Origin of the sequence: Paenibacillus sp. CAA11 (assembly GCF_003060825.1) — a bacterium.
Classification (GTDB): Bacteria; Bacillota; Bacilli; order Paenibacillales; family Paenibacillaceae; genus Fontibacillus.
In genome coordinates, this window is the sequence record NZ_CP028922.1 from 907843 (window position 1) to 965513 (window position 57671).

Annotated in this window: 60 protein-coding genes (2 of these 60 only partly in view); 46 read left to right on the forward strand and 14 right to left on the reverse strand. The window is 49.9% G+C overall.

Features of this window, described 5'->3' with window-relative positions:
* A protein-coding gene (locus tag DCC85_RS04055; RefSeq protein WP_108464420.1) for a WYL domain-containing protein crosses the window boundary here: on the reverse strand, positions 1-420 show its start. 420 nt of this gene lie to the left of the window's left edge; only the first 420 of its 840 coding nucleotides appear in the window; its start codon is at positions 418-420; its stop codon lies beyond the left edge, outside the window.
* A complete protein-coding gene (locus DCC85_RS04060; RefSeq protein WP_108464421.1) occupies positions 407-1717 on the reverse strand; it encodes a WYL domain-containing protein in 1311 nt (436 codons plus the stop codon). The genes DCC85_RS04055 and DCC85_RS04060 overlap by 14 nt, the downstream gene beginning before the upstream one ends.
* 690 nt (positions 1718-2407) lie before the next feature.
* Here DCC85_RS04060 and DCC85_RS04070 point away from each other — a divergent pair.
* From DCC85_RS04070 to DCC85_RS04130, 12 genes are all read left to right on the forward strand, one after another.
* Complete coding sequence (locus DCC85_RS04070) at positions 2408-3937, forward strand: TROVE domain-containing protein (RefSeq protein WP_108464423.1); 1530 nt, start codon at positions 2408-2410, stop codon at positions 3935-3937.
* A 13-nt stretch (positions 3938-3950) separates the two neighbouring features.
* The gene (locus tag DCC85_RS04075; RefSeq protein WP_108464424.1) at positions 3951-4745 is read left to right on the forward strand and encodes a nucleotidyltransferase domain-containing protein; all 795 of its coding nucleotides are present in this window, start codon (positions 3951-3953) and stop codon (positions 4743-4745) included.
* On the forward strand, positions 4742-6343 hold the full coding sequence (locus DCC85_RS04080; RefSeq protein ID WP_234414339.1) for a limonene hydroxylase: 1602 nt from the start codon (positions 4742-4744) through the stop codon (positions 6341-6343). The genes DCC85_RS04075 and DCC85_RS04080 overlap by 4 nt, the downstream gene beginning before the upstream one ends.
* 30 nt (positions 6344-6373) lie before the next feature.
* Positions 6374-7600 (forward strand): RtcB family protein, encoded by a 1227-nt coding sequence (locus DCC85_RS04085; protein ID WP_108467716.1) that lies wholly within the window; start codon positions 6374-6376, stop codon positions 7598-7600.
* A 245-nt stretch (positions 7601-7845) separates the two neighbouring features.
* A complete protein-coding gene (locus tag DCC85_RS04090) occupies positions 7846-8613 on the forward strand; it encodes a hypothetical protein (RefSeq protein ID WP_108464426.1) in 768 nt (255 codons plus the stop codon).
* 12 nt (positions 8614-8625) lie between these two features.
* Complete coding sequence (locus DCC85_RS23270; RefSeq protein ID WP_234414340.1) at positions 8626-10200, forward strand: hypothetical protein; 1575 nt, start codon at positions 8626-8628, stop codon at positions 10198-10200.
* A complete protein-coding gene (locus DCC85_RS04100; RefSeq protein WP_108464427.1) occupies positions 10197-10556 on the forward strand; it encodes a hypothetical protein in 360 nt (119 codons plus the stop codon). The genes DCC85_RS23270 and DCC85_RS04100 overlap by 4 nt, the downstream gene beginning before the upstream one ends.
* A 319-nt stretch (positions 10557-10875) precedes the next feature.
* Positions 10876-11648, forward strand: a protein-coding gene (locus tag DCC85_RS04105; RefSeq protein ID WP_199909972.1) for an IS5 family transposase whose coding sequence is annotated in 2 segments (ribosomal slippage) — positions 10876-11200 and positions 11200-11648 — 774 coding nt in all. Because the reading frame shifts where the segments join, the coding sequence is not laid out codon by codon here.
* Between the two features lie 202 nt (positions 11649-11850).
* Positions 11851-12159, forward strand: coding sequence for a hypothetical protein (locus tag DCC85_RS04110; RefSeq protein ID WP_108464428.1), 309 nt, complete (start codon positions 11851-11853; stop codon positions 12157-12159).
* On the forward strand, positions 12149-12883 hold the full coding sequence (locus tag DCC85_RS04115; RefSeq protein ID WP_108464429.1) for a hypothetical protein: 735 nt from the start codon (positions 12149-12151) through the stop codon (positions 12881-12883). Before DCC85_RS04110 ends, DCC85_RS04115 begins: the two co-directional genes overlap by 11 nt.
* Positions 12884-12885: 2 nt before the next feature.
* On the forward strand, positions 12886-13266 hold the full coding sequence (locus DCC85_RS04120) for a hypothetical protein (protein ID WP_108464430.1): 381 nt from the start codon (positions 12886-12888) through the stop codon (positions 13264-13266).
* 466 nt (positions 13267-13732) lie between these two features.
* Positions 13733-13930 (forward strand): hypothetical protein, encoded by a 198-nt coding sequence (locus DCC85_RS04130; protein ID WP_108464432.1) that lies wholly within the window; start codon positions 13733-13735, stop codon positions 13928-13930.
* Between the two features lie 420 nt (positions 13931-14350).
* On the opposite strand, the gene DCC85_RS04135 is transcribed toward DCC85_RS04130, so the two are convergent.
* Entirely contained in the window at positions 14351-14746 is a 396-nt protein-coding gene (locus tag DCC85_RS04135) for a VOC family protein (protein ID WP_108464433.1), read from the reverse strand.
* A gap of 112 nt (positions 14747-14858) precedes the next feature.
* Between DCC85_RS04135 and DCC85_RS04140 the strand changes: the two genes are divergently transcribed.
* The 4 genes from DCC85_RS04140 to DCC85_RS04155 all read left to right on the forward strand — a co-directional run bounded on the left by DCC85_RS04140 (position 14859) and on the right by DCC85_RS04155 (position 17341).
* Complete coding sequence (locus DCC85_RS04140; RefSeq protein WP_108464434.1) at positions 14859-15362, forward strand: hypothetical protein; 504 nt, start codon at positions 14859-14861, stop codon at positions 15360-15362.
* A 22-nt stretch (positions 15363-15384) separates the two neighbouring features.
* Positions 15385-15726 carry a hypothetical protein gene (locus tag DCC85_RS04145; protein WP_108464435.1) on the forward strand — a complete coding sequence of 114 codons (342 nt, stop codon included), beginning with the start codon at positions 15385-15387 and terminating at the stop codon, positions 15724-15726.
* A 130-nt stretch (positions 15727-15856) separates the two neighbouring features.
* Positions 15857-16768: a transcriptional regulator gene (locus DCC85_RS04150; RefSeq protein WP_108464436.1), complete on the forward strand. Its 912-nt coding sequence runs from the start codon at positions 15857-15859 to the stop codon at positions 16766-16768.
* A 174-nt stretch (positions 16769-16942) separates the two neighbouring features.
* Entirely contained in the window at positions 16943-17341 is a 399-nt protein-coding gene (locus DCC85_RS04155) for a ClpX C4-type zinc finger protein (RefSeq protein ID WP_108464437.1), read from the forward strand.
* Positions 17342-17445: 104 nt separating this feature from the next.
* On the opposite strand, the gene DCC85_RS04160 is transcribed toward DCC85_RS04155, so the two are convergent.
* Genes DCC85_RS04160 through DCC85_RS04180 form a run of 5 tightly spaced genes read right to left on the reverse strand, consistent with a single transcriptional unit; the run spans position 17446 to position 21711 of the window.
* Positions 17446-18834 (reverse strand): HAMP domain-containing sensor histidine kinase, encoded by a 1389-nt coding sequence (locus DCC85_RS04160; RefSeq protein WP_108464438.1) that lies wholly within the window; start codon positions 18832-18834, stop codon positions 17446-17448.
* Complete coding sequence (locus DCC85_RS04165) at positions 18825-19484, reverse strand: response regulator transcription factor (protein ID WP_108464439.1); 660 nt, start codon at positions 19482-19484, stop codon at positions 18825-18827. Before DCC85_RS04165 ends, DCC85_RS04160 begins: the two co-directional genes overlap by 10 nt.
* A 26-nt stretch (positions 19485-19510) precedes the next feature.
* Positions 19511-20269: a lantibiotic immunity ABC transporter MutG family permease subunit gene (locus tag DCC85_RS04170; protein ID WP_108464440.1), complete on the reverse strand. Its 759-nt coding sequence runs from the start codon at positions 20267-20269 to the stop codon at positions 19511-19513.
* A 1-nt stretch (position 20270) separates the two neighbouring features.
* Complete coding sequence (locus DCC85_RS04175) at positions 20271-21002, reverse strand: lantibiotic immunity ABC transporter MutE/EpiE family permease subunit (RefSeq protein ID WP_108464441.1); 732 nt, start codon at positions 21000-21002, stop codon at positions 20271-20273.
* Position 21003: 1 nt separating this feature from the next.
* A complete protein-coding gene (locus tag DCC85_RS04180; protein WP_108464442.1) occupies positions 21004-21711 on the reverse strand; it encodes a lantibiotic protection ABC transporter ATP-binding protein in 708 nt (235 codons plus the stop codon).
* Positions 21712-21864: 153 nt separating this feature from the next.
* On the opposite strand from DCC85_RS04180, the gene DCC85_RS04185 reads away from it, so the two are divergent.
* The 3 genes from DCC85_RS04185 (at position 21865) to DCC85_RS04195 (ending at position 24636) form a co-directional block, all read left to right on the forward strand.
* The gene (locus DCC85_RS04185; protein WP_108464443.1) at positions 21865-22212 is read left to right on the forward strand and encodes a hypothetical protein; all 348 of its coding nucleotides are present in this window, start codon (positions 21865-21867) and stop codon (positions 22210-22212) included.
* Positions 22213-22408: 196 nt separating this feature from the next.
* Positions 22409-24286 carry a molecular chaperone HtpG gene (gene htpG, locus DCC85_RS04190; RefSeq protein WP_108464444.1) on the forward strand — a complete coding sequence of 626 codons (1878 nt, stop codon included), beginning with the start codon at positions 22409-22411 and terminating at the stop codon, positions 24284-24286.
* Positions 24287-24456: 170 nt separating this feature from the next.
* Complete coding sequence (locus tag DCC85_RS04195) at positions 24457-24636, forward strand: DUF3934 family protein (RefSeq protein WP_108467718.1); 180 nt, start codon at positions 24457-24459, stop codon at positions 24634-24636.
* A 145-nt stretch (positions 24637-24781) separates the two neighbouring features.
* Here DCC85_RS04195 and DCC85_RS04200 read toward each other — a convergent pair whose 3' ends face one another.
* On the reverse strand, positions 24782-26014 hold the full coding sequence (locus DCC85_RS04200) for an aminopeptidase (RefSeq protein WP_108467719.1): 1233 nt from the start codon (positions 26012-26014) through the stop codon (positions 24782-24784).
* A gap of 183 nt (positions 26015-26197) precedes the next feature.
* On the reverse strand, positions 26198-27313 hold the full coding sequence (gene rsgA, locus DCC85_RS04205) for a ribosome small subunit-dependent GTPase A (protein ID WP_108464445.1): 1116 nt from the start codon (positions 27311-27313) through the stop codon (positions 26198-26200).
* Positions 27314-27321: 8 nt separating this feature from the next.
* Here rsgA and DCC85_RS23550 point away from each other — a divergent pair, with 8 nt between their 5' ends.
* On the forward strand, positions 27322-27450 hold the full coding sequence (locus DCC85_RS23550) for a hypothetical protein (protein ID WP_267896067.1): 129 nt from the start codon (positions 27322-27324) through the stop codon (positions 27448-27450).
* A gap of 267 nt (positions 27451-27717) precedes the next feature.
* On the opposite strand, the gene DCC85_RS04210 is transcribed toward DCC85_RS23550, so the two are convergent.
* Complete coding sequence (locus tag DCC85_RS04210; RefSeq protein ID WP_108464446.1) at positions 27718-28038, reverse strand: MGMT family protein; 321 nt, start codon at positions 28036-28038, stop codon at positions 27718-27720.
* A gap of 179 nt (positions 28039-28217) precedes the next feature.
* On the opposite strand from DCC85_RS04210, the gene DCC85_RS04215 reads away from it, so the two are divergent.
* From DCC85_RS04215 to DCC85_RS04240, 6 genes are all read left to right on the forward strand, one after another.
* Complete coding sequence (locus DCC85_RS04215) at positions 28218-28841, forward strand: deoxynucleoside kinase (RefSeq protein ID WP_108464447.1); 624 nt, start codon at positions 28218-28220, stop codon at positions 28839-28841.
* Positions 28838-29497 (forward strand): deoxynucleoside kinase, encoded by a 660-nt coding sequence (locus tag DCC85_RS04220; RefSeq protein WP_108464448.1) that lies wholly within the window; start codon positions 28838-28840, stop codon positions 29495-29497. The genes DCC85_RS04215 and DCC85_RS04220 overlap by 4 nt, the downstream gene beginning before the upstream one ends.
* Before the next feature lie 335 nt (positions 29498-29832).
* Positions 29833-30858 carry a methionine ABC transporter ATP-binding protein gene (locus DCC85_RS04225; protein ID WP_108464449.1) on the forward strand — a complete coding sequence of 342 codons (1026 nt, stop codon included), beginning with the start codon at positions 29833-29835 and terminating at the stop codon, positions 30856-30858.
* Positions 30848-31510: a methionine ABC transporter permease gene (locus tag DCC85_RS04230; RefSeq protein ID WP_108464450.1), complete on the forward strand. Its 663-nt coding sequence runs from the start codon at positions 30848-30850 to the stop codon at positions 31508-31510. The genes DCC85_RS04225 and DCC85_RS04230 overlap by 11 nt, the downstream gene beginning before the upstream one ends.
* Positions 31511-31566: 56 nt before the next feature.
* The gene (locus tag DCC85_RS04235) at positions 31567-32442 is read left to right on the forward strand and encodes a MetQ/NlpA family ABC transporter substrate-binding protein (RefSeq protein ID WP_108464451.1); all 876 of its coding nucleotides are present in this window, start codon (positions 31567-31569) and stop codon (positions 32440-32442) included.
* Between the two features lie 54 nt (positions 32443-32496).
* Entirely contained in the window at positions 32497-33696 is a 1200-nt protein-coding gene (locus DCC85_RS04240; RefSeq protein ID WP_108464452.1) for a M20 family metallopeptidase, read from the forward strand.
* Positions 33697-33787: 91 nt separating this feature from the next.
* Here DCC85_RS04240 and DCC85_RS04245 read toward each other — a convergent pair whose 3' ends face one another.
* Together DCC85_RS04245 and DCC85_RS04250 are read right to left on the reverse strand one after the other, a co-directional pair.
* Positions 33788-34885 carry a sensor histidine kinase gene (locus DCC85_RS04245; RefSeq protein WP_108464453.1) on the reverse strand — a complete coding sequence of 366 codons (1098 nt, stop codon included), beginning with the start codon at positions 34883-34885 and terminating at the stop codon, positions 33788-33790.
* Positions 34882-35622, reverse strand: coding sequence for a response regulator transcription factor (locus DCC85_RS04250; protein ID WP_108464454.1), 741 nt, complete (start codon positions 35620-35622; stop codon positions 34882-34884). Before DCC85_RS04250 ends, DCC85_RS04245 begins: the two co-directional genes overlap by 4 nt.
* A gap of 161 nt (positions 35623-35783) precedes the next feature.
* On the opposite strand from DCC85_RS04250, the gene DCC85_RS04255 reads away from it, so the two are divergent.
* From DCC85_RS04255 to DCC85_RS04315, 13 genes are all read left to right on the forward strand, one after another.
* Entirely contained in the window at positions 35784-36659 is an 876-nt protein-coding gene (locus DCC85_RS04255) for an ABC transporter ATP-binding protein (RefSeq protein ID WP_108464455.1), read from the forward strand.
* Complete coding sequence (locus tag DCC85_RS04260; RefSeq protein ID WP_108464456.1) at positions 36659-38257, forward strand: hypothetical protein; 1599 nt, start codon at positions 36659-36661, stop codon at positions 38255-38257. The genes DCC85_RS04255 and DCC85_RS04260 overlap by 1 nt, the downstream gene beginning before the upstream one ends.
* 2 nt (positions 38258-38259) lie before the next feature.
* Positions 38260-38880, forward strand: coding sequence for a DUF4097 family beta strand repeat-containing protein (locus DCC85_RS04265; protein WP_108464457.1), 621 nt, complete (start codon positions 38260-38262; stop codon positions 38878-38880).
* A gap of 189 nt (positions 38881-39069) precedes the next feature.
* Positions 39070-39531: a hypothetical protein gene (locus tag DCC85_RS04270; protein WP_234414341.1), complete on the forward strand. Its 462-nt coding sequence runs from the start codon at positions 39070-39072 to the stop codon at positions 39529-39531.
* 142 nt (positions 39532-39673) lie between these two features.
* Complete coding sequence (locus DCC85_RS04275; protein ID WP_108464459.1) at positions 39674-39943, forward strand: DUF6171 family protein; 270 nt, start codon at positions 39674-39676, stop codon at positions 39941-39943.
* Between the two features lie 213 nt (positions 39944-40156).
* Positions 40157-41641: an alpha-N-arabinofuranosidase gene (locus tag DCC85_RS04280; protein WP_108464460.1), complete on the forward strand. Its 1485-nt coding sequence runs from the start codon at positions 40157-40159 to the stop codon at positions 41639-41641.
* 138 nt (positions 41642-41779) lie between these two features.
* On the forward strand, positions 41780-42655 hold the full coding sequence (locus DCC85_RS04285) for a radical SAM/SPASM domain-containing protein (protein ID WP_199909973.1): 876 nt from the start codon (positions 41780-41782) through the stop codon (positions 42653-42655).
* Positions 42656-43250: 595 nt separating this feature from the next.
* Positions 43251-45929, forward strand: coding sequence for a beta-glucosidase (locus tag DCC85_RS04290; protein ID WP_108464462.1), 2679 nt, complete (start codon positions 43251-43253; stop codon positions 45927-45929).
* A gap of 96 nt (positions 45930-46025) precedes the next feature.
* A complete protein-coding gene (locus DCC85_RS04295) occupies positions 46026-47507 on the forward strand; it encodes a glycoside hydrolase family 30 protein (protein WP_108464463.1) in 1482 nt (493 codons plus the stop codon).
* Between the two features lie 115 nt (positions 47508-47622).
* Positions 47623-48387, forward strand: a complete 765-nt coding sequence (locus DCC85_RS04300) for an SDR family NAD(P)-dependent oxidoreductase (RefSeq protein ID WP_442789519.1) — start codon at positions 47623-47625, stop codon at positions 48385-48387.
* Positions 48388-48564: 177 nt separating this feature from the next.
* Complete coding sequence (locus tag DCC85_RS04305) at positions 48565-49995, forward strand: S-layer homology domain-containing protein (RefSeq protein ID WP_159081776.1); 1431 nt, start codon at positions 48565-48567, stop codon at positions 49993-49995.
* A 27-nt stretch (positions 49996-50022) separates the two neighbouring features.
* Positions 50023-50532: a hypothetical protein gene (locus DCC85_RS04310; protein ID WP_108464465.1), complete on the forward strand. Its 510-nt coding sequence runs from the start codon at positions 50023-50025 to the stop codon at positions 50530-50532.
* A gap of 111 nt (positions 50533-50643) precedes the next feature.
* On the forward strand, positions 50644-51321 hold the full coding sequence (locus DCC85_RS04315; protein WP_108464466.1) for a sulfite oxidase-like oxidoreductase: 678 nt from the start codon (positions 50644-50646) through the stop codon (positions 51319-51321).
* A 160-nt stretch (positions 51322-51481) separates the two neighbouring features.
* Here the strand turns inward: DCC85_RS04315 and DCC85_RS04320 are convergent, their stop codons facing one another.
* Entirely contained in the window at positions 51482-52483 is a 1002-nt protein-coding gene (locus DCC85_RS04320) for a helix-turn-helix transcriptional regulator (protein ID WP_108464467.1), read from the reverse strand.
* Between the two features lie 101 nt (positions 52484-52584).
* Here DCC85_RS04320 and DCC85_RS04325 point away from each other — a divergent pair, with 101 nt between their 5' ends.
* The 7 genes from DCC85_RS04325 to DCC85_RS04355 all read left to right on the forward strand — a co-directional run.
* Positions 52585-53070, forward strand: coding sequence for a GyrI-like domain-containing protein (locus DCC85_RS04325; protein ID WP_108464468.1), 486 nt, complete (start codon positions 52585-52587; stop codon positions 53068-53070).
* A 26-nt stretch (positions 53071-53096) separates the two neighbouring features.
* Positions 53097-53564, forward strand: a complete 468-nt coding sequence (locus DCC85_RS04330) for a phage tail protein (protein ID WP_108464469.1) — start codon at positions 53097-53099, stop codon at positions 53562-53564.
* 170 nt (positions 53565-53734) lie between these two features.
* Positions 53735-54733, forward strand: coding sequence for a Gfo/Idh/MocA family protein (locus DCC85_RS04335; RefSeq protein WP_108467721.1), 999 nt, complete (start codon positions 53735-53737; stop codon positions 54731-54733).
* A gap of 270 nt (positions 54734-55003) precedes the next feature.
* Positions 55004-55768: a methionine ABC transporter ATP-binding protein gene (locus DCC85_RS04340; protein WP_234414342.1), complete on the forward strand. Its 765-nt coding sequence runs from the start codon at positions 55004-55006 to the stop codon at positions 55766-55768.
* Positions 55765-56427, forward strand: coding sequence for a methionine ABC transporter permease (locus tag DCC85_RS04345; RefSeq protein ID WP_108464471.1), 663 nt, complete (start codon positions 55765-55767; stop codon positions 56425-56427). Before DCC85_RS04340 ends, DCC85_RS04345 begins: the two co-directional genes overlap by 4 nt.
* A gap of 57 nt (positions 56428-56484) precedes the next feature.
* The gene (locus DCC85_RS04350; RefSeq protein WP_108464472.1) at positions 56485-57315 is read left to right on the forward strand and encodes a MetQ/NlpA family ABC transporter substrate-binding protein; all 831 of its coding nucleotides are present in this window, start codon (positions 56485-56487) and stop codon (positions 57313-57315) included.
* A gap of 196 nt (positions 57316-57511) precedes the next feature.
* Positions 57512-57671, forward strand: partial view of a response regulator transcription factor gene (locus DCC85_RS04355; RefSeq protein WP_108464473.1) — the 5' portion only. The gene runs 545 nt beyond the window's last position; only the first 160 of its 705 coding nucleotides appear in the window; the start codon lies at positions 57512-57514; its stop codon lies off the right edge, out of view.

Below are 57671 nucleotides of genomic sequence, written 5' to 3' on the forward strand. Positions count from 1 at the left end.
TGCTTGATGGCGGTTATGAGCCCACAGCAGATACCACTCTCTCTTCACCATGGAGTATTCAAGCTTATAAGGCAGGCCGACCTGGTTCTCCTGAACCCGTCCGCCTTTGATCTCGTAGGATAGCATTACGCCCTGCCTATTCATAATCAATCTGCGCAGAGGGCGCAGCAGCGGGTGGTAGACCTGCTTCTCCCGGCTGCGAACCTTCTCAATCAGGTGCTCGGGTGTATCCATGACTGGGTCCTGTTCCAGGATAGACTGAAGCTTAAGCAGCGTCTCGGGCGTGAACGCTTCCGCGGCAGCCGGATGCTGCAGCATGGTCTTCAGCCAGGATCGCTCGTGTGCTGTAACCATAAAGGTTCCGGAGTCTTCGAGACGGGAGAGCAGCTGGTAGTTAAAGATTTTCTCAAACAGGTTCATAGTAAGCCAGAATCTCCTTCCATTCCTCAATCATTTCCCTCCGCAGCTGAAGAGGCTCCAGAATTTCGCAGCTGGACCCGAAGCTTCTCAGCCAAGGCTTGATCTCAGTCGTTCCATTCACGGTAATCTCGTAGATGAAAGACAGCTCATCCTCCTCTACAATGTCTCCCCATTGTCCCTGCAGCAAGACCCGTTCCTTCACAAAATTATTAAGGCCAGCTCCGGGGCTGTAGAACCTGGCCCGAACCCTTACCGGGCGTCCAGTGTCAATGACCCAGCTGAACTGCATTTTGTCGGCGAGCGCCTTGCTCTTCTCTTGATAGAATTCCTCCGTTACAGCTTTGGACTGCTGAATCTGGGTCATGCCTTCCATCCGGTATTTACGGATTCCTTCCCGGCCATTTGCGAGCAGATACCAGCGGCCGTATTGGTGGTCATAAATGACCTTAAGCGGAAGCACCTTCACCTCTTTGCCCACGCTTTCCCGTTCGAACAAGGGATTTGTATTGCGGGCGGCATAGCTTTTCTCTGCTTTGGGTGAGAAATAGAGAAAGCGCACCTTCTCCCGGCTGCGGATCGCACTCAGCAGAGTGAACAAGTGGGCTTCGTCCAAAATTCGCGAGTAGTAATGATATTTATATAGAAAGGGCTCGGTGGCGTGAGTCTCGGCATCATGGCGCAGAAAATGCTTCTTCAGCCCGTCACGCAGCAGGTAACCCTGCACCGACGGCACCTGGGTGTTGGCCATAACGTCTACAAAGTCATACAGGTCATAGAGCTCTTCCTCCGATAGCTCCAGAATCAGATCGTTATGAAGCCGGTATCGGTAAGGACGCGGCCCTGGCTCCCGCCAGATGACACCCACCTGCTCCAAGTATTTGAGATCCGAGCGGATCGTCTTCTCATCCGGCATGGCGGAATCCGGAGCGAGGCCGCCGCAGCAAATGTCCAGCAGCTCCAACGCGGTGTGCGGCTCATCGTTCAGGGCGGCGAGGAGCAACGAGATGCGTTCGCTCTCTGATTCCTTGACCGATTTGGCCCGGAATAGGAACAGCAGCATGGGATCGGTGGAATCATAGTAGCTATAGCGAATTGTCTCGGCCAACTCTCTGCCTTGCTCTTCGGGAAGCTGCTGATACAGCGTGCCGACCATGTCCTTCAGCTTACGCAGCGTCTTGTCAAAGGTATGGACCGAGATGCCGAGCTTCTCTGCGAACTGCTGTCTGCTGTAGGCACCGCTCGTCAGCACGAGCATGCGCAGGAATTGAATTTCTTTGTCAAAGCTTTCTTTGGCCACTTTACGTTTACCTCCGTTCAAGCATTACGCTATCTATTATTGTAACAGCAGAGGAGAAAATGGAAAACTTCTCTAAAGTCGTAATACTTTCGCCATGTTCGTTAAAGAGAAAATCAGCGAAGATAGATACAGCAGGGCGGCGCGGCAAGAGCCGGGAGGCCACCTCCATTACCGAGGCGCCCGGAAGGGATACTTCGACTTTTAATCGGCAGGTCGTTGGTTCGAATCCAACTTCCCCATGGGGGAATAGCTCAGGGGTAGAGCAGCATGTGCCTTTCCAGTTGAACTTCCTCGGTAATGCCATACATAAACAGTTTTCAGTAACACGGATGCACTTGGTGCCCATTTTGATTCTGTATAAAAAAGACTAGAGCCAGAATGATCCAAAAGCGTGTGCGTACCACCGCTTGCTGCAAAGCGAGGCGCCAAAGAGGGCTTCTTCGACTTATTTGGGTTAAGTATATAGGTGCCGTATATCGGCATCAGCTGCCTTCTTAACAAATTTCCTCGCTTATAGTACAACAGATTTTTAAGTACAAACATGAACATGATCTGGTGAGGCGCCGGAATGGGCTCCTTCGAACTTCATCGAGCAAACAGCATTACCCGGGCAATATGGCAGGTTCGACTCCTGCAGTCAGCCTATTTCACTCGATTCCTCACCGATTACTATGAAGGAGGGCAAGGACAATGAGTACAGCAAAAAAGCTGTTTGGTTCCCTTAGACCGAATACAATGAATCGAGAGAATTATCCTGCATATACACGATCTGTAGAGGAGCAATACCTGCAGATGCTGTTGACGAATACAATGAGCAATACCTTTTATGCGGACCAACAGGAGCTGCTGGAGGAGTCAGCAGGGCTGCACCAGGAGATGGCACACAGCAACCCGGACTTTATGGCCAAAGCCCTGGTCTACGCGCGCAGCGAGGGCTTCATGAGACTGCAGCCGCTGTTTGGGCTGGCGGTTCTGTCAGGAATACGTCCCGATCTGTTCGCACTGATCTTTCTGAAGATTGTAAGGATTCCGTCCGACCTGTTCGACTTCCTGACCATCCTGAAGGGGCTTGGCCGCGGCGAAGGCGGGCGGGCCGTCAAGCGCCAGATTGGCCGCTTCTTGTCCATGACGACCGAATACTGGGCGATGAAGTATAACGGCCGGGGCCGGGGCTACAGCCTCGGGGATGCCATCGCCACAGCGCATCCAAAGCCGGCAGATCTGAAGCAGCAGGCACTTTTCCGCTATCTGCGGGGGCATGAGGCGAATCTCGGCCTGCTGCCGCAGGTAGAGGCTCTGGAGAAACTGAAGCTGTCTTCCAGCGAGGAGGAGAGCATCGGCTGGATCGAGCGAGGGAAGCTTCCGTACGAGGCGGTGACAGGTGCGATCAAGCCAACCAGGGCCATCTGGGAGGCGCTGCTGCACCAGATGCCTACCTTTGCGCTGCTGCGTCATCTGAATACGCTGCAGCGGGCAGGGGTGCTGGATCAGCAGGAGAATATGGAGTATGCGATCAGCCGTCTGACCGATGCAGCGTCGCTGAAGAAGGCGAAGATTCTGCCTTTCCGCTTCGTGACCGCCTTCCGCCAGGTAGAGCATGCAGAGATCCGCGATGCGCTGCGGGAGGCTGTCGATCTTACCTTCGACAATCTGCCTGAACTGAGCGGCCGTACCGCGATCTTCCTTGATATTTCCGGGTCGATGACCGGTCAATATTTAGAGATTGGCGCTGTATTCGCCCTGGCTTTATATAAGAAAACTAACGGGAACTCATTGTTCTGGCTGTTCGATACCCAGGTGGAAGATGCCAAGCCTTCCCGCCGGGACAGCATTCTGTCCCAAGCGGAGCGAATCCGTGCTCGCGGCGGAACGGACACCGGCGCACCCGTGCGCAAGCTGCTCAAGGAGGGGCAGAAGGTGGATCAGATCATCATCATCACCGATGAGCAGCAGAACAGCGGCAGCCCATTCTACCGGGAGCTGGAGCGGTACCGCGCGAAGATGGGCCGGGACGTCAAAGCGTTTATCGTGGACATTTCTCCGTACCGCAGCGCGATGGTTCCGAGCCAGGATCCAAATACGTTCTATATTTACGGGTGGAGTGACAGCGTATTGTCATTTATCGCTCAGGCTCAGCAGGGATATGGGGCTATGACCCAGCGTGTATCCTCTATGGAGCTGGGGCAGGAGAAGGATAAGCAGGATATGGTAGAGGAGTAGGAGGAAAACCGTGATGACTGACATGAATGAGAAGATAAGAAGAGAGCTTCGCCGGATTGAGAAGGAGGAGCATGTCCGCATTCTGTATGCCTGTGAATCAGGCAGCCGGGCATGGGGCTTCCCTTCACAGGACAGCGATTACGACGTGAGATTTATCTATGTGCGGCCGGTGGAGTGGTATTTATCCATATTTGAAAAAAGAGATGTGATCGAGCGCCCGATCAGTGACATGCTGGATATCCATGGCTGGGATTTGAAAAAGGCGCTGAGGCTGTTCCTGAAGTCCAATCCCCCCCTGATGGAATGGCTGCAGTCTCCAATGGTCTATATGGAGGAGGGAGAGACAGCCGAGCGGATTCGGGCTCTCTCTCCATTTACCTTTTCGCCAAAATCCTCAATGTACCATTATCTGCATATGGCTAAGGGAAATTACAGGGACTATTTGCAGGGCGATCAGGTCAAGATCAAGAAGTATTTCTATGTGCTGCGCCCAATTCTAGCTTGTGCATGGATTGAGCAGTTCGGCAGCCTGCCGCCAATTGAATTCGGCACGCTTGTCAAAGCTCTCATCCCGGAGGGCAGCGAGCTGGGCGAAGCGATTGAGAAGCTGCTGGCCCGCAAGAAGGCGGGCGAGGAGCTGGATATGGAGCCGAGAATCGGACCGATTAACGGCTACTTGGAAGCGCAAATCATTTATTATGAGCAGCTGGCAGCTGGAATGCCTTCCGGGGCCGGGGATCTGGACAGCAGGCTCGATGGGGAGTTCCGGCTGACGCTGCAGGAAGTATGGGGAAAGGAAGATGAATGATGATGCAATGGTTCAAGCGTAAGAACGAGCTGCCTTGGGAAGGCAGACCTTCGATCTATGCCTATATATGTGATAAAATCCGGGAGCAGGACGGGCCGCTTGAAGGCGATCTGCCGGACGATGAGGAGTTTTGGGCCGGGGATAAAATGCGTCTCGTGGCCGGCGGGATGGACGGTATTATAGCGCATCACGGAGCTGGCTCTGACCCGGACAAGGACATTCAGGAGCTGCTGAATCTGCTTGTACAGCAGACTCAGAGCCCGTCAGACCAGACCCGCAAAGCGACCTATGAGAAGCTTATTCAGGATCAGCTGCTGATCAGTAATATAGATACCATTCTAAGAGGGATTCGCGAGACTTCCGGTATCAAGCCCGGGCCCCTATATTATGAAGCTAAGTGGTTCGCAGAGCATGGGGCGCACCGCAATGTGGTGAAGTTCGGCATCGCCCTTCTGGGACTTTTCGACAGCCAGTCAGCTGAGGCGGTTCAGGAGCTGATCTTCACCCTGGGCAGACATGATGAATTCACGCTGTATGCTGTAGTGGCCATTCAAAATGGCCTGGAGAACAGCAATGACACCTTGTTCAAATTGGCGCAGAAGGTAGATGGCTGGGGGAAGATACATATCGTTGAACGGCTTGAGCCGAACAGCCAGAAGATCAAGGATTGGCTGCTTCGCGATGGCTGTCAGAATCGCATCATGGATGAGTATCTGGCCTGGACCTGCGCCATGAATGGGGAGCTGCATGCCGCGCTAACTGCGCAGGAACTGGATCAGGAGCTGTTTGAAGGAGCGACAGATATTCTGCAAGCTCTGCTGAACGGCGGTCCAGCCGAGGAGATGGATGATTATGAGTATGCGTCTGCCGCGATTACTGCCTACTTGCGTCATGCGGCACAGCGTGAATTGTCCCTGAAGCATCTGCTTACCTTGATAGATCTGAAGGATTACCTGGAAGAGGAAGACCCAGACCGCTGGGAACATCGAATGGAGACGGGCTGGACGGCAGAGCTGCGGCAGGATGGGCTTGCGGTGTGTGTGAAGCTCATCTCCCTGCCGGACTGGACGGGGAAAATACTACATACCCTGAAGCAGTCAGACGGAACAGGCGCAGAGCACTATTATGCTGTAACCTGTGCCCGCAGGCTGGGCATGGATATTTGGGAGCTGCTCTTTGACCGGCTGAGCAGAAATCCGCTTGAGGCTTCCCTTTATCAGGAGCTTATGAAATCGCAGGAGCGGGAGCGGATTGGGAAGCTGGTACAGTTCGCCGAAGCCCATCTGCCCCTTCAGGAAATTGCCACAGGTCCGGCGGATGAGACTGGGTTCGGCCCGGGATTTGAGTCCCATCGTTGTCTGGTAAGCATTTTGCAGAGCCTGGGCGCATATGAAGGGCTTGGCAAGAAGCTGATTTTTACAGGGCTGAACAGCCCGGTGATGAATAACCGGAATATGGCAGTCAAGGCACTGGAGTCTTGGGAGCTCGCTGTGTGGGGTGATGGAATTACGAATGCGCTGGCCGAGCTATCTGCCAAGGAGCCCAACGAGACTGTGAAAGAGTCCATCCGGCAGCTGAAGGAAGCCAAGGGCATCTAAGAACGATACATGATAGGAGTTGAAGCTGTTGTGGCTTATCAAAATATAGAGGGTGTGCGTGTCTGGGGACAGCCTCAAGAGGATGCGCTTATGCAGGCGAAGATGTGTGCCCGCACGGGAAACGTGATCCAAGCGCTGCTGATGGCGGACCATCATAAGGGCTACAGCCAGCCGATTGGCGGGGTGGTTGTCTACGACGGGCAAATCTCGCCCTCCGGAGTTGGATATGATATCGCCTGCGGCAATAAGGCGGTGCGGACGAATCTGCATGTGGAGGACGTCAAGCCGGGCCTGGCGCAGCTGATGGATCAAATCTCGCGCCACATCTCATTTGGTGTAGGGCGTGTCAATCAAATTAAGGTCGACCATGAGCTGTTCGATGATCCGGATTGGAAAGTGTACGAGGCTATCGGGAGGAAGGAGCACGACCAGCTGAAGACGCTGGCCCGTAACCAGCTGGGCACTGTCGGCAGCGGGAATCACTTTGTTGACCTGTTCGAGGAAGTGGGAACCGGCCGGGTGTGGGTCGGGAATCATTTTGGAAGCCGCGGCTTTGGCCATAAGACAGCGAGCGGCTTCTTGAATCTGGCGGCCGGCCGCGACTTCCTGGGGAAGGCGCCTGGGGAGTCGATGGACCAGCCGCCCGTACTGCTTGAGCTGAGCAGCGAGCTTGGCGAGATGTACTACCGGGCCATGAAACTGGCCGGACGTTATGCTTATGCCGGGCGCGACTTCGTCACCCGTGAGGTGCTGTCTATTCTGGGCGCTGAGTCAGACTTCGAGGTGCATAATCACCATAACTTTGCGTGGAAAGAAACGCATGGAGGCAAGGACGTCATCGTGGTGCGGAAGGGAGCGACCCCGTCGGCACCCGGACAGCTCGGCTTTATTGGCGGCAGCATGGGCGATATCTCGGTGATCGTCCGCGGGAAGGATTCCGCCGAGAATCGCGAATCCTACTACAGCACCGTGCACGGCGCTGGCCGCATCATGAGCCGGACCCAGGCGGCCGGCAAGATGAACTGGAAGACCCGCTCGCGCAGCGGCGGTCAGATCTCGACCCGGCAGATGCTGGATGCCGTGCGAGACTTCGGCGTCGAGCTCCGCGGTGCGGGTACGGACGAGAGCCCGTTCGTCTACCGGAAGCTGCAGGAGGTGCTGGAGGCGCATACGGAGACGATTGAGGTACTGCATGTGCTGAAGCCTATCGGGGTATGTATGGCAGGAGCCGATGAATTCGATCCGTATAAGGACTAAGATATTCATTTGTGATCTACTTAATATAACTACGTACTGAGAAGAGGGCCGGATACTCCGGTCCTTTTGTTTATTTTGTGTACTTCCGGGGCCCCAAAATATGGACTAAGGCATGTACGCAATTGGAACGAAATGAATAGTTATATTGGTTTATTTTTGGGGATAATAACCATTTAAGTTATTGTTACCCACCCTGCTAACTGCTAAACTAAGCTAGTTATAGTGGCTTTTTGGGGGCGGTGGATGTGCAGATAGTGCTTCATAAGGAAGAGTTATATTTTTTGTGCATGATTGCGGGGGCAGAGTCTGTTCTTGGTATGGAGGATGTGACAGCAGGCCTCAATGAGAAGGAGCTTCGGAGCAAATGGCGGCGTGTCGCAGCGAAGCTGGAACAAAAGGGCTCGTTGACGCGGACGGATCACGGAGAGTGGTACATTGATGAGAAGCTGGCTGAGGCGATCGCCATCATTTCCTGGCCGGATCAGGTATACGCCTCCCTTGTCGAGAATGAGGATGCGATGACACTGAGCTTCATTCATGTGAAGTCCGGATTTTGTACACAGATGCAGGGTGAAGACACCTTGTTTATTCAAGTTAATAAAGATCCTAAGGATGTCCGGACATTACTGGAGCAGCAATTTATGCTCTCTGAGGAGACGGCGGCAGCAGAAGTTGAGCTCGTACTGCCCGCAGAGCTGCTCAGCGAGGTGCTGACACTCGCCGCGGCTGGAGCCAGGAAGAGTGCGGCTATTCTGCTGGAGCCCTATGATTTGGGTGGTGAGACTGTGGGCGATCTACTGGACGCTTATTATGAGAATCCGGACGCCAAGGTCATTGGCGGGTATCATCTGGCGGAGCATAGCGGCAGCCTTTGCGAGGCGCTGTTTACCTGTGTCAGGAGTTCGTCGGGAACCTGGGTGACCGTTATGAAGCCGGACCGGGCGAACATGCTGTTGATGCGTAAAGCTGCTGAGACTGCCTTGACAGATATCATTGATTTTTACAAGATGTAAGGGGAGATTCAAATGGACCAAAAAGTGAACCCCGCCCAAGTAAAAAGTCTGGCCGATGGAATGAAGCGTCTGGAGCAAAACCTTGGGGAAGCCGCCATAGGGAAATGCAGTGAAATTAAGGAGCTTCTCTCGTCAATAGTCAAGTATCACCCGGAGTCTTATGTCCAGTCTGCGGTTCATGAAGCGGAACGGATGCGGAACGAAGTTCGTGACTTGGCACTGAGGATCTCCGAGTTGCTTCGTAAGAAGGAGAAGGCGCTGGCAGGAGTGGCGCTGAAATATGCAGAGCTGGAGAAAGGCCTGGTGAATAAATCCTCGGTCAGCCAGCTGCGGTCTTTGTTCCCTGGTTCACCATTTACTAGTGCGTATTTAATCGGAATTGGTAATATTCCGATTCAGGGTGCCGTACGCCCTGCTAAATCTGAGCAGAGTAAACCTATGCTTATGCCGTATAATCCTGAAAATTATGTATCCGAAGAAGATATACTTAACCGGGATGATCCAGAGGTACAACAGAGACTACAGAATACATATTGGGGCAAGCTCTCCAAAGAGGAACAGGATCGTCGTTATCATGAGATCAAGGATGAGCTGGATCGGCAAGATCGAGAGTGGAATGACAAGATGCGCCGGTATGAGAGCGGGATCGGGAATCAATTTGTGGCCAACCTGTTTGTTGGCGGCTCTAACATGGTAGTGAATGCCATTAATACGGCAACCCTGGGTCTACCGAAGACGATCGGGGAGCGAATCGCGGGCCCGATGCCGGAAAGTGCGCCAGATCCCTTCAATGACCCATACGGTAAAAAGCTTGGGGAGTACGTTGGAGTCGGTGTGGGATTTATGCTGCCTTTCAAGTTTTTAAAAGGAATGAAGACGCCAGGCGTATTGTCCAAGCTGTCCCCGACCGTGGTGCGCAGTATGACCGCTGAGGCGATTTACAGCACCGCATCCGAAGCTTCGGATGCCCTTACGGATTACCGGGAGAACGGCTCCGAAAGCTTAGGAGACCGCGCCAGCCGAGTAACGGTGAATACAGTGGCCGCAGGCGCGCTGGATGTGGGTGGCACTTTTATCTTTAACGCCGTCTCCAAAGTGGTGACTCGTGCAAGCAGCAAGATTAAAGAGGCCTTCAACCGGCCGAAGGTCGAGGCGAAGCCGCCGGGTGAGGTAGCGGAGGTTAAGGCGGTTGAGGGGACGGGTAAGATTGATGGAATGCCCCCTATAGTTCAGTCAAGAATAAACTTAAGAAATGGAAGTGCAGAGGAAGGAGCAGGATTTAACCATGTACTAGATAGGCATTTTAACCCCAATAAGAATGCTTCCCAATTCTCGGTTAAACCTGATGAACTAAAGAGCATTCTTCAAAGTAAAGAAGTTGTGAGTACACCAGTTTCAAGAGTTTTATATTCAGATATAAAGTTAGCAGATGGGTCAATTGAAAAACAAGCAAGATATGTGAGGGAAGTTACTTTAGACTCTAACATAGGAATTGACAAGTTTAGTGGTTCTCCAACAAATATTATGACTGTATTAACCGATAAGCATGGAAATCTAGTTACTGCTACACCGGGAGTGATAAAATGAAACTCAAAGGAAGTAAACAAGAACAAGATTTTAGAAAGGAACTAGAGGGTTCAAATTTGGTTTTGGCTAAAGACGGAAAAGCTGAAATAATAATGAATGTGTTAAGGGTTACTTTTGGAGAATTAAAAAGTGCATATATTTTGAATTGGACACCTGAACAAGGCGAGGATATATACACTATTTTGGTTGACATTGATAAAATCGCTAAAGTTGAAATTAGTAGAGTCAATCATTCGGAAGTTCCTTTAATTGAAACTTACAATCTGAAGGAATTCCAAAAACGGTTGAGTAAAATATTTCAAATTAAACTAGCCGTGGCGATTGATTTAGCGAAAACGGAACATCAGGAAGGTTAAATATTTATTTCGAACCTTGATTGGTGTCATGCCTTTCAAGGTTTCCTTTTTTGGAGGGGTGGGTGACGAATGAACCTATCATTCAACTGATAACACATATAACCCCTCTAATACCCCGTATAAAGATTTCGTTATTTCGTTTGTAAGCACATATCAATACTTGGATTTCATACCTAATAACCTTACGTTGGACAGGTCGATTATGGTCAGATACCATCATGATTGACCTATTTTTTTGTTATTATCACTTTTTAACTAGAGTGTGTCTGAAAACTAAATAAAATGGTAAGATTTGAGGGAAACGAATGGAGCATTAAGCATGATTCAAAGACGGTACGAAATAAGCGATGAACAGTGGGATCAAATTAAGGACATGTTTCCGCCCTACACAACAGGACGTCCATCAAAATTAAGTGAACGAACCATGTTTAACGCTTTTCTATGGATCGCTCGAAGTGGTGCTGCTTGGCGGGATCTACCAGAGGAACGCTATGGTTCATGGAAAACGGTCTACAGTCGCTTTTGTAAGTGGCGAGATACCGGACTGCTTGCTGAGATCTTCCAAGCTCTTCAGGTCGAACCTGACTTTGAAAACTTGAGCATTGATTCTACATCGGTCAAAGCTCATCAACATAGTGCTGGTGCAAAAAAAACGCCCCAGGATACGAAGTGAGCCAGCACATCGGCGTCAGTCGTGGCGGAAAGACAACCAAACTTCACACCGTTGTCGATGGATTAGGAAATCCCCTTGCTTTTCTTTTAACGGGTGGTCAAGTCTACGATTCCGTTCCAGCGATCGATTTACTTCAGAAGCTTGATATTACAGGGAGTCATATTCTTGGCGACAAAGCCTATGGCTCCGAAGCCATTCGGAAGTGGATTACAGCTAAGCAGGCATCCTACACTATCCCACCTAAAACGAATAGTCAAAACCCGTGGAAAGTCGATTGGTATCGGTACAAAGAGCGCCACTTAGTGGAGTGCTTTTTCAATAAAATCAAACACTTTCGTCGTGTGGCTACTCGTTACGACAAGTTGGCCAAATCATTCTTGGCGTTTGTATACGTAGCTGCCATCTTCAAATTGACTTAATGAGAGTTTTCAGACACGACCTATATTTTTGAAAAACTAAGAAGCCTCAGCCGAAGAAGACATACTTAACCGGGATGATCCAGAGGTACAACAGAGACTACAGAATACATATTGGGGCAAGCTCTCCAAAGAGGAACAGGATCGTCGTTATCATGAGATCAAGGATGAGCTGGATCGGCAAGATCGAGAGTGGAATGACAAGATGCGCCGGTATGAGAGCGGGATCGGGAATCAATTTGTGGCCAACCTGTTTGTTGGCGGCTCTAATATGGTGGTGAACGCCATTAATACGGCAGCCCTAGGTCTACCGAAGACGATCGGGGAGCGAATCGCGGGCCCGATGCCGGAAAATACGCCAGATCCCTTCGATGACCCGTACGGTAAAAAAGCTTGGGGAGTACGTTGGAGTCGGTGTGGGATTTATGCTGCCTTTCAAGTTTTTAAAAGGAATGAAGACGCCGGGGGTATTGTCCAAGCTGTCCCCGACCGTGGTGCGCAGTATGACCGCTGAGGCGATCTACAGCACCGCATCCGAAGCTTCGGATGCCCTTACGGATTACCGGGAGGACGGTCCCCAGAGCTTGGGAGACCGCGCCAGCCGAGTAAGCGTGAACACAGTGGCCGCAGGCGCGCTGGATGTGGGCGGCACTTTTATCTTTAACGCCGTCTCTAAAGTGGTGGCTCGTGCAAGCAACAAGATTAAAGAGGCCTTCAACCGGCCGAAGGTCGAGGCGAAGCCGCCGGGTGAGGTGGCGGCGGTTAATTGGTATGCAAAAAAACCACTTAATCCATCCGATTTTGTTGGGACATTCGATGAAAATTTTGCAGGATTGAGCAATACCAAAAAAGTAGATTTAGCATTTATGGAGATTGAGAAGGCGTTTGGTAAGAACTATGCAGATGAGATAAGGAAATTATACGAAACCACTAATCGTAGTTTTAGTCAAACAGGAGATACATTAGGAATGTTTAAGTTTAATGCAAAAGGTGAGCCGATTTTAGAATTAAATAAGAATTTCGGCAATGCCAAAATGATGGCTAATACAATTTTGCATGAGATTAAGCACTATAGACAGTCCCTTAAGTTGGGAAGGAAGGAGTTTATGGCATTACCTGTTGAACAAGCTGAGAGATACGCAACATCGACAAATATTTGGCAAGGGAAAAGGATGGGGCTTTCTGACGAAGACCTTCAATGGTTTCAACAGTATTATGATTTTTTTAGGGGGCAATAAGTATGAGATTATCAATCCATTTATTAGAAGGCTTTAAATACAGAGCATTAAATAAATCAATCCCGATAGTATTGGAAATATCATCTGATACAAAAAAAACAATATCTGACAAGATTGATATGAAGGAAATTATGCTGTATAAAAATGGAAAAGAAACTTACGGTTCATTTATAGCTTCGACATTAAGCCTTCCTAAGTATACCTTTACCATTACTGAGCACACCCCAAAATACATGATTATAGATGTGGCTGATCACGATGAATCAGAGTTACTGCCAGGAGAATACGAAGTTAAAATTACAGTTATAGTTTATGAACCGTATGAAGATGGGAAATACGCCACTAAAGAGCTGACAGCCATGAAACAGATAGCAATTTTTTAGTACGATATTCTTAAAATGAAACCCATCAACCAATAACGTATTTAACTATTTAAACCGTGTTATACCCATATAAAGTTTTTCATTTGTTTCTACACACATCATTACCGTTACGTTGTACAAAACAGGTCAATTATGGTCATTTTAACCATAAAAGACCTGTTTTGTGTTATTCTTGCTTCCTCATTGTATTGTTGAACTAAGGAATCTCGCTTAGGAAGATATACTTAACGGGATGACTCAGAGGTACTACAGAGGAAACACTGCGATTATTTATGTCAAGAATACACAATCACTAAGTAAAACTGCTGAAACGATCATTCATGAAGTTACCCACGTAGGATTGAAAATCAAGGGTACCCAACGAGCGGAGATCGTTTCGTTTATGCGTGGAGCAAAGCAATTTTCCCTATAAGGTTAAGGATCTTTATCCTGAATTGCCATATAGTTAATTGTTAAGGAGGAGCATATGAAAAAAAGAAGCCATGAAGAGATTCTAGGTGAGATCGTAGTTATTCAAACAATAAGAGAGAAACTCATGAAGGGTGAAACAGTCAAATGTCCTAAATGCGGTGAATACTTAAATTTCTTAGGTAAAAATAGCGGGAAACATCCTGGTGTTTTTTGTCCAAATGGTGATTTTGAAATTCTTATTCACTATGAATAAGTTTTCTCTTTAAGGGGGCGCCTAATTTTATTGTACGTACATTAATGCTTGAATTTTATAACCTAAATAATGCTATCGCGTTATGTTGAGCAGCTCAATTATGATCAGATACCAGAATGATTGATCTGTTTATTGTTATCTTCGTTATCTCACATTATTTTCTGAATCAATCACAACTTTACATACGGAAGGTCCGATTATCTTGTCGAAGTCATAGGGACTTAATTTGAGCATAGTTCGACTATTTATACTATAAGGAGAAACGAACTGGAAAGATTCAATCAGGAGAAGCAAAAATATTTTTAGATTCGGAATCTGGCACACCCCTTTTAGGGCTAATTATTCTGGAGAGCCCTATTGGAGGGAGCGCCTTTGAAATGATGAATTAAAAAGGTTACAAAATGAGTCAATGAAAGCCCCTCAAGGTGCTACTAATTCAACCTTAATTCTGTCCGGGTCTTCGAAATAAACAGCGTAATGCTCTTCTCCTCCAGCAAAGGGATGTCTATCCGTATAAAGAATATTTACACCTTTTTCTGTTAACTTTCTTGTCATTTCGTCAACTTGTTGACGGGAGCTTGCATGAAACGCAATATGATTGAGACCTACTCGACATCTATGATAAGGTATGTCCATAAATCTTTCATCGGTTTGAACGAAAACAATGTAGGATTCTCCAGTTTTCCAACTTTGTCCACTATCCCACTTTTGATAAGGCTCATATCCTAATTCTTGTAAAAACCAACCCCAAAAGTCAACAGAGTTTTTCAAATTTGAAACATATAGTTCAATATGGTGTATAAGTCCTTGTGGCAATGGATAACCTCCTTTTCTATTTTTCATTGACTATATTATCAGGTATAGCTAAATAACAACAATTTTTGAGGAACGCAGGTTATATTTCAAACCCATCTGGAAGGTGATCTTATTGAAGGTAAATATAAGTTATGCTGAAAATATCATCGTTGCAGTCAGATTTAAGGATCGCTGGTGCTGGTATGTTACGGAGAAGGAATACTGGTTCATGGATCTCATTCAATGGGAGAATGCGTTCCTGGATAAAGGCTACCCACTGCCTAACCAAGGGGATTATTCCGAACGGTTCAATATTCCGATATTAGATGAAGGCTCGGCGGGAGATTTTCTACATGAAATTAGGGAGTTTCAAGTAAGTACGAATAAACTGCGAGAGGGATTCCAGAAGGCAGTTGAGATGAATACAGATCTGGAAAATGACCTGCTTGAATATATCCCGGCCTTATTCGTGGACTTTGATCATCGGCGTTTGTGGTCAATGTTTCCCGAGCCAGCTTCTTTTGAATGCTATGTTCCCGAGGGTTGGACGGGAAAGTACGAGGATTTCTTGGAAAAAGTCCCTGCGCGGGAAAGGTACTGGTGGGTGAACGGAACAGACTATTTTCTAAAAATGTAAATGTACTTTAGGAGATCGCCATATGAAAAAACTCAGTGCTTATATGATGGTATGCTTAGTAGCTTTTGTCTCTGTACTGACAGGTTGTGAAATGAACCGGCATCGGTTTTCGGGTATTGATCTGCAGCATCAACCGCTGCCCTTAGCGCCATACACGAAGTATTTATATTTTGCCGGGGGACTCTATACTATATCCACAGACCCCGTAGATCCTAAGGTCTTCGAAGGCAGGATTGGGATGAAGGTGGGGGAGATAAAGAATATAGGCTACAAGCTGTATGAGGTGGGAGATGTCGCAGTAGCAGACCCGGAGGGAGAGGCTGCATTACAGATCGGGGATGAAATTCATAGGGTGACGGTATAAAGGCGGTACTACTTATCAAGGGGAAGTCAGGCTACTATCATGCCCAACTTCTGACTAGAAATGAGATCAAATGAATGCTAGGTAGATAGGGATGCGATTCTATCAAAATTAAATAGGAGAGTGAATACATATGAAGTTTTTTAGTTTTGGCAGGAAAAAGGAAGAGACTGACGCTAAGATAGACAAGATAGATTTGGATACGGCGGTTCCCGAGGCAATCCTTAGTGTGGGCGGGCTGTATGATCAGCAGGAGTCGTTTACCGAGGAGGCAAGGAAATGGGCGGGGATGCTGGGGGGAGAGGCGCTTCCGCTGTTTAGAAACTATTTCTTCGGCAGCACGCTACAGAAGCCGGACAGCCTGGCCGGCAAGTACGAGGGCTTAGGTGATTGGCTGCATATTCAGCAGGATGCGATATTTGAGATCATCTACCACTACAAGGAGAAGGCCATTCCTATGCTCTATGATGTTGCCTTTGGCGTATATGATTGGACGCAGTATAAAGCGGTGCGGGTGCTTACCCGGTTAGCTGCTGAAGGTATCCAAACCGACCGGATTGTGGAGGATATCGTGAGTCATGTCGATGATTTCCGCTACGAGGCACAGATGCCTACATTTTATTATCTTTCCTCCCTGAAGGGGAACGAGAAGGTAGCCTCCTTACTGGAACGGCACTTTCTGGAGAACCTGGAATACGATCCGATCGATGCTTTTGATCTCTTCGCGAGCTTATACCGCTGTTCACCGGATACCGCCCGGAAGCATGAAGATTTTCTTAAGGTGCTTGCTCGTGGTGAAGGGCTTGAAGGCCGTTCTCCACTGCTGGATGGAGCCATTGGCACGACAGATGAGCAGGGTCATCAGGAATACCATTGGCCGGATGGTGAGCCTGTTGAGGAACATCACCAGATTCGGGCGGCGTCTTTTTATTATCAGCTAAACCCCGAGGATGAAGAGATCAACCGGCTGCTGGATCGTTGGGAGAAGCAACATCCTGAAGATCAGGTCCGGGAATATATCAGGGAGCTGAGAGAGCGGATCTGAGGAATTGATTGGCAAAGCGAAAGAATGTGTGGAATCTGCTGCTTTTATAGGGGGGGATAGATCGGTGATAGATTATTTTTATCTACAATTTGCAGGAAAATAATAACACACTCTTGAATACAATACTCCATAAATGTGTACAAATGTACACATAAGAACTTTGGAGGTGCAATCATGGATCAGGATTTCCGGAAGAAGACCTTTCGAGGTGCCAAGATTGAAGACGTTATTCTGGAGCTGGAGAAGTTAAGCGATTTATGTGAGGAGAAGGCCAAGGACAGTGAACAGCTGGAGCGACAGCGTTTCTATGAAGGGATGGCCATCGCTTATGCGACGATTGGGCTGAAGCTTAAGGGGGAATTTGACTATATTGAGAAGGCTGTCATTGATGAAATGTATCATGCCGTTGAGAGAACGTCGAATCCTAACCCTGCAAATCCGGCAGGAAACGCTGACACCTGCTCCTTTTGCGGCAAGAGCAAGGAAGAGGTCGGCAAGCTGGCCCTAGGGCCAGAAGTGGCCATATGCAGCGGGTGTTTGGAGTTTGGAGCGGAAGTGATTAAGATGCAGTAAGCCCGCCTAATGATATCGAAATATAGAAGATCAAAAATGACTAAAAGAGGAGGGGCCTTTGAGCTCCTCCTCTTTTGTCTATCCAAGCTTTAGCCGCAACGCGGTTATAATTTCAGCGGGACTTCAATGCTAACCTGTCCGCCGCCTGTCTTGTCCGAGTTGGCGATGAGCAGTTTCCCGCCATGCAGATGGGCAATGAATTTTGTAATATATAATCCCATCCCGTAATGACCGCTTGATCTTCGGGAGGAATCGCCCATGTAAAACTGCTCGGTCGCCTGCTTGAGAGCCTCGGGCGAGAAGCCAGGCCCTTCATCCAGCACGCTGAAGCGAATACGGTCACTGACCGCTTCGACAATTAGGGTAAGCCCGCTCCCCTCCGGGGCTTGATCCACGGCGTTAGAGATAATGTTCATCAAGGCCCTCTCCAGCAGTACAGGATCTGCGTATAAAGTATCCGGGAGACTGCGGGTCGTGACCGTTGAGGAGAGCTGCTTGACAACAGACAGAGCCTGCATCTGTCCTTCCATTCTGTCTATAAAGTCCTGTAAATTTAGGGTTACAGGCTGAAGGGAGGTGGAGCTTTCCGTCTTTGTAATTTCGATCAATGTCTTAATATAGGACTCCATCTGCCGAGCGCTCTCCGCGATATAGTCGGTGTAACCCTGTTGCTCCTCGGTTTGATCCGTCTCTGCCAGCAGCTCAACATTGCCCCGGACAATGGTGAGTGGTGTCTTGACATCATGGGCCAGAGCCGAGATCTGCTCCCGACGGCTTCGTTCCAGGTTCCACTGCCGCTGAAGGGAGTTCTTCAAGGCCTCCTTCATCTGATCCACAGATTGCAGCACATGATCAATTTCCGCGATTCCGCTGTATTGAATCGAGAAATCAAGATCCTGTTGTTGGATCTTCTGAGTGGCCTCCTGCAGCCCGTTCATTTTGCGGGCCAGCTTCCGTCCGAAGGAGGAGGCCAGCAGAGCGGCCCCGATGAGGAAAGCGATGCAGAAGATTACGAAGAAGGTGAGCTCCGCACTGGGCAGGAATCTGCGCAGCAGCTCGCTGTTGAACTGTGCTGTTATGGAGAACAGAAAGATGTAGACCTCTTGGCCGTGTGTGACTTTCATATAGTTATAGGGAAAACTGTAGGAGGAGTCGCTATTTTGCAGGGTCCGCCATGCCGCCGCACCTTTCTTGGCAGACATTGTCCCCTCCAGGAGCTTTCCATCCAGATTGTACTTTGCATATTTGTACGAAACATAGGAAGAATCTTTCGGCAGCTCTTGGCCTGCCAAGATCGCGGACTTCGCCTCGGCTACCTGCTTCTCTGTAAAATTAGCCGGAAAAATCGCGCCGGTCACCATGAATATGTAGAGAATTAAGGCTAGCAGCAGGGCGAGGCCAATGGTCCCCATGCAGAATACGGTCAAATATCTCAGGAACAGTGTTCGGAGTTTTGTTGGCTTGCGTCCGGGCTTCTGCTGTGTTATTTCCATCGGTATCCGATCCCCCATACCGTCTCTACCGGAGTGGCATCCATTCTGCTCAGTTTGGCCCGGATGTTCTTGATATGCTCCACAATGGTTGAGGAATCACTTTCCCCATCGAAGCCGAAGACCGATTCGTAGATTTGATCCTTGGAGAACACCTGTCCCCGGTTCAAAGCAAGGAACTCACAGATGGCATACTCACTCTTGGTGAGCGGAATAGCCGAATCCCGCACGGTGATTTCCTTCCCGGACAGATTGAAGTGGACCTCCCCAATACAGAGTACATTGCGCTTCTCCCGGTTCTCCCTGCGGAGATGGGCATGAACTCTGGCGCGCAGCTCCCCGGCTCCGAAAGGCTTGATAATATAGTCATCCGCACCTTCTCCGAGCCCTGCCATCACGTCGTTCTCCATAGACTTCGCAGTAAGGAATAGAATCGGACAGTCTACTCTGCCGCGGATATTCCGGCAGAGGGTGAACCCATCCATCTCCGGCATCATGACGTCCAGCAGGATCAGGTCGAACGCACCAAGCTGGAGTTCAAGCACCTCTGACGGGGCAGAGATCGCTGTGACGACATGGCCATCTTTTTGTAAAACATTTCGGAGCAATGCCAGAACGGCAGGCTCATCATCCACAGCGAGTATATTCGCCATGATCCATCACTTCCTTTGTATACCTACTATTCCAGCGACTTTCTTCCTTCCCACCGCCGGAACCATAACCCTAATAATACCATGAATGCGGCGGTTCCAACCCCGCAGAGGAGGATTCCCTGTTGAAGCAGAAGGGCTGCAGGTGCTGATCCAGCCCCGCTTGGCCCGTATTGTGCCCAGATCGTAACAAGCCGAGCGGCCCAGGCACAGGGGATGTAAATCCAGTTCTGATCGCCGAGACCAGTAAGCAGCAGGGCAGCCGTCAGGCTCCCCACAATACCGAGGCCAATCGAAGCACCTTTGCCGAAACGCAGGCTGACGAAGAAATGCAGCGCATATAGAAGAATACTGCTTCCGAACAAGATGAGGGCGGCAATAACATAGAATCCAAGGCCATAAGGCGATTGGTTCAGTATATATATAAATCCTGCGCCAAAGCCGGCAGAGGCCAGCAGCACGCTGCCCAGGCCCAGCAGCAGGAGTAGGCTCAGCTTGCTGGCCAAGGGGACAAGCCGGCTCGGCAGGGTTAAGAACTGCTGATACTGGCCAGCGGCTGACTCCTGGTCGGCGGCGATGGCGCAGACAATGCCAATCATGGTGGGAAAGGCAGCCGCCAATGCCTGCATGTACCCCTCGACTTTGGAGGCTTGTGAGTAAGGTGTATAAGCAAAATAGGCAAGGAAAATGCCGATCCCCACGAGGGGGATGAGCAAATGAACGAGCAGCATCGGCTGTCTTCTAAGCTTGATGAAATCCGACTTGAGACTGCGATAATAATTGATCATCTTATCTAGCCTCCCGATTGCGGAAAGGAAGCATGCTCAGCAGGGACAGCACGAAGAATAGTCCCAGGGTGATCAATAGACCCGGCAGAATCACACCCTTGTCCAGCAGTGCATCTCCGCTTGGAACAGGCAGCCCATTCGGCAACACGCCGATCGCGGCGCACATCAGCCGGGCAGGGATGGCATAGGGAACAGCCCACCAGATGGCCTTGGTGGCGAATAAGATCATGCAGGCTACATTTCCGAGCAGGCTGATGATAAGCGTCATGAACATCCCAATCCGGTCCGTTAGGAACAAATTGAGCGGAATCTGCCACATAAAGGTAAGGAAGAGCAGAAGACAGGCTGCGACGCTTTCTCCTAAAGTAAGGCTGGCAGGAAACACAAAGCCCAGAAGAGTAACGCCGATAAACAGGGTGATGGAGGCAGCAAGCAGCAGCATGACGGTTGCTCCGACTTTGCCAAGCCAGACCCGGGCTGGATTGACAGGCAATCCAAGGATGGCGCGATACTTCATTTTTTTACCATCCGGCAGAATCACGCCTGCGCACATTAGAGTCAAGGCGCCGGGCAGCAGGAGGGCATACCACCAGTTGTAGCTGGCGCTTTGGATCTGTCTGCCTCCCATCAGGAAAGTGCATAACAGCAAGGTGAGGAGGGGAGCCAGCCAGATTAACTTTTTGGTAAAAGTACGTTTGATTTTTAAATATTCCGCACGAATGTAAGTCTGCATCTTATTCCCCTCCCTTCCGGTACTCGCGGGCGATTTGCATAAATAAGGACTCCAGGTTTTGTCCAGGTGTAACCGCATCTTGATAGGCAAGAACGCCGCCAGCGATGATGCCGATATGGTCGACAATCTGCTCTACTTCGGACAGAATGTGGCTGGACAGAATGACCGTGATCCCTTGCTGCGGGAAGGAACGAATCAGCTCACGCTGCTCCTGAATACCGATCGGGTCAAGCCCGTTAGTCGGCTCGTCAAGGATCAGCAGCTTGGGATTATGGAGCAGAGCAATTGCGATGCCAAGCCGCTGCTTCATTCCCATGGAGAACTGTCCGGACCGTTTTTTTCCTGTATTCGTTAAGTCCACAATTTGCAGGACCTCGTCAATGCGCGAATCCGGCAATCCAAGCAGTGTTGTGCGCACCTTAAGATTCTCTCTGGCCGTTAAATTCTCATAGAGCGGCGGCGATTCGATCAGGGCTCCGATCTGGGACAGGGCGCTGCGAGTCCATGGTTTGCCTTGGAATAAAATCTCGCCAGAAGTCGGGCGCAGCATGCCGGTTAACATCTTAAGCGTTGTCGATTTCCCGGCGCCGTTCGGACCGAGCAGTCCATAGACGGAATTCTCTTGAATGGACAGGGAGACGTTATTCACGGCCTTCTGGCCCTTAAAGGTTTTACATAAATTATTCGTCTGTAAAATAATGTTGTTCATCGCTTCTTCATCCTTTTCTTTCGTTCTGGAACCTACTTTACAAGGCAATTCTAAGAATTTTATAAGGATTCCTGATATTTGGATGAATGCCGCACTTTTTGTCCTAAAGTCATCCTCAGCCGCATACATATGCTGTATGAGGAGCGTGAAGGAATGAAGGAGAAGCTCAAGAGATATGAGGCGCTGAAGCAGCAGCAGAAGGAACTGGAGCAGGAGCTAAGCGAGCTGCGCCAGCAGATTCTGGATTATGCAGAGAGCCAAGGCAGTGCAGCGTTTGAGATTGAAGGATACAAGGTTCAGGTGGTCCTTCAAGAGCGCAAGGAATATGACGAGCAGAAGCTTTACGAGGCGCTGCCCGATCCGGAGCTGTGGCGGATGCTGGCAAAGCCCGATTCCTCGAAGATTGCAAGCTTGATCAAGCTGAAGGTGATCCCGGAGGAGCGGCTTGCCGGCACCTATGCTGTGAAGAGGATATCGCTGCTGAAGGTGGAGAAGAAGTAATTTGAAGCAAATTTGAATTTGCCATAAGGCTGCCCGAAAGTCATGAAATGATGACTCTCTGGGCAGCTTTTTATGTTGGGAAGATACTAAGAATTGACAGCCAAGATAGGCGTATGTTATATAAAGAGAAGGATTAGCACTCATATGGATAGAGTGCTAACATAGGAGACGCGTAATTTTGAAAGGAGAACCAATCATGGCCAAAAAACAGTTCCAAGCCGAATCCAAAAGATTGCTCGACATGATGATTCACTCGATTTATACGCAGAAGGAAATTTTTCTAAGAGAGCTTATTTCCAACGCAAGTGACGCGATTGACAAGATGTATTACCGGGCTTTGGTCGATGACCAGCTGGTATTTAATAAGGAAGACTACTATATCAAGGTTACGGCAGACAAGGCTAATCGTACGCTGACGATCACGGATACCGGGATCGGGATGACTCCGGAGGAGCTGGAGAACAACCTGGGCGTGATTGCGAAGAGCGGATCACTCGCTTTCAAGAATGAGAACGAGCTGCAGGATGATCATAACATTATCGGCCAGTTCGGCGTAGGCTTCTACTCTGCATTCATGGTTGCGGATGTAGTGACGGTAACGAGCCGCGCTTCTTGCAGCGACCATGCCTATAAGTGGGAGTCCGAAGGCGCTGACGGCTATACAATTGAGCCGGCAAGCAAGGATGAGGTCGGCACGGAGATCGTGCTTAAGATCAAAGAAAATACGGAAGACGAGCAGTATGATGAGTTCCTGGAAGAATATCGCTTGAAGGCTATCATTAAGAAGTATTCCGATTTTATCCGCTATCCAATCAAGATGGATGTGAAGACCCAGCGGCCTAAGGAAGGCAGCGACAACGAGTTCGAAGAGGTTCAGGAAGAGCAGACCATCAACAGCATGGTGCCAATCTGGCGCAAGAACAAGAGTGAGCTGACCGATGAAGATTATGAGAACTTCTATAACGAGAAGCGGTACGGCTTCGATAAGCCGCTGTCTCATATTCATGTCAAAGCAGATGGGGCCGTCGTTTATAATGCTATTTTGTTTATTCCTGAGAATACGCCTTTTGACTATTATACGAAGGAATATGAGAAGGGCCTTGAGCTCTATTCCAACGGCGTGCTGATCATGAACAAATGCGCCGACCTGCTGCCCGACTATTTCAGCTTTGTCAAAGGGATGGTGGATTCCGAGGACCTGTCGCTTAACATCTCCCGGGAAATGCTGCAGCATGACCGTCAGCTGAAGCTGATTGCGAAGAACATTCAGAGCAAGATCAAGGGCCAGCTGCAGAGCCTGCTGAAGGATGAGCGCGAGAAATATGAGCGGTTCTATAACTCCTTCGGACGCCAGCTGAAATTCGGGGTCTACAATGACTTTGGCATGAACAAGGACGTTCTGCAGGACCTGTTGATGTTCTACTCCTCGAAGGAAGAGAAGCTGGTAACCCTGGATGAGTACGTCGCAAGAATGCCTGAGGACCAGAAGTATATCTACTATGCAGCCGGCGAATCGATTGAACGGATTAAGAAGCTGCCGCAGATCGAACTGGTATCCGATAAAGGCTATGAAATCCTGTACTTCACGGATGATATTGATGAGTTCGCAATCAAGACGATCATGTCTTATAAGGATAAGGAGTTCAAATCCGTATCCAGCGGAGACCTGGGCATTGAGCCGGATGCGGATGAGAAATCGTCCGAGGAAGCGGATGCTAACAAGGAGCTCTTCGAGACCATGCAGAACCTGCTGACAGGCAAGGTCAGCAAGGTGAAGGCTTCGAAGCGACTGAAGAGTCATCCGGTCTGCCTGTCGTCGGAAGGCGAACTGACGATTGAGATGGAGAAGATCCTGAAGGCCATGCCGAACGGACAGGACGTTAAGGCAGAGAAGGTGCTGGAGATCAACGTGAACCATGATGTATTCCAGTCCCTGAAGTCTGCTCATGAGACGGACAAGGAGAAGCTTGCGCTGTATACGAACCTTCTCTATAATCAGGCTCTGCTGATTGAAGGCTTGCAGGTAAGCGATCCTGTAGAATTCACGAACGATATTTGCAAAATTATGGTGTAAGCTTAAGAAGTTTCGCTATATACGGGTCCCCGCCAGAGAAATTTGCTATGGTGGGGACCCTTTTTTGTAGCTCAAGTGAGGCTAGGCAGTTTGACATTAGGGAAGGGTTCGGGAAGAATAGAGAGGATGATCTAGACGGATCATATTATCTTAAGCAGCGGAGTGAGATCATGGCCAAAGGCAAAGGCGGGACAGGAAGAGGCACCGGGAAGAAAGGCTGGAACCGGTGGCAGGCCGGGGAGCGGAGAGCCAAGAGTGCCCCGAAGCCTTATACGAGTAAAGGGGTTAAGCGGGCTAAGGAAGAAGCGAAGGAAGAGGCAAAGACTCTTCGTAAGGAGGAGCAGTCTTAGATTGGGCAAGACCGATCCTGACTGCTCGCCCGCTATCCGGTAATGGAACAATCCTAAGAGAGAGACATTCATAAGCGTAAACAGGAAGGGCTGCATTCAAGGTCATGGATCCATGACTTTGAAGCAGCCCTTCTTCGGGTCTAGCTTAGATGACCCAGTTCCCTTTGCGGAACACGGGCTCGGTGGTTCCATCCGGCAGTACGCCGTCAATGTCCAGCTCGGCTGAGCCAATCATGAAGTCCACGTGGGTCAGGCTGACGTTACAGCCATGCTTCAACAGCTCCTCCTGAGACATCTGCGTACCGCCCTTCATGTTGAACGGATATGCGCTGCCTAATGCCAAATGGCAGGAGGCGTTCTCATCGACTCCGGTATTATAGAAGATCCGGTTCAGATTCGAGATGGGCGAGTCATGGGGCACCAGCGCCACTTCTCCCAAGTAATTTGCTCCTTCATCCGTGGCGAGCAGGTTCTTAAGGTGTTCTTCACCGGACTGTGCAGAATATCCGGTTACTTTCCCATCTGTGAAGGTGAACTGAATTTTGTCGACCAGCTGTCCGTTCAGATTGAGCGGCATGGTGCTGGTAACTACGCCGTTGACTCCGGTCCGCTTAGGCATGGTGAAGACTTCTTCGGTTGGCATATTGGCTACAAAGCTGTGGCCGCGCAAATTGGTGCTTCCGCCACTCTTCCAGATATGCTGATCTGCCAGCTCGATCGTCAGATCCGTTCCTGGAGCACGGTAGTGCAAGCTCTTATAATTTTTGGCATTCAGCTTGTCCTGCATGCTCTGCAGCTGCTCCAGATGACGTTTCCAATTGTCTACAGCATCGCTGCCGTCCACCCTGTTCATTTGGAAAATGGTATCCCACATCACGCTGATCCGCTGATCTTCCGGCACATCGGCAAACACCTTGTTGGCCCAAGCCCGGGTTGGAGCCTTAATCAGACACCAGCTGATCTTGTTATTGCGGGTATATTCGGAATACTTCTTGCGTGCTGCCGCGGCTGTCTTGGTTGCCCGGGATACTTTGGTTGAATCAATGCCTTGGTACAGATCCGGGTTAGGCACCTTGATGAACAGCGTCGCTCCGCCTTCTTCTGCGAACTTCTCCATCATTTCCGCTTTCCAGGCAGGATAGTAGTCGAAGATTTCGTCCTCGCCATGCTCATAACGGCTACGAACGATCTCATCGTCTTCAAAGTCCACTTGCACATATTTAGCTCCGGCCTTATAGGCATGCTTCACGATGAGCCGTGTGAACTCGACCGTCTCCATAGGGGAGGTGACGTTGAGAGCTTGACCTGGCTGAATGTTCACACCGACCTTAACGACCAGCTCTGCGTACTGGTCCAGTAATTGCTCGAAATTGTTCATCTTCCTGGTTCCACTCCGATCCTTGATGAGATAAGGGCTGTAAAAACCTTCAATCTCCATCATAGGCCCAACTGGTTAAGTTTGCAAAGTGTAGCCGGCCTTTTGGCGGACGGAATTGAGGCCGTCCGGACCGAAAGGCACGGCTTGGGACCGAAGAAGGGATAGTCCGGCCTTGATTAGGCGCTAGTCCAGCTCCGACTTCCAAGAGGAGCGTCTTGCCGGCTTCTTCTGCGTACCCTTGGCTCTTATCGCTTCCCGCTGACGCTCCTTGGCCGCCTGGAACTCCAGTTCCCGGGCGGTCTTGCGAAAGCTCTCCAGGCGGGAGGGCTCCAGCTCCCCCGCTTCAATGGCTTCCCGAACCGCACAGCCCTGCTCCCGCTCATGCCGGCAATCCCGGAAGCGGCAGCGGGCGGCAAGCTCTTCAATATCCGCAAATGTACCGGATAGTCCGTCATTGCCGCCGTCCCACAGCTGCAGCTCGCGCATGCCCGGCGTGTCGATCAGCACGGCCCCGCCGGGCAGAGGGAACAGCTCACGGTGGGTGGTCGTATGCCTGCCGCGGCTGTCATCCTCCCGAATCTCCTGGGTAAGCTGCAGCGTCTGCCCGGCCAGGCGATTCAGCAGGGTCGACTTGCCGCAGCCCGAGGACCCGGTCAGCGCGCAGGTTGTGCCTGCTGACAAATAGGGCGCCAGCTGCTCCAGCCCCTGGTCCTCCAGGGCGCTGATCGCGTGTACATTCACGCCTGGCGCAATGGATTCGGCCTGCCGGATGAAGCGGGCCGGGTCCTCGCAGAGGTCAGCCTTGCTCAGCAGGATGACCGGCGTGACTCCGCTGCTTAAAGCCATGATCAAGTAGCGCTCCAACCGCCGCAGGTTAAAGTCATGGTTCAGCGCTGTAACCAGGAATAGGACATCGACATTGGCGGCGATGATCTGCTCCTTGATTACACTGCCTGCAGCCTGCCTGGAGATCTGGCTGTGCCGGGAGAGTACGCCGTGTATGCTTGCCGCACCATCCTGGTGACGGCACTCGGCGAAGATCCAGTCGCCTACGGCGGGCAGACCTCCTCCTTCGCTTAAGGTATAGCGGAGCTTACCGGTTAGCTCCCCCCACATTTCACCGTATGGAGTGATAAGGCGGTATTTCTGCCCCAGATCGGCTGTAATGCGTGCCGGGCTGATGTGTTCGTGATGGCCGAACGCTGCGGATTCTTCCTTCCAACGCTGTTGGACGGGTAGATTCAACCCATATTGTTCTAGTAAATCGGGCTGCTGCTCATTCAATTTGAATTCCTCCATGATATAAGATGGTTTGGTTTCTTTTCTTCAATGGATGGGCAGACGAAATAGCCGCTAAGAAGGCAATGCTTTGCGGCTGGACCTCAAAAAAATGGACGCAAAAAGGCCGCGAAAGCACATGGCTCTTTCGCGGCTAAGCTTACGCTGATTGAACCTAGTAGCCTTCTCCCCCTATAGGGAAGACGGGCTGTCCTAGCTGATCAATAGCGGCTTTTCGTCCAAAGAGGCCATGCAAAAGTACAAAGGTTTACAATAGAAACTGCAATGGATGGATTGTACATATGACATGGCCCCTTTCCGTTTGAATTGATATTTAGTTTATGCAGCGAAGCTGTGAAAGTCAATGAAATCTCCGCATACAAAACAGCTATAGTCATTTTTTCCTGTTCAGCCCGTTTTAAACGTTAAAAATCAAGGGACTCAGGAGCGTACCGATAGATCGACAAATCTACTGAATCATCTGAATGAACATAAATACCTTCCTCTTCTAGAAAAAGACGCTGCTTAAATCTTAGTTCTTCGTCTTGAACGGCGATTTCCCCGCGTGCATTGACGACCCGGTGCCAAGGCAGCTGGTGCTTGCGGCTTGAGGAATGAAGAATCCGAACCACTTGTCTGGCTCCCCGGGGACTGCCGGCCAGCGCGGCAATTTGCCCATAGCTCATCACCTTTCCGGCGGGAATCTGCGAGATGACCTTAATTACACGGTCTGTAAATGGATGCATGAAATTTGCCAGGGCTCCTTTCTTCACTTGGTATGCTTGCTTGAATTGAAGAGAGCTGGAATAACCAAGCTAGCTTGTTTTTTTGCTGGAATAGAAATGTTTTATAAGGCAGCTTGCTTACTTTCTGTGATACAATAGGCAAGTCTGTTTTGCAGGCAATGAGAACCAGGAGGAACCCCATGAGACCAGGCCATTTTATTGCAGTGGAAGGCCCGATCGGTGCCGGCAAGACCACGCTGGCTTCGATGCTGGCCGAAGAGCTGCATCTTCCCATTATCAAAGAGATCGTTGAAGAGAATCCGTTCCTTGACAAGTTCTATCATAATATAGATGAATGGAGCTTCCAGCTGGAAATGTTCTTTCTCTGTAATCGTTACAAGCAATTGGAGGATACGGGACTGAAGTATCTGGAGAAGCAGCAGCCCGTAATCTCGGATTATCATATATATAAAAATCTCATTTTTGCCATGCGTACCCTTAAAGGGATCAAGCGGGAGAAATACCAGCAAATCTATCATTTGCTTACAGATGACTTGCCTAAGCCGAACATGATTGTGTACATTCGGGCGAACCTTGAGACTCTGTTAGAGCGAATCGAGAAGCGGGCCCGTCCGTTTGAGAAGGCGATTGATCCGGCTTATCTGCAGCAATTAATAGAGGATTACGATACGGCAATGAACTCGCTTGCTGAGCGGGAGCCCTCCACCAAGATCATTACGATTAACGGCAGCGAGATTGATTTTGTAGAGAACCGCAAGCAATTTGAACATATTGCCTCTCAAGTAAAGGAGCTTATATCATGAACGAATTCAATATCCCCAGCAACGCTCTGATTACCGTGGCCGGAACCGTAGGCGTCGGCAAGTCCACACTGACTGCAGCCTTGGCGCAGCGCCTTGGCTTTAAGACCTCGCTCGAACAGGTGGATCACAATCCCTATCTCGAGAAATTTTATCATGACTTTGAGCGCTGGAGCTTCCATCTTCAAATCTATTTCCTGGCTGAGCGCTTCAAGGAGCAGAAGCGGATTTTCGAATCGGGCGGAGGTTTTGTGCAGGACCGCTCTATTTATGAGGATACCGGCATCTTTGCCAAAATGCACGCGGATCAAGGGACGATGTCCAAGACCGATTATGAGACTTATACCAGTTTGTTTGAAGCGATGGTGATGACCCCGTATTTTCCGCATCCGGATGTGCTGATCTATCTGGAGGGAAGCCTTCCTTCTGTGCTCAGTCGGATCGAGCTCCGCGGCCGTGAGATGGAGATTCAGACAGACCGGTCTTATTGGGAGCATATGCATCGCAGATACGCGGACTGGATTCAGGAGTTCAAGGCTTGCCCGGTGCTGCGTTTGAATATTGACGAGTACGATGTGAATGATCCAGCGTCGCTGGACGGAATTATTCTGCAGCTTGCGGAGATGATTCAAGCTTCCCGGCAGATTCAGAAACGCTAAATATATGAAGCAGATCAGGGCCTCTTTCCTTGGAAAGGGGCTCTTTTTTATATATAGATTGAACTAAAGTTTTACATTGAACTTTCTATGATCAAGGCCTAATACGGCCCTATAACATCCATATCTTTAGTTCATTCTATATAGCTATGCTCATAAAATTTTCTATGATTCAGATGACAATTCTATAAAATAAAACGATTATCCCAACAATTGACAAGGGGGGGGAGACTTCCCTAGAATGTTAACTAATTTATTCCGAGTATATCTACTGGATTTATCAATATACTCTATTTAAAGGGATGATACATTACCGCATAGTTAAGGGGGATGACATCATGATTCGCTTTGAAGAAGTGAGTAAAGTCTTTCAATTCAAGAACAAGGAGGTTCGTGCTGTAGAGCAGGTGTCTCTGTCGGTGAAGAAAGGGGAAATCTTCGGGGTAATCGGATTTAGCGGTGCCGGTAAGAGCACTTTGCTGCGCCTTGTGAATCTGCTGGAGCGTCCTTCCCAAGGGAGAGTAGTGGTGAATGATCAGGATATCACCAAGCTCTCCACCAAGGATCTAAGACAGCTAAGAAGGCGGATCGGCATGGTGTTTCAGACCTTCAACCTGTTTAATTCCAGGACGGTCTATGGCAATCTGGCCTACCCGCTTAAGCTGGCGAAGCTCCCTAAGGAGCAGATTGATGCAAGGGTCAAGGAGCTTCTCACATTTGTGGGGCTGGAGGATAAGGCGGACCGATATCCGGATCAGCTGTCCGGAGGGCAGAAGCAGCGTGTGGGCATTGCGAGAGCACTGGCGTCTTCCCCGGATATTCTGATCTGTGATGAAGCAACCTCGGCACTTGATCCTGAGACGACGGACGAAATCTTAAAGCTGCTGAAGAAGGTAAACGAGGCTTATGGAATCACCATCCTGCTCATTACCCATGAAATGCATGTGATCCGGACGATCTGTGACCGGGTTGCCGTGATGGAGCAGGGGAAGGTTATTGAGGAAGGGAGCGTCTTTGAAGTCTTTGCGCATCCGAAGACACAGACCACACGGAACTTTATTCGTTCTGTACTTAACGATCAGCTGTCTCCAAGGCTGCTGCAGCAAATCCGGGAGAATCACTCCGGCCGGTTGTTCAGGCTGATCTTCAAGGACGGGGCAACGAGCGAGCCAATTCTATCCCGGGTATCCCGGCAATTTGACCTCGATTACAACATTGTATACGGAGGAATCAGTGAGATTCAGGGCATTCTGTTCGGGAGTCTGATCGTCGAGTTCATCGGGGAGGATGTTGAGGTTGCCAAGGTGGTAGAAGAGCTCAGCAAAACAGTTGAAGTGAAGGAGGTTGTTGATCATGACGGTTGATTGGTCCACCTTTTGGAAAAGTGTAGCCGAGGCTACAGGAGATACCCTGGTCATGGTGATCGTGACACTTATTTTCTCAGCCGTATTGGGACTGATCATTGGGTTACTGCTGTTCATAACGCGCCAGGACGGCCTGTATGAGAACAGGGTTATACATATTCTGCTTAATTTAATCATCAACATTATCCGTCCGATCCCATTCATTATTTTCCTGGTGGCGATTAGCCCGGTGACGCGTTTTGTGATTGGAACAACAATCGGTACTTGGGCGGCAGTGTTCCCTATGACGCTGGTTGCGGCCTGCGCGGTAGCTAGAGTGGTGGAGAATAATCTGGTGTCAATCGATCCGGGGATGATTGAAGCGGCCAAGGCGATTGGAGCCTCGCCCCTTCAGATTATATACGGTGTACTGATTCGTGAGGCGCTGGGGCCGTTGATTCTGGGCCTGACCTTTATTTCGGTGGCGCTGATTGATTTCTCGGCTATGGCGGGGACCGTCGGCGGAGGAGGGCTGGGGAACCTGGCTATGACTTACGGGTATCAGCGGTTCAATACCTCGGTCATGATTGTAACCATCATCATTCTTATTGTGCTCGTGCAGCTCGCTCAGTACGCAGGCAATTATTTATCCCGCAAATTCCTTAGAAGATAGTCTCTTAAATGGCAGTACAGCAACAACAAATAGATGAGGGTGGAGGAGAGATCGAAATGAAGAAAAGAGCATGGTTAGGAGTAGCTGCAGCTGTATTGACACTGATGGTGATGACGGCATGCGGTTCGGCGTCGGGAAGCTCGACAACCCACATTAAGATCGGTGTATCCGGATCGGATGATAAGTACTGGAAGGTGCTGTCCGAGAAAGCGAAGGCCAAGAACATCGATATTGAGCTGATATCCTTCTCGGATTATACGCTGCCTAATAAAGCGCTGGCGAATGGAGAAGTGGATTTGAATTCGTTTCAGCATCTGGCGTTCCTGAGTCAATTTAATGTAGAGAACAATACGGACCTGGTGCCCGTTGGGGCTACGGTAATCGCTCCTATGGCGGTTTACTCCAATCACTATAAGAGCGTGGAAGAAATTCCGGACGGCGGGAAAATCGCCCTGCCGGACGATCCCTCTAATCAAGGACGCGCCTTAAAGGTTCTCCAGGCTGCGGGCCTAATTAAGCTCAAGGATGGCACAGGGCTCTATCCAACCCCGGACGATATTACAGAGAACCCCAAGAAGCTGGAGATTGTCCCGGTGGTAGCCCAGCAAACCCCACGTGTGCTGCCTGATGTAGCCGCCTCAGTGATTAACAGCGGCGTGGCGTCCGATGCGAATCTCAAGCTGGAGGAAGCTATCTTCAAGGACGATCCGGCGAGCGAGGAAGCGAAGCCTTATATCAATGTGTTTGCCGCCCGGGCAAAAGATAAAGATAACGAGGCCTTTAAGACGATTGTAGAGTTGTATCACGACCCGGATGTGGAGGCAGCAGTTAAAGAGGACTCGAAGGGTGCCAATGTTGTGGTAGATTCAAGCCCGGCAGAGCTGCAGGCCACCCTCGATAAGCTGGAGGAGAATGTGAAGTCAGGCCATTAAGCCGGCGTTGGTTTGATTTTATAGACAATTCTAAATATGGAGGAGATCTAAGCGATGAGTACATTGGTAAACACACAGAGGGAACAAATCGTGCAGTATATTGACGGATCCCGTTCCCTTTACGTTGAGACGAGTCATCTAATTCATGAGAGACCTGAAATCGGCAATCAGGAATACTATGCTTCACAGCTGCTGACAGAGCTCCTGGAAAAAGAGGGGTTTGAGGTTACGCGGAATGTGGCGGGCCATGAGACAGGTTTTGTGGCCAGAAAAGCTTCCTCTAAGCCGGGCCCTAAAATCGGCTATCTGGCTGAATATGATGCGCTCCCGGGCCTGGGCCATGCCTGCGGACACAACCTGATCGGCACGATCAGCGTGGCAGCGGCGATTGCTCTGTCTAAGGTTACCGAAGCGGCGGGCGGCGATGTCTATGTATTCGGCACGCCGGCTGAGGAAGGCGGACCGAATGGCAGTGCCAAAGGGAGCTTTGCCCGGGAAGGGCTGTTCGAGGGAATAGACGCCGCTCTGATGATCCATGGATCCGGGGAGACGCGTCTGACTTCGCCGAGCCTGGCCGTCGATCCGCTGGATTTCCATTTCTATGGGAAGGCGGCCCATGCTTCCGGCTCACCGGATCAGGGCATCAATGCGCTGGATGCGGTCATCCTCTTGTACAACGGCATCAATGCCCTGAGACAGCAGCTCCCGCAGGACGTGCGCATTCACGGCATTATTACTCACGGGGGAGATGCCCCGAATATCATTCCGGAATATGCTTCAGCCCGTTTCTTCATCCGGGCAAGCACTTGGGAGAGAACCGAGGCGATTTCCGCCAAGGTGAGAAGCATTGCCGAGGCTGCCGCCTTAGCAACGGGCAGCACGGTGAAGATTGAACGGTTCCAGAATGAGATTAAGGACATTGTGATCAATCGGCCTTTGGATGAGGTCGTGGGCCGGGAGCTGGAGCTGCTGGGAGAGACACTGGTTCATGAGGAGCGGAAAGGGCTTGGCTCGACGGATGCAGGCAATGTGAGCCATGTTATTCCGACCACACATGAATATATCAAGATTGGGCCGGATGATCTGGTGGCCCACACTGCCGAGTTCAGGGAAGCGGCCGCTTCCCAGCGCGGAGATGAAGCCCTGATTATCGGAGCCAAAGCGCTCGCGCTGGCAGGCCTACAGCTGATTGTCCAGCCGGAACTGCTGGAGAAGGTGAAGGAGGATTTCAAACGGACACATGCCGCTGAATAGTAAACGATTAAGCCGCCCGGGTAACCCTAAGGCGGCTTTGCTATTCTCAAGGCCCTATCAACATCAAGGATGGATGGGGCTTGTCCTTAATTTACAGAGCAGGCAAGCGAATATGAAAGGCTGTTCCTATGGAGGGCTTGCTCTCTACATCAATTAGACCTCCATGCGCTTGAATCAGACTTTGTACAATGGACAGCCCGAGCCCGCTTCCCCTTGGCGCAGCCGAGCTTGATGTTCCGTAAGTATATTTGTTAAATAGCTTGCTGAGGGTTTCGGGTTCGATCCCCCCGCCATTGTCGGCAACGGTGACATGAATGAAATTTGACTCCTCACGCGAGAGGCTTACTTCTACCCGAGTCTGTGGAGGGTTATGCAGGATAGCATTCATCATTACATTCTGCAAAGCGCGATATAGCAGGCGCTGATCTGCCTCAATATAGAGATTCTCCTCTTCCGACTGGAAAGCCAGATCATAGGTTTGTGCTCTGGGATCATTGGCGATATCGGCGAAGAGCTCCTGTGTAAACCTTACAAGTTCCACACGGGTCCGGTTCAGAGGGAGAGAGGCAGATCCGTTATCTATTTGCAGGGACAGGCTGAGGTCGTTAATCAGACTCTCAATATGCAGTCCTTTACTTTGAATTTCGCTCAAAAAGCTGTGCTGTTCCTGTGAGCTCCAATGGTAGTCCTCATTAAGCAGCAGGGCAGAGTACCCCGTAATGTAGGTGAGCGGTGTTTTTAAATCATGGGATATTCCGGCAATCCATTCCCGCTTGGCCTCTTCCAGCTTCCCCCGTTCAATGGCGGCTTGCGCCAGTGTCCCCGACAGAGAGTGAATGTTCGAAATGACCTCCGTATAGAGGCGGAAGCGTCTGCGAAGCTTGCCCTTCCTGTTATAAACCTTGTGTTGGATCTGTGGCGGCTGGTAGATTCCTTCAGAGAGATTCGAAATCCAGGACATCATGAACCAGAGCGGTCCTGCAAAATACCAGCTGAACAGCAGACTGCAGAAGATAATGTTTACCAGGAAGGAGAGCAGAATATACAAGTCATAATGGTCGTTGCCTTCGGTAATCCCCCACAGGGGAAGGAGGACCTCGCTAGTGATGATTAAAGTGGCACTGATACTGAGAAGCCAGGCAGCCAGGCCGATAATAAAATGAAAACCAAACCTAAGCTTGATCCTCATGATGTCTCTTCCCCCTGATCCGAGGCCTTGGGCGGAACAAATTTATAGCCAATCCCCCGCAGATTCAGGATCAGTTGAGGGGCTTTTGGATTGTCCCCTAGCTTTTTTCTGATTTTTGAAATGTGCATGGTTACCGTTTTTTCTTCCCCGTAGCCGGGATTCCCCCACACATATTCATAGATTTGCGATGAGGTGAACAAGCGGTTGGGATTGCGGCAAAAAAAGTGGAGAAGCTCCAGTTCCTTCGCCGTGCACTCTACTTCAGCACCATCAACAATTAGCCGCGCATCCGCGGGGCTGAAGGTGAAGCTTGCATATTGGTATGTCCGCGTATCATCAAGCGGGGAGTGAGCAGCCTTAGTTAAGCCCTGTCGCCGAAAGAATGCCTTGATTCGGGCCACGACCTCCAGCGGATTAAAGGGCTTGGTAATGTAATCATCCCCGCCAATACTAAGGCCTGTGAGTTTATCAAAGTCACTTGTACAGGACGTCACGAAGATAATCGGTGTATGACTTATTTTGCGGATTTCACGGCAAAGTTCAAATCCGTCGGTGTCTGGCAGTGTAACATCCAGCAGGATTAGGTCGTAGCTGTTCTGCCGGATTAGAGCTAGTGCCTGGTGACCGGTCGTACAGCACGTAATATTAGAGTAGCGCTCCTTGTTAAGTGTGATTTGAAGCAGCTTCAGAATCCCTTCCTCGTCGTCTACAAGCAGTATTTTCTCATGATTCTCCAAACCTCTTACCTCCTTATAAACCTAATCCGTATTTTACCATACGCTCTTATCGGGCTGGACTGACTATCTTCGAATTTACTCGGTTTTTACTTTGTTTTTACTTTCATTCTCTAATCTTAAAAGCAGTTAAAGATTATAGAGTGCTTAGTGGAGGTATGAACATGGAATTAGAGATCCGACAAGTCACCAAAAGCTACGGACAGAAGCTGGCGCTGAAGCAGGTTTCTCTGAAGCTTGGGCCTGGAATTACAGGCCTGCTCGGGCCGAATGGGGCGGGCAAGTCTACCTTGATGCGGATGATCTCCACCCTGGAGTCTCCAACAAAGGGAAGCCTGCTATGGAATGGGGAGGATATCGCTCAGCACCCTGAGCGAATCCGTGAGGTATTAGGTTATCTACCTCAGGACTTTGGGGTGTATCCCAACCTGAATCCGGTGGAATTTCTTGAATATATGGCGGCGATTAAAGGCCTGTCGATGAAGCATGCCAAGCGGCGGATTCAGGAATTGCTGGAGATTCTGAATTTGAGCCAAGACCGGAAGCGGCTGCTGGGAGGCTTCTCTGGCGGAATGAAGCAGAGGGTGGGGATTGCACAGTCCCTCCTTAATGATCCCGAGATTCTGATCGTGGACGAGCCGACAGTAGGACTCGACCCGGAGGAACGTATCCGCTTCCGTAATCTGCTGTCTACACTGGCTGAGAGCAGAGTGATTATTTTGTCCACACATATCGTGACAGATATTGAGTCAGCTGCGCCGCGAATTGCCCTACTGGCCAAAGGCGAGGTTGTGAAGTTCGGAACGCCTGAAGAATTAATGAGCAGTGTAGAGCACAAGGTATGGAACTGTGTTGTTCCTACGTCAGCTCTGCAGCAATTACAGGAGAAGTACATGATCAGCAGCACCATCCATCGTCCAGATGGCGTGCATGCGCGGGTTGTCTCTAACCGCAGACCGGATTTTCTTGCCACACCGCTCTCTCCGACACTGGAGGATGCTTACTTGTACGCGGTTGGAGATGGGGGCGGTGAGGAATAATGCTTCTGAGTCTAGTCTACCTCCTGAAAAACAATCTGCTGAAGCAGGTGAGAAGCTACTCCTTTCTCATTGTAGCCGGGCTTTGCCTGGCACTTGGTTACTTTTGTGTTCCTGCGGCTGAGTCCGGCTACGAAATATTTACGATTGGCGGAGGCAGCAGGGGGATCTATAACTCTGCCTGGCTTGGGGCAATAGGGACGATGCTGTCCAATCTGCTCCTTTGGTTGTTCGGTTTCTACTTATTAAGAAGCCAAGTCTCCGAGGATGGCCGATTGAAGGTAGGTGATATTATTGCCTCCACCCGGGTCACGAAGCTGAAGTATATTGTGCTGAAGGTTCTATCCAACTTTGTGGTGCTGATTGTGCTTCATCTGCTCCTGATTGTAGCTTTTATGATCATGCAGCTGTTGAGAGGTGAGGTGACCGGACTGAGCCTATGGGGGTATGCCGCGCCCTTTGTGTTCATTACACTGCCTTCCATGTTTTTGCTTGCCGCTTTGACCGTGCTGTTTGACGTGATCCCAGGGCTGAAAGGGACGCTGGGAAATATCCTCTTCTTCGCTCTATGGATATTTATAAGCATCTATTCCATAGAGTCAAAGAGTGAAATGTGGGATCTGTTCGGGCTGCAGACGATCACGCCCGGAATCCTTCATGCAGCTGTTCAGAATGTTCCTACATTAGGGGAGCCGGCAGGGTTTAGCTTTGGATATACGGCATTAGAACAGGCGCCGCAGATCTTTGTATGGAATGGGGTGGAGTGGTCGCAGGTGCATCTGCTGGGCCGCGTGATTTGGATACTGGCTGGATGTATAGTGACGCTCATCTCTGCCACTTTGTTTACCCGTTTTAGAACGGAGCGGAAAAATGCAGCCAAGCAGCTGATTGTGCCTCCTATTTATACTGCGAAGTCTCCATCTATGTTGGAGCCAACTCAGAAGGAATGGGGGAGCGGCTCTTTCTCCCTGTCCTCGCCCGTTCCAAAAGTAGGAGGCCAGCGGATTTTTCAGCTGGTGAGGTATGAGCTGATCTTAATGCTGAAGGGTGTATCCTGGTGGTGGTGGCTGCTAGCTGTGGCTCTAATCGCTTTCAGCTTGTTTGTGCCTATGGGCATGGCCTCGGCCTGGTTTCCGCTAGTCTTGATCTGGCCGCTTGGACTCTGGTCGCAGATGGGCACCCGGGACAAGCAATATTTCACAACCGCGATGATTCGTTCCAGCAGTCCGCCGATCTACAAATGGCTGTCTGTATGGCTGGCGGGTATCACCCTGGCCTTGCTGATGTCTTCTGGCGTACTGATTCAATATGGGCTTAATAACCGCATCCCAGAACTTTACTCATGGTGCGCAGGAATTCTGTTCGTGCCGACGCTGGCCCTTGCTCTGGGAAGCCTTAGCGGTTCAAGAAAGCTATTTGAAGTGGTGTATATGCTCTGGTGGTATTTGGGGCCGATGAATCATTTGCCGGGTTTGAATTTCTTGCATGGGAGCATTCCGCAGGCTGGAGTGTACCTCGGACTTACGCTGTTGCTTGGGAGTGTCGTTTATATCTATGAACAATTCCGCGGAGGAACATCCGTGCTAAAGGGGAGGGGATAAATATGAAATTTCTATCGAATACTTGGGCTGGCTTGCTGGGGATCGTTATCTTATTAGCCGGAGTGACAGGCTGCGATGGGGGGACGGCTGCAGATTTAAAAAGCAAGACTTTTGAGAACAGTCAGGTTAAACGGATTGTGATCACTACCGAAGGACAGAACATCAAGCTGGTTCCTTCTTCATCCGGTCAGATCAAAGTAAGTTATCCTACAAAAAAGGATCTTCCCGCGGAGCTGAAGGGGGACGAACTAAGTGTTCATATCAAGCCATCTTCAGGCTTTATTCACTTAGGCACAGCTACGCTTTCTCTGGAAGTTCCCGCTCAGGGTGACCAGAGCCTTGAGGTTCGAACCGAATCAGGGAATATTACAGTAGATCCCAAGCTCCAATTACCTGAGGTTAAGCTGGATACCGATTCGGGAAATGTTGATGTTCAAGGTTATATAGGGAGTGTGGAGGCCACTACAAACTCCGGAAAAATCATAAAACCTTCCGATCTTCCTCTAAAAGCAGAGGGAGCGGCCAATTCAGAAGGGAGACTGACTGGCGTACTGGGTAATCAGAAGGAGCGGGCGTGCAGACTGCTTATTCACTCCTCCTCCGGCAATATCTCCTTTAAATAAGATCCAGCTGCGTGAATCATAGAAGGGTATAGGATGATAGCGCTAGTATTCCCTAAATTTCGACAATTACATCTAGGCTTCCAGCCTCATTTCCACAAATAACCTTGTAGAAAAAAGGAATTTTTTGCGCTTTAGCCGAATAATGCAAAGGAGTGTGAAAAAAGACATTGTAATCAGGAGGAATTGGAAGTGGAAAGAAGGATCAACTATGTGCTGTGCATCTTGGGAGCCTTAGTAGCTGCAATTATCGGGGGATTCATTTGGGCGGGAATCGCAATCACGACGAACTATGAGCTCGGGATCATTGCATGGTTAATTGGGGGGCTTACCGGCTTTGCCGTATTTTTTACCTCAAATAAGCGTGCATCAGCGGCAACACAACTCATCGCAGTCATTGCCAGTTTGATTGGCATTATTCTGGGCAAGTACTTCATCTTCAGCTATTTCCTTATGGACGGCTTCAGCGGAATTGCTGATGGTGAAGTTATCCGCTTCTTCATTGAAGCCATGCAATCGAACTTCTCGGATATGTTCGGCGCGATGGATATTGTATTTGCCGTGCTGGCGATCCTGACGGCTTGGCAGCTGCCGCGCAATATGGCAGCCAAGCGGCAGGCGGCAGAGAACAGTCAAACTGTACCTGCAGAATAATAGGAAGACCTGAACAGCCCCATCTGTTCAGGTCTTTTTTTTCACGCAACAGATGGCTTAAGCTGTTATATCAACAAAGAGGTTGCCTTAAACCGCAAGCCTATCTATAATCTGTAGCAAATAAGCCAGAGGAGGAGCAGCCATGGGAACGAGGTCTGAGGCTAGACCCTGTAAAGGATGCGAACGGGATATCACGGTAACGGATCAGCAAATTTCAAGAATGGTCGATAGAATGAGGTTGAATTTTGAATGCGTTAATGAAGAGAACTACCGGGTCCGCCTGTCCGCCTGTCAATCATGCTCTTCCTTGATGGAAGGGCATACTTGTGCTGTGTGCGGATGTATTGTGCAGGTTCGGGCGCTACTGGCAGATCAGGATTGTCCGAACGCTCAGGGGTCGAGATGGGCTTAAGCCGAAAGAGGAGAGTGACTTAAACCTTTTTTCTTAAGCGCTTTCAAATTTCGATTGACAAAACCCTTTTCCGTGAACTAGTATTCAGTTGTGGATGGATGTAATTATGTTTATTTATTAACACTTTTATTAACCATCGAGGTTAAAAGTCTGTCTGATCTTGATGTGCAGTACCTACTATTGTATAGAAGATCATTTAGGAGGAACCTGAACATGAACGGGACAGTGCTAGTAAATACGGATTGGGTACAGGGCAAGATTAACAAGAATATTTACGGACAGTTTGCCGAGCATTTGGGCCGCTGTATTTATGAAGGCCTCTGGGTGGGTGAAGATTCAGCTATCCCGAATAATAAGGGGATTCGGACCGATGTGGTAGAGGCGCTCAAGAAGCTCAGCATTCCTGTGCTGCGCTGGCCAGGCGGCTGCTTTGCTGATGAGTATCACTGGAAAGATGGCATCGGGCCCAAGGAAGCGCGCAAACGCATGGTGAACACGCATTGGGGCGGTGTAGTGGAGAATAACCACTTCGGTACCCATGAGTTCTTCGAGCTGTGCGAGATGCTTGGCGCCGAGCCGTATATTTGCGGCAACGTCGGGAGCGGCACGGTGCAGGAGATGTCGGAGTGGGTAGAATATATGACCTTTGACGGCGAGTCTCCCATGGCCAAATGGCGCCAGGAGAACGGCCGGGAGAAGCCTTGGAAACTTACATACTTTGGGGTCGGGAATGAGAATTGGGGCTGCGGCGGAAATATGCGTCCTGAATATTACGCCGATTTGTATCGGCGCTATCAGACCTATGCCCGCAACTACGGAGACAATAAGCTTTATAAGATTGCTGGCGGACCTAACGTGGACGATTACCGCTGGACCGAGGTGCTGATGCGGGAGGCCGGCCATTTGCTGGACGGACTCAGCCTGCACAACTACACGATTCCCGGCAATTGGGAGAAGAAGCAGCAGGCGCTTGGCTTCGGTGAAGCCCAGTGGTTTGAGACGATGAAGAAATCGCTGTATATGGATGAGCTGATTACCCGCCATTCTGCTATCATGGATCGCTATGACCCAGCGAAGCGGGTCGGACTCATCGTCGACGAATGGGGAACCTGGTTCCTGCATGAGCCGGGAACGAATCCAGGCTTCCTCTATCAACAGAATTCCCTGCGGGACGCGTTTGTAGCCGGGCTGCACCTGCATATTTTCCACAAGCATCATGAGCGTGTTCAGATGACTAACATCGCGCAGATGGTCAATGTGTTACAGGCGATGATTCTGACAGAGGGCTCCAAGATGGTGCTGACGCCAACCTATCATGTGTTTGAAATGTTCAAGGTGCATCAGGATGCTGATGTGCTGGCAGCGAACGTGACAAGCGGCACCTATGAATATGAAGGGGAACAAATCCCTCAAGTGAGCGCATCTGTAACCAGACAGCAGAACGGCCACATCCACATGAGCTTATGCAATGTGCACCCAGGTGCCGAAGCAGTGCTGAAGGTGGAGCTAAGAGGGCTTGAGGCGCCCGCTAGGGTAGGCGGAAGAGTGCTGACCGCAGGCGATATGCAGGCGCATAACACATTCGCGCAGCCAGAGCAGATTAAGCCGGAAGAATTCACGGCCTACAAGCAAACTTCGAGCGGGCTTGAGCTCACACTGCCTCCAATGTCTGTGGTGGTACTGACCCTGGAGCCTTAAGCTTGCTTTATAATGAACGCGGAACAGTCATTTACCGGAATCTTTAAATTTAATATAATGAAGAGAAAGCTCAAGTTGAATTTCGGCTTGGGCTTTTTTTGATACACAACATATGAATTAAGAATGGGGCTTCTTCAATTGAAAACATTCAAAAAGGTATATATTGAAATCACCAGTGTCTGCAATTTAGCATGCAGCTTCTGCCCGCCGACCAGCCGGCAAGCTAAGTTCATTCAGGTCGAGACTTTCCGGAACATCCTGGATCAGATCAAACCGCATACGAACCACATCTATCTTCATGTGAAGGGAGAGCCGCTGCTTCATCCCAAGCTGGACCAGCTCTTGGATGCAGCTGATGAGAAGGGCATTAAGGTGAACATGACGACGAACGGAACCTTGATTAACAAGGCCAAGCCGAAGATTCTCGGCAAGCCGGCCTTACGGCAGATGAACTTCTCACTGCATAGCTTTGACGGGCATGAGGGTTCAACAGATCGGGACAAGTATTTGGCCGATATTCTTGCGTTTGTTCGGGAGGCAGAGCAGTATGATGTCATCTTCTCATTCCGGTTGTGGAACTTAACGCAGGATAACATGACTAATCTTACGAGGCAGCGCAACCGGGAGACTCTAGAAATTATCGAAAAAGAGTTCGGGCTCGATTACAGGATTGAGGAGAAGGTTGTGCCGGGGAGCGGTGTGAAGATTGCCCGGAATATCTACTTGAACCAGGATCATGAGTTCCAGTGGCCGAGTCTTGATGCGCCGGAGGATCATGGCAAAGGCTTCTGTCATGCGCTGCGCACACAGGCTGCCGTATTGGTGGATGGAACGGTGGTGCCTTGCTGTCTGGATGGTGAAGGAGTGATTAATTTAGGCAATATTCACGACCAGTCCTTCTCGGACATTGTGGAGAGCGAGAGGGCAAACAATCTGTACTATGGCTTCTCGCGCCGGGAAGCGGTGGAGGAGCTTTGCAGAAAATGCGGGTACCGTCAGCGGTTTGGCGCTTAAATCAGCGGATAATTATATGGAGTTATATAGAATGAACTAAAGAATGAACGTTATAGGACCGTATTAGGCCGTGATAATAGAAAATTCAATATAAAACTTTAGTTCAATCTTATAGCTATATTTCTAAAACCTCGTCATTCATTTTTCGAAAATGAACGAGGTTTTTTAATGCAATCTTGCCGATTTCACTTCCAGAAATCATCCATTTTGTTGGCTAAAGCTTCAAAATGTTAGTAAATATTTGATAGTTAATATCTGACAAGTGAAAAAACGGGTCATAGACTCACTGATTTTCAAGGGACTGAGGTCCCTTTTTGTATATAAAAAACTATTATTTTGGCATATTTACTTAAAATTATCCAGAAATTATTCAATGAATTTGCAGAAAGATTAGGCTAGTGTTTTACGAGAATTTCAAAACTGCTTGTTCGCAAGGAGGAGGAACGACAGATTATATCGCTGTTAATCCAGATTGAGAGGAAGTGAAAGATAACGATTCAAAGCTTGATGAGATCACAGCGAAAGACGTTCCATAGGGCAGAATATTGCCTGAATGATCGATAAGCAGGACCTACAACGAGGAGGAAGTTAACACGTGAAACCGAAGTCTTTCAGGATGTTTCGATTACTAGCGTTAGCCATCATTATCGCTGTTGTTGCTGCACCACCGCTCCAAACTCAAGCTGCAGCGGCAGATACAGACCGGCCATGGATGAACACATCTTTGTCCGCTGAGGAGCGCACAGAGCTGCTGCTCAAAGCAATGACTTTGGAGGATAAAGTATCTTTTGTTACCGGCAATCTAAATAACTACTATGGCTTCTATAATGCACCGCTGGAGAAATACGGAATTCCGGCGCTGCAGATGGCAGACGGTCCAGCCGGTGTGCGGATCGCGAATCCGGATATCCAGGATAAGAAATCCACGTCACTGCCAGCGCCGATCGCACTCGCAGCAACTTGGGATACGGACGCTGCTAAGCGCTATGGCGATCTGCTTGGAGATGAGGCTTATAATACAACGCATAATGTTCTGTTGGGACCGGGATTCGACATCGCCCGTATGCCTTGGGGAGCACGCAATTTTGAATCACTCGGAGAAGACCCGCTGCTGCAGTCCGAGCTGGGAGTCAGCTATGTAAGTGGCGTGCAGAGCCATCCAGTGATTGCAACTGCGAAGCACTTTCTTTTGAACAATCAGGAGACGGAGCGGTTTACGATTAACTCGGAAGCCTCAGAGCGTGCGATTGAGGAAGTTTATATGCGTCCTTTCGCAGCGGCCGTGGAGAAGGCTAATCTGGGTGCCGCCATGTGCTCGTTCAATAAGGTGAACGGGGTCGCCGCCTGTGATAACAAGACATTAATGACCGACATTCTGAAGAAGCAGCTTGGCTTCAAAGGCTTCATTATGAGTGACTATGGCGCAAATATGAGTACAGTAGAATCCGCTCTGGCCGGTCTTGATCTGGAGACACCAGGCGAGCCGAATGGAAAATGGGGGAGCCATCTCTTAGAAGCTGTGAAGAATGGTCAAGTTAGCGAAGCGCAGATTGACGAGATGGCAAGCCGGATTCTGCTGCAAATGTTTGATAAAGGCTTGTTTGATCACCCTGCACAGAATAACCAAATTCCGGCTCAGCAGCATGGTGCAGTAGCCCGTGAACTGGCGGAAGAAGGAATGGTTCTACTGCAGAATAACAAATCCCAGCTTCCGCTGAATTCAAGCAAACTGAAGTCCATTGCTGTCATTGGACCGGATGCAGACAATGCTTCTGCGGCGGGCGGCGGCAGCTCGCTTGTGAACCCAACCTATACAGTTAGCCCGCTTGAAGGAATTAAGAATCGGGCCGGCGACAAGGTGAAGGTAAATTATGAGCCGGGAACCGATCCCATTACAGCTGGTGATATTCTGGCCGGTCCTTCTGCGGTGCCTTCTTCTGTGTTGTCTACTGAAGGAACAGACTCCACGGAAACTGGCCTACATGGAGAATACTGGACCAACACCAATCTGGAGGGCGAGCCGGAGCTTGTCCGCACGGATGCACAGGTGAACTTGAACCTTGGCTTCTATAACTTTGGCGGATTTAACGCGCAATCTCCTAAAGTATCGCAGACTCCTGGCAACTTGAATGGTCAGATGTCTGCACGCTGGACAGGAAATATCACAGTACCTTCTACAGGTGATTATGTTCTTACACTGACAAGTCTAGGTTCCAGCAAGCTGTACCTTGATGATCAATTGTTAATTGACCGCGCAGGTAAGACGCTGGATACGTCCAAAGCAACAGTATCTCTGAAAGCTGGAGAATCACACAGCATCAAAATTGAGTATCGTACCGATGTAAAAGGTGTGAATGGCGACTATGGCGCCCAGGTTCGCTTCGGATGGGAAGCGCCGAAGCAGGCTGTGGAATCCAAGATGGAGAAGGCTGTGAAGCTGGCCGCTGATTCCGATGTAGCCGTTGTCGTTGTACGGACTTATGACAGTGAGGGGAACACAGATCCTTCCAACCTGGACCTTCCGAATAACCAGGATCGCCTCATCCGTGCGGTTGCGGCTGCCAATCCGCATACCGTTGTCGTACAGATGAGCGGACGTGCCGTGCAGACGAGCACATGGCAGGACCAGGTTCCTTCGATCGTTCAGGCTTGGTTCGCAGGCCAGGAGCAGGGGAACGCGATTGCACGCGTTCTATTCGGGGATGTGAATCCGTCCGGTAAGCTGCCGGTTACCTTCCCGGTGGATGAGAATGCAACCCCTGTCTCGGCAAAAGAATCTTTCCCTGGTGTAAACGGGGTATCCCAATATGACGATGGCATATTCGTCGGATACAAGGGTTATGAGAAAGAGGGAATTAAGCCGGCATTTGCCTTTGGGCATGGCCTCTCTTATACTACCTTTGATTATCGCAACCTGCATGTGAAGACTAGCGGCAACAGCGGCAATCCGGTTCAGGTACAGCTGAACCTCCGCAATACTGGTAAGCTGACCGGTTCGGAAGTCGTTCAGGTCTATACAGGCAAGCTGCCAACCCAAGCCGAGACGCCGGCTAAGCAGCTCGCAGGCTTTGCCAAGATCGAATTGAAGCCAGGCAAGCAGCAAAGCGTGAAGATCGACCTCGATCCGAAAGCATTCTCTTACTGGGACGAGCATACACATGCTTGGGTCATGCCGTCTGGGAATGTGCCGATTTACGTAGGCAGTTCCTCTGACGATATTCGTTTGAAAGGCAGTGTTACGATTTCAGCAAGCAAAGCTAGACCGAAGAAATAATCTTTCGAGCTTTTAACTAAGGGCCGGGGCTAATCACCCGGCTCTTTTCTCATGGTTTAAGGCTCACGGCCTTATTCTTCCCAAGGGAGGGTGAATATGTTTAGATTCAGGCGTAAGCCTAAAATACTAATCGCCTTAGCGCTCATAGCCGTCTGTATCGTTATAATGCTGTCTGTTATGCTTGGGCGGGCAGAGACCGCAGGAGGAACGGTCCAAGTCTGGATGACGACGGCGGATCAATCCAATTTGCTTACAGCGAAAGCGCCGGTTACCTTTTATACGGACAACACCTCAAGTGTCACTACGATTGATGTCAATCCGGGGATCAAATATCAGACCATGGACGGCTTTGGGGCGAGCATCACGGGTTCCACGGCTTACCTGATGAACCACAAGCTGTCCAGTGGCCAGCGGGAAGCGCTGCTGAAAGACCTGTTTACAGAGCAGGGCATTCATCTCAGTTTCCTGCGCCACTCGATCGGTGCATCGGATTTCTCGGTGGATGCAGAGGGCAAAGCAAGCACTTATACGTATGATGACATTCCGGCGGGGACCACGGACTACATGCTGAGCCATTTCTCTGTAGCTAAGGATGCTGATGTTATCCGCACGCTGCAGGAGATTGTTAAGCTGAACCCGCGGGTGAAGATCATGGGTACACCATGGACTGCCCCGGCCTGGATGAAGTACGGTGCCAAGATTCCAAACGGATGGTATTTGAATTATGAGAATCCACAGGTGTACAAGACGTATGCGCAATATTTTGTGAAGTATATTCAGGCATATAAGCAGTCGGGAGTTCCGATCTATGCGGTTACGCTGCAGAATGAACCGGAATTTACAACGCCAAACTACCCTAGCATGAGCATGGGTGCGGAAGAGCAGGCCACATTTATTCGTGACAGCTTGGGACCGGCTTTCAAGCAAAATGACATATCTGCCAAAATTATTGGGTACGACCACAATTGGGATCAGGGTGTCCGCTATGCAGACAAGCTGCTTAGTAACGAAGGAGCGCGAGCCTATACCGACGGCACGGCCTACCACTGCTATGCTGGAGAGCCGGAGGCGATGAGCGAGGTGCATGCCGAGCATCCGGATAAAGGTATTTATTTCACGGAATGCGGTGGCGGAGACTGGAATATGAATTTTGGCGACAATCTTAGCTGGGAGATGTCCAATCTGATGATTGGAGCTCCTAGGAATTGGGCGAAGACGGTGCTGATGTGGAACATGGCACTGGATGACCAGGGAGGCCCGGCAAATGGGGGCTGTCAGAACTGCCGCGGTGTCGTCACGATTGATCCAAAGACTGGAGAGGTAACGAAAAACGTTGAGTATTATGTTCTGGGCCATACAAGTAAATTTGTGCAGCCCGGAGCGGTGCGGATCGATTCGTCCCCTCAGGCGTCGGGGATTCAGTCTGTAGCTTATCAGAACCCTGACGGTTCTACTGTTCTTGTCGTTCATAATACAGATTCGGAAGGCAGGGCATTCAAGGTGCGCTATCAATCTAGATCGTTCGCGTACAGCCTGCCCTCGCAGGGCGTAGTTACCTTTACATGGAAGTCGGCTTGACGTTTTTGATAGAATAAGGAGGGCTTAATGAAACGAGCAGAGGCAGGAAGGATATGCCACTTGGTGTGACGAATAGGACAGGGATAGAATATGCGTAATCGCTGGGAGGTGCAACATGATTTCAATAGATTTGACGGGGAAGACAGCGCTCATTACAGGCGCAAGCGGTGAGCTTGGCCGCGTAATGGCCCGGACGCTGGCTAAGTGCGGAGCGGATATTGCGCTTCATTATTATAGCAACCGCCAGAAGGCTGAAACCGTACAGCAGGAGATTGAAGAGCTTGGACGCCGTGCATTCCTGGTCTCTGCCGACATCTCTAAGCTGGACTCTGTGCTGCAAATGAGGGATGCGCTGGCTCGGGACTTTAAGCTTCCGGACATTGTGGTAGGAAATGCTGTATCTCAATATACGTGGACTACGGTTCTGGAACAGGACCCGAATGATTATATGGACCAATTCAATTCCACGGTGCTGCAGGCTGTGCATCTGTCCAAGGCCTTTGTGCCCCACATGATCGAACAAAGGTGCGGCCGCATCATCGGCATCAATACCGAATGCTCGATGCAGAACTTTCCGACACAGTCAGCTTATGTTGCCGGTAAGCGGGGCATGGACGGGGTGTACCGCGTCCTGGCGAAGGAAATTGGCGAGCATCAGATTACCGTAAATCAGGTCGCGCCGGGTTGGACGATTAGTGAGCGGGACCGGACGAACCAGACGGAGCGCAGCGAATCCTATGAGCAATCGGTACCGCTTAAGCGCCGGGGCACCGATCAGGAGATCGCCAATGTGGTTGCCTTCTTGGCATCGGATCTCGCCAGCTTTATCACCGGAGCCTACATTCCGGTATCCGGCGGCAATGTGATGCCGTCTATATAAGGATGCGGCCCAGCTTTTCAAGTTAGCCAGCTACTCTATTCATAGGGAGCTGGCTTTTTTCGCTGCACCTACTTACAACTTTTACCTGTATTTTGCGTTCTATTATATAGTTTCAATATATGACAGCATCCTATGGATGTTAATGACGGTGAGCTTTGCAGGAGGGGGAATCAACAGATGGGAAGAGCAAGGGCAACGAAACGTATGGTACAAGGGAGCCTCGCGGCTATGCTGCTGCTGGGCGGAGGCGGGCATCTTGCTGCGCTTGATACGGCTGGCGCAGTCTCGGCACAGCCTGCCGAGCAATCGGCAGATCTGGCCGGTAAAGGGGAGGCTTTGGAAATGCCGGTGGTCCAGCTGTCCCTTGAGCAAGCGCGGAGGCTGGTAAGTGAAGCTGCGAAGCAAGGAGGGACAGCCGCCCTCCGGCTGGATGAACCGGGCAAGGCACAGCCTACAGTGCAGATGGTCATCCCAACCGAGCCGCTCAAGCTGCTGGTTGAGGGGAAGGTTGCACTGAGCTTGCGATTTGATGAGCATAAGCTGACCTTGTCTGTAGAGCAGCTGCAAGATGTGCTTGAGAGCAAGGGCCGTCTTGAGCTCAAGTTCGGGGTCGCTGAGAATCGGGAGGAAGAGAAGGCACGATGGGGGGAAATGACATCCTCCGCTCCTCTCAGGGATTTTTTCCATTACTATAAAGTAAAGGTTAGTATGAATAAATCGCTGCATATGGAGGGCAATTTCTCCGGTTCCGGGGAGCTTACCGTATCTTTCGAGTCTTCAGCAATTCCATCTAGTTACGACATCCACAGAACTAACATGGTGATTGCAGACAAACGGGAGCTTGGCGATACCAAGCTTCAGCCAGCGGTGCTGGAGTTTACCGAAGATGGCCGCCGGGGAGAAGTAAGCGCACAGGTACGCCTCGATTCCTCGGCCGATTACAAAGTTCTGCTGCTGTCCGGGCTGAATCAAAGAGTGACTATATCCAAATATGTCTCAGGAGCTGATGACGGTAGATTTTCACCAGATAAGCCCGTCTCCCGTGCAGAGTTTGTCAACATGATGACCGCTGCCTTTGGAATTGGGTCGAGCGACTTCCCCAAGGATTCAGTGACATTTAAGGACATCCCTAAGTCCCATCCCGCCTATCCGTCGATTGGATTCATGGAGAGCGCCGGGGTGCTTAAAGGAGATGCCAAGGGCTATTTCCATCCGGAACAACCCCTAAGCCGTTCAGAAGCCGCTGTATTCCTCGCAAGGTTCTTTAAGCTCGAGCTGCCTTCTTCTATACATCATGACTTCAAGGATATTGAGAACCACTGGGCCGCACGGGAGATTCAGGCGGCTGTGAACAAGGGGGTTATGAAGGGGATAGGTAACGGCAGATTCGAGCCGGAGCGGATCTGTACTCGCGCGGAAGCTGTAATTCTTCTGGATCGTGTTGTGAAAATGAACGGTGAGCGTTCGGATTTTCTTCATGACCCGGGGCAGCTATGGAGTGACGTGCCGCCAAGCCATCCGGCTTATGCGGCTATTCAGAGCGCATCGGTCACACGAGAGGTTGAATTTACGCTGAACGGGGCAAATGAACGGATAATCGGCAAATAAGCCTAGAGCTGTGAGGGGGATGAGCAGATGGACGCTGAGTTGTATTTTAAGGACAATTTTTTTAACAGTGGAATGACGGAGGTGATGGACCCCACGGGGCAGGTCGTTGGAGCATTGGATCTCAAGAGCGCTTTCGGTTCTTCCATAGATGTGTATAATTCCCGTCATGAACTTGAGTGCAGCGGTAAATTTCGCTTTACAAAATGGAAGGTAGAAGGTCAGAATGGCAGTCTTCTAGGCGTGCTGCGTGAGCGGATGAGCTTCTTTTCCAAACGGTATGAGTATGATACGGACGGGAGAGGGACCTATGAAATTAAGTCCCCGGCCTTCTCCAGGGAATATGTTGTTCGCGATATTGTAACCGGGGAGTTGGCCGCAGAATTTGCAGAGGTTAACGGATGGCTTCGCTCCAGTGCCTATCGTCTCCAGAACTATTCGTCAAGACTTAACAGCAGCGAACTTATCGCTGTAGTGATGGGCGTGAATGAGATACAGAAAAGGCATAATCATGATTCAGCGGGCACTCATACACCGTAATAAATATGCGATGAACATGCCGGAGAAGATCTATATCTATTTTACAATAGTGCGGTAATGCGTTAGAATATCAAATCAAGAAAATCTACAAGCGTAGGAGGCTCATCCTAGATGCATGATAAAGCAGACCGCCTGAAATCAGCTAAAGTTCCGCAGCAAGCGGATATCGTAGACCCATCTCTTGCGCACCGCCTGCCCCCTGGGCAGACCCTGACCGAGAAGTTCCCTATTCTGCACGAAGGCCCGGTTCCCGAGTACAATCTGGAGACCTGGAGTTTGCGGGTATTTGGCGAAGTTGAAGAAGAGCTTACATTCAGCCTTGCAGACCTGAAGGCCATGCCTCAGACAGACACCCTCAGCGATATTCACTGTGTTACCCGCTGGTCCAAGTTCGATACCCGCTGGGAGGGCGTGAAATTTACGGATTTGATGAAGGTGCTGAAGGTGAAGCCGGAGGCCAAGTTTGTGATGATTCATGCCGACACGGATTATGAGACGAATTTGCCGCTGGAGGATCTACTGCATGAGGATGTTCTGCTGGCCTTTCATTACAATGGTCAGCCGCTTACGCCGAAGCATGGATTCCCGCTGCGCCTGGTGGTTCCCCACCTGTATTTCTGGAAAAGCGCCAAGTGGGTGCGAGGCATTGAATTTATGAAGGAGGACCGCAAGGGCTTCTGGGAAAGCAACGGCTTCCACAATACCGCCGATCCCTTCAAGGAGCAGCGTTTTTCTTCAGATGAATATGAGATGCCGGAAGGCGAATGGGAATACAATGAGTATGATTAACAGCTAATGATAGATGTGACGCGGCGCCCGCTCTAAGAGGTCGCCGCGTTTTGTTTTGGAACGGCGACTATTTGAAGTTCTCTTTGAAGGTGCTCATCCTACTTTGGTCGGTAATGTTGTACGTGCCTATCAAAATTCTGATGGCGGCCTTGGCCATGCTTTAGAACCTGACATTCGTATGTAGTGCAGGTTTACCCAACTGCCCTTTAAGACCATCTATCCTCTCCTGTATATCCTCCAAGATTTCTTCTGGCGCTTTCCTGACCCTGATCTCCCCGCCTAGGAATAGAAGCCAGTTTATGATTTCGGCCAATTCTTCGGGCTTATCCACATGGATGAACATCTTTAGAATGGCTGTAGTTTGATAAGGATTCGTGAAGGAAATTGAAGCTTTTAAAGGATGATACTTTTTGTACTGTGCAATGGCTTTTGGACCCAGTTCAAGGACAAGGTTGATTTCTTCTTCCTGCTTGCTTAATTTTTCGAAAATCTTTTTCTGACTCAATCTTCTTTTCGCCGGATAAGGCTTGATATCGACGAGCCTGTCAACGGGGAAAATCTTCTTCCTCTCTTCCTTTAAATCAAAGCCCTCCATCTGCCAAAGGCCTTTTTCGTGATACAGGTGCAAGAGATAAATAGTATACGACTTGGTGCCCTTCTCTTCTTCGATCGTAATCCATAAATGTCTATCCCTAAGCAGGTTTTGAATGAGTTTCTCTAACATGGGGTGGGGAAGGTCTGACAGCTCTAGCAGGTCAGGATTATGCGGATTGGTTCCTGCAAAGAGCAAGATTTGATTTAATAGAACAAGGTCATCTTGCTGGTTGGTTGAGATAAGGCCCAGTAATTTTTCAGCTAATGACTGACGACTCTTTAAATAGGGGAGCTGCGCATTTCTTGTGGCCATAAAGGCAATAAAAAGAGCTTTAACCTCGTTATCGGTAAAACGCACTCCGGGCAGGAGAGAGTTGTGCATGACAAAATACCCCCCATCCCTGCCGACTTCAGCGACAAGCGGCATCCCTAATGCCTCAATTTCCCTGACATCTCGAATAGCTGTCGAACGGGAAATATTAAACTCCCGCATGATTTCAGAAATGGTAAATTGAGATCGGTTGTTGATATACCGCATGATGGTATTAATCCGTTCAACTTTTTTCATAAGAGCCCCTAAACAGTATCATTTTTTGACATGATTTAAAGCTATCATATACCTATCAAGTAAGGAACACAAAATAATCAAGAAGAAGGAAGGTTATGAATATGGCAGATTACACACTGGAAGAAAAAGAGGGCTTTATCGTTTTTGGTCTTGGAACTGAGCTTAAGAGCGATTACATGGACTATGCCGGCATCAATCAGGAAAAGTCGGACTTCTGGCAGGCAGTTAGCCAAGATGGAAGACTTGACACTTTAAAAGCCATGGCTGCCAATAACTACGTTTTTGCCGTAAATGAAGCTGTGAATAACAAAATGATGTATTATGCCGGAGTCATGACAGAGGCATCGCCACCCGCATCGGAGGGGTCTAGGGTTATTCAGTTCCCGAAGGGGGAATACCTGGTTGTTAAAGGGGAAGGGAGGACGGCCGATGAACTCAGTAACGCACTTGCCGGAATTGCCTTTGGTCAAGTCCTGCCGGATGCAAGCCATGTTGCTTATGTTGGCGGGCCCAATGCGGTGGTGGTGATGGGGCAGCGAGACGGCCAGTCTTTTGGCGAAATGTGGATTCCAGTTGTTAGGAAATGATCTGATAAAGAGAAGGAATGATGGTAATGTCCACTGTTGTTGATTTTAAAAATGTGTCTACGGCTGGGTTAGAATCTTCCCCTGTAGCGGAAGCACTTGCTGGTTTACGTGCGAATGAAGCCCGTTACTTTATGAATAAGTACAAACATGAATTTACAGTTATACCGGCAAGCGAGAGCCAGGAGACCCTTGATTATGTGCACCGGATCTTGCGAGAGGAACGTGGTATTGAGTTTGCGGCCAAACCTCTTCAAACCTCGCGTTTTCAAGTGGAGAATATCAAATGGGCCTTCGTTTTTTATGAGGATGGCCTGGGGGTCAACGTCATGTATACGGTGGATGATCCTAAGAAGCGAGCCGTTGGCTTTAAGCTTTCCGAGGGGATGGAAGTTCCAAAGGAGCTAGAGGAGAAGAAGTTTAAGTTCGCCAGACAGAAATCCAAACTGGCCGGAACGATTCGGGGCACGTTTTTCGTAATTAAAGGAGAGTATTAGAGTTCACATAGATTTGCTGGATCAAATATGCCTCAATACATCGTTGTGGTTCAAGGTTAATGGAATATTATGTTTCCCGTTACAGACAGGGCGGCGAATCCTCTGGTAGAATCAAGGCAAGCAATGATATCATCATCTATAGAGTCATCCTGAAGGAGGAGAACAGGCAAATGGCACAATTGAATTCTCGGAAGGTCAAGTGGGGGATTATCGGGACCGGGGGCATTGCCCATCAATTTGCAGCAGATATGATACATACGAGTAATGGAGAGCTACATGCCGCTGGTTCACGTACAATTGAGAGCGCTAACAGGTTTGCAGCAGAATATAAGATTCCTAAGGCATATGGGAGCTATGAAGAGCTGGTGAATGATCCTGAGGTGGAGGCCGTGTATGTGGCTACGCCGCATCCCTATCACCATGAGAATGTAATGGGCGCTCTGCGTGCTGGCAAGGCGGTGCTATGCGAGAAGCCCTTCACGGTGAACAGCCGGGAGCTGGAAGAATTGGTGCAGTATGCCCGTGAGCATAAGCTGTTTCTAATGGAAGCAATGTGGACGCGGTTTCTGCCGCCGATGGTCAAGGTGCGCGAATGGCTTAACGCCGGTCGGATCGGGGAGGTCCGTTTGGTGAAGGCGGAATTTGGCTTCCGCATGGGTTGGGATCCTCAGAACCGGCTGCTTAATCCGGACCTGGGCGGAGGTGCGCTGCTCGATGCAGGGATTTACCCCGTATCCTTCGCATCGATGGTCCTAGGGGCCAAGCCGGAGAAGGTGTGGAGTACCGCGCATCTGGGCGAGACGGGTGTCGATGAACAGTTCTCCATCCTGCTCAGCTACCCGGGCGGGAAATCGGCTTCCCTGCAGGGAGCGATCCGGCTCGGGCTGCCGAACGATGCCTATATTCACGGAACCGAAGGGTATATTCATATCCCTTCGTTCTTGTTCGCCAAATCCGCTACGCTTCATTTGGACGGACAGGAGCCTGAGACGTTCAACGATGACCGCAGCTTCGCAGGGTATGCCTTTGAAGCCGAAGAGGTTGGAAGAGCTTTAAGAGAAGGACGGACCGAAAGTTCGGTAATCACGCTGGAAGAATCGCTGAACATTATGCGGTTGCTGGATGAGGTTCGCAGTCAATGGGGACTGCGCTATCCATTCGAGCAATAATATTAAGTGACATAGATCCGGTGCAGCATCATGCGCCGGGTCTTTTTTTTTGTGGAAAGTGGTTTGCTTTGCCATTTGAAAATTTGCGAAAACTATTGATTCGTAAGTTTGCAGAATGGTAACATATTGAGATGTGGCAACCGGTGTCATGTATGATGAAGACGGGATGTAGTTTGGAATATAGTCTGGTCATACATAGAATGGATCAGCTGCTCGCTTCGGAGGGGATTCCGGCGAGCTTTCTTTATGTCTATGAGGAGGGCAAATGACGTGATTTCTCTACAGCAGGTAAGTAAAAGATTTGGCCACTCGCAAGAGCCCCATCAGGCCGTGCAATCCGTCTCGCTGGACATTGGCCGGGGCGAAATTCACGGAATTATCGGATCAAGCGGTGCAGGTAAATCAACCCTGCTGCGCATGATGAATTTGCTGGAACGCCCGGACGAAGGCCGTGTGCTGGTAGACGGCAGAGAGCTCACCCTCATGAAAGAGCGGGAACTGAGGCTGGCTAGGCGGGAGACCGGGATGATCTTTCAGCACTTCAACCTCATCGCCAATCGGACGGTGCAGGGGAACATCCTGCTTCCCCTAGAGCTCGCAGGCGTTCCGAAGAAGGAGCGGCTTGCCCGGGCGGTGGAATGCCTGGAGTTTGTCGGCCTGCCGGAGAAGGCCGGCCAGTATCCTGCCCAGCTATCCGGCGGGCAGAAGCAGCGGGTGGCGATTGCCCGAGCACTTGCCGGGCGGCCCAAAGTGCTGCTGTGTGACGAGCCGACTTCGGCTCTTGACCCGCAGACGACGGGAGATATTCTGGAGGTGCTCGGGCAGGTGAACCGGGAGCTTGGTGTGACGATTGCCATTGTAACGCATGAGATGGACGTTGTAACAAGGCTCTGCCAGCGGGCGTCCGTCATGAAGCATGGTCGAATCGTGGCGACCTTGGCAGCTCCAGAAGGCGGCAGGTTGTCTGCCGAGGAGCTTGCAGCCAGCTATCTGAACCAAGCGAATGCACAGGAAGGGGAGGTGGCCGCGCCATGATGGATGAAGTCATGAAGTATCAGCATGAGATTTGGCAGTCGATTGGCGATACGTTCATTATGGTCGGCATTTCGATTGTGGCTGCAGTGCTGCTGGGGCTGCCTCTTGGAACACTCTTGTATTTATGCCGAAAAGGTCAGCAGTATGAGAACCGAATTCTGTTCTTCATCTTAAACGGGCTGGTGAACATTATTCGTTCGTTCCCTTTCCTGCTCTTGGTTGTATTCCTGATTCCGTTCACGCGGTTTGTGGTCGGGACAGGCTTTGGAACCTTGGCGGCAGCCGTGCCATTGTCGATTATGGCCATCGCCTACTATTCGCGGCTGGTGGAGCAGGCCCTGCTTGAAGTGCCGAGAGCTGTGCTTGAAACAGCGGCTTCCATGGGCGCTTCGACCCTTCAGCTGATCTTCAAATTTCTGTATGTGGAGGCTAGGGCCGGATTGGTCCGGGGACTGACGACCTCAACGATCAGCTTCATCTCCTATTCCACCGTGATGGGAATTGTAGGCGGCGGCGGTGTAGGGGACTTTGCCATTCGTTATGGCTACCAGCGGTTTGAGACCGGAATTATGATTTTCGCCATTATCGTGATGATCATTTTGGTACAGACGATTCAATTTGTCGGCACCTTGTTGGCAAGGCGGCTGGACAAGCGCTAACCTGGAGTTACTTAAGTTTAGAAAGCTATTTTACTTATTACATCAGCGGAGGGATACATGATGAAAAAAATGATGATACTGCTGCTGGCAGCTGTATTTGCCATCACAGCAGCGGGCTGCTCGAACAACAATAAAGATTCCGCAGCAGCAAACAACAAGGATTCGAAGGAAGTTACCCTGAAAGTAGCCAGTCTGATTCCCCCAATGACAGATGTGCTTGAACTGATTAAGCCTGCACTGAAGAAAGACGGCATTAACCTGGAGGTTGTCATCCTGTCCGACAACATTCAGCCGAACAACGCGCTGGCGCACAAGGAAGTGGATGCGAACTTCTTCCAGCACGTGCCTTACATGGAGCAGTATAACGAAGAGAACCATGCGGATCTTGTAGCCGTTCAACCTGTGTACAATGCGATCTACGGAGCGTATTCCAAGCGCTATAAGAGCATCGATGAGCTTCCTGAAGGGGCAACCATCGCGATTGCCAACGATCCGTCCAACATTGGACGCAGCTTGAACATGCTTGCCATGAACGGACTGATCAAGCTGAAGGAGGGTGTCGGCATCAACGCGACCCAAGCTGACATCGTAGAGAACAAGAAGAATTTCAAGTTCAAAGAGGTCGATCTGCTGATGCTGGCCCGTTCGCTGGATGACATGGACCTCGTGGCTATGACGCCTGCTTACGCGAAGCCGCTCGGACTTACACCGAAGAAGGATGCGCTGGTTACAGAAGGGGAGGACAGCACCTTTGCAATTACGCTTGTCGCCCGTAAGGACAACGCGGATTCGGAGCCGATCCAGAAGCTGGCTAAGCATTTGGCAAGTCCGGAAGTGAAGAAGTTCTTCGAGGACAACTATGGTGAGATCGCCATTCCGGCATTTTAAGAAAAATATGGCTAGCGCCATTTATACACCAGGAGCAGCACAAGACCATCCAACCGTTTTTTCGGTGGATGGTCTTTTTGCTTGAAAGGGTGAAGAGAGGCGGTGCTGGTTGACGTCTATTCCAGGTTGTGCTTTGCTGGAAATAAGGAAGGGTTAGCCGATCCCGACCGGATGATGTCTATAAGGAGTATTTATTATGTATAAAATTATGATCGTAGAGGATGACCCCAAGATTGCAGGCCTGCTGAAGTCCCATATCGAGCGGTATGGGGATCAGGCAGAAGTTGTTACTGATTTTGAGAATGTACTGGAGCGATTTAAGCAGCTGGACCCGCATGTGGTTCTGCTGGATGTAA

Excerpts from the sequence above, each read along its gene's own strand:
- DCC85_RS04070 (WP_108464423.1), top strand. The coding sequence starts at position 2,408 with ATGAGTACAGCAAAAAAGCTGTTTGGTTCCCTTAGACCGAATACAATG.
- DCC85_RS04075 (WP_108464424.1), top strand. The coding sequence starts at position 3,951 with ATGACTGACATGAATGAGAAGATAAGAAGAGAGCTTCGCCGGATTGAG.
- DCC85_RS04080 (WP_234414339.1), top strand. The coding sequence starts at position 4,742 with ATGATGATGCAATGGTTCAAGCGTAAGAACGAGCTGCCTTGGGAAGGC.
- DCC85_RS23270 (WP_234414340.1), top strand. The coding sequence starts at position 8,626 with ATGGACCAAAAAGTGAACCCCGCCCAAGTAAAAAGTCTGGCCGATGGA.
- DCC85_RS04100 (WP_108464427.1), top strand. The coding sequence starts at position 10,197 with ATGAAACTCAAAGGAAGTAAACAAGAACAAGATTTTAGAAAGGAACTA.
- DCC85_RS04110 (WP_108464428.1), top strand. The coding sequence starts at position 11,851 with ATGCGCCGGTATGAGAGCGGGATCGGGAATCAATTTGTGGCCAACCTG.
- DCC85_RS04115 (WP_108464429.1), top strand. The coding sequence starts at position 12,149 with ATGACCGCTGAGGCGATCTACAGCACCGCATCCGAAGCTTCGGATGCC.
- DCC85_RS04120 (WP_108464430.1), top strand. The coding sequence starts at position 12,886 with ATGAGATTATCAATCCATTTATTAGAAGGCTTTAAATACAGAGCATTA.
- DCC85_RS04130 (WP_108464432.1), top strand. The coding sequence starts at position 13,733 with ATGAAAAAAAGAAGCCATGAAGAGATTCTAGGTGAGATCGTAGTTATT.
- DCC85_RS04145 (WP_108464435.1), top strand. The coding sequence starts at position 15,385 with ATGAAAAAACTCAGTGCTTATATGATGGTATGCTTAGTAGCTTTTGTC.
- DCC85_RS04150 (WP_108464436.1), top strand. The coding sequence starts at position 15,857 with ATGAAGTTTTTTAGTTTTGGCAGGAAAAAGGAAGAGACTGACGCTAAG.
- DCC85_RS04155 (WP_108464437.1), top strand. The coding sequence starts at position 16,943 with ATGGATCAGGATTTCCGGAAGAAGACCTTTCGAGGTGCCAAGATTGAA.
- DCC85_RS04160 (WP_108464438.1), bottom strand. The coding sequence starts at position 18,834 with ATGGAAATAACACAGCAGAAGCCCGGACGCAAGCCAACAAAACTCCGA.
- DCC85_RS04165 (WP_108464439.1), bottom strand. The coding sequence starts at position 19,484 with ATGGCGAATATACTCGCTGTGGATGATGAGCCTGCCGTTCTGGCATTG.
- DCC85_RS04170 (WP_108464440.1), bottom strand. The coding sequence starts at position 20,269 with ATGATCAATTATTATCGCAGTCTCAAGTCGGATTTCATCAAGCTTAGA.
- DCC85_RS04175 (WP_108464441.1), bottom strand. The coding sequence starts at position 21,002 with ATGCAGACTTACATTCGTGCGGAATATTTAAAAATCAAACGTACTTTT.
- DCC85_RS04180 (WP_108464442.1), bottom strand. The coding sequence starts at position 21,711 with ATGAACAACATTATTTTACAGACGAATAATTTATGTAAAACCTTTAAG.
- DCC85_RS04185 (WP_108464443.1), top strand. The coding sequence starts at position 21,865 with ATGAAGGAGAAGCTCAAGAGATATGAGGCGCTGAAGCAGCAGCAGAAG.
- htpG (WP_108464444.1), top strand. The coding sequence starts at position 22,409 with ATGGCCAAAAAACAGTTCCAAGCCGAATCCAAAAGATTGCTCGACATG.
- DCC85_RS04195 (WP_108467718.1), top strand. The coding sequence starts at position 24,457 with ATGGCCAAAGGCAAAGGCGGGACAGGAAGAGGCACCGGGAAGAAAGGC.
- DCC85_RS04200 (WP_108467719.1), bottom strand. The coding sequence starts at position 26,014 with ATGAACAATTTCGAGCAATTACTGGACCAGTACGCAGAGCTGGTCGTT.
- rsgA (WP_108464445.1), bottom strand. The coding sequence starts at position 27,313 with ATGGAGGAATTCAAATTGAATGAGCAGCAGCCCGATTTACTAGAACAA.
- DCC85_RS23550 (WP_267896067.1), top strand. The coding sequence starts at position 27,322 with ATGGTTTGGTTTCTTTTCTTCAATGGATGGGCAGACGAAATAGCCGCT.
- DCC85_RS04210 (WP_108464446.1), bottom strand. The coding sequence starts at position 28,038 with ATGCATCCATTTACAGACCGTGTAATTAAGGTCATCTCGCAGATTCCC.
- DCC85_RS04215 (WP_108464447.1), top strand. The coding sequence starts at position 28,218 with ATGAGACCAGGCCATTTTATTGCAGTGGAAGGCCCGATCGGTGCCGGC.
- DCC85_RS04220 (WP_108464448.1), top strand. The coding sequence starts at position 28,838 with ATGAACGAATTCAATATCCCCAGCAACGCTCTGATTACCGTGGCCGGA.
- DCC85_RS04225 (WP_108464449.1), top strand. The coding sequence starts at position 29,833 with ATGATTCGCTTTGAAGAAGTGAGTAAAGTCTTTCAATTCAAGAACAAG.
- DCC85_RS04230 (WP_108464450.1), top strand. The coding sequence starts at position 30,848 with ATGACGGTTGATTGGTCCACCTTTTGGAAAAGTGTAGCCGAGGCTACA.
- DCC85_RS04235 (WP_108464451.1), top strand. The coding sequence starts at position 31,567 with ATGAAGAAAAGAGCATGGTTAGGAGTAGCTGCAGCTGTATTGACACTG.
- DCC85_RS04240 (WP_108464452.1), top strand. The coding sequence starts at position 32,497 with ATGAGTACATTGGTAAACACACAGAGGGAACAAATCGTGCAGTATATT.
- DCC85_RS04245 (WP_108464453.1), bottom strand. The coding sequence starts at position 34,885 with ATGAGGATCAAGCTTAGGTTTGGTTTTCATTTTATTATCGGCCTGGCT.
- DCC85_RS04255 (WP_108464455.1), top strand. The coding sequence starts at position 35,784 with ATGGAATTAGAGATCCGACAAGTCACCAAAAGCTACGGACAGAAGCTG.
- DCC85_RS04260 (WP_108464456.1), top strand. The coding sequence starts at position 36,659 with ATGCTTCTGAGTCTAGTCTACCTCCTGAAAAACAATCTGCTGAAGCAG.
- DCC85_RS04265 (WP_108464457.1), top strand. The coding sequence starts at position 38,260 with ATGAAATTTCTATCGAATACTTGGGCTGGCTTGCTGGGGATCGTTATC.
- DCC85_RS04275 (WP_108464459.1), top strand. The coding sequence starts at position 39,674 with ATGGGAACGAGGTCTGAGGCTAGACCCTGTAAAGGATGCGAACGGGAT.
- DCC85_RS04280 (WP_108464460.1), top strand. The coding sequence starts at position 40,157 with ATGAACGGGACAGTGCTAGTAAATACGGATTGGGTACAGGGCAAGATT.
- DCC85_RS04295 (WP_108464463.1), top strand. The coding sequence starts at position 46,026 with ATGTTTAGATTCAGGCGTAAGCCTAAAATACTAATCGCCTTAGCGCTC.
- DCC85_RS04300 (WP_442789519.1), top strand. The coding sequence starts at position 47,623 with ATGATTTCAATAGATTTGACGGGGAAGACAGCGCTCATTACAGGCGCA.
- DCC85_RS04305 (WP_159081776.1), top strand. The coding sequence starts at position 48,565 with ATGGGAAGAGCAAGGGCAACGAAACGTATGGTACAAGGGAGCCTCGCG.
- DCC85_RS04310 (WP_108464465.1), top strand. The coding sequence starts at position 50,023 with ATGGACGCTGAGTTGTATTTTAAGGACAATTTTTTTAACAGTGGAATG.
- DCC85_RS04315 (WP_108464466.1), top strand. The coding sequence starts at position 50,644 with ATGCATGATAAAGCAGACCGCCTGAAATCAGCTAAAGTTCCGCAGCAA.
- DCC85_RS04320 (WP_108464467.1), bottom strand. The coding sequence starts at position 52,483 with ATGAAAAAAGTTGAACGGATTAATACCATCATGCGGTATATCAACAAC.
- DCC85_RS04325 (WP_108464468.1), top strand. The coding sequence starts at position 52,585 with ATGGCAGATTACACACTGGAAGAAAAAGAGGGCTTTATCGTTTTTGGT.
- DCC85_RS04330 (WP_108464469.1), top strand. The coding sequence starts at position 53,097 with ATGTCCACTGTTGTTGATTTTAAAAATGTGTCTACGGCTGGGTTAGAA.
- DCC85_RS04335 (WP_108467721.1), top strand. The coding sequence starts at position 53,735 with ATGGCACAATTGAATTCTCGGAAGGTCAAGTGGGGGATTATCGGGACC.
- DCC85_RS04345 (WP_108464471.1), top strand. The coding sequence starts at position 55,765 with ATGATGGATGAAGTCATGAAGTATCAGCATGAGATTTGGCAGTCGATT.
- DCC85_RS04350 (WP_108464472.1), top strand. The coding sequence starts at position 56,485 with ATGATGAAAAAAATGATGATACTGCTGCTGGCAGCTGTATTTGCCATC.